A 57,671-nucleotide genomic window follows, 5' to 3' on the forward strand; every position below is an offset into this window, starting at 1 on the left:
CAAAGGCAAGGCGCGGATGCCAGCGCAAAGGCAAACACCCCGACCGGCACCGCATGCAGCACGAAGGCAAAACGCGGATGCCAGCGCAAACACAAGCAAACCACCCAGCGTCGCAGACAAAAAAAATCAGAACACCTTCACCGGCACATTCACCACCAGCCGATACTCCATATTATCCGGGTCCGAATAGTGCGCTGTCGACTTATGATACATCGCGATAAACGTGATCTTCGTATCCTTGAACCGCCCGCTTTGCAGCGTATAGCTCGGAATAAAGCCGATCTCATGGTGCGTGCCATGCACATACTCGCCATTCCGCGTATACGGCCCGATAGCATTTGACGCCGCGCCAGCCGAAGCATCCGCGCCCCAGCCCGTCACACCCCACAGCATCGCCTTGAAGCCAGGCAAGCCGGCATATTTGCCATCAAACGTATACCGCAACTGGAACGACTTTTCATGCGGCGCGTTGTAGTCAACGTCCATCGAGTTCACGAGATAAATACCGTTGGTCTCGTTCACATAATCGAAGAACTGGTCACCAAGAATCTGCTGATACCCGAGCAACACCTGATGCGGACCATGCTGCGCCGACAGCGACAGGCTATACGCATTGTTGTTGATATGCCCTTGCAGCGCCGAACCCGTCTGATGTGTCGAGTAGATGTTCGCGAGGCCCGCCCACTTGACAGTGTTCACATCGCCGATCGAATGCGAGATCGCCGCGTAGAACTGATTCCACACGTCTTCCGCCTGGTCCGCATACAGCGTGACCGTACCGTTGGGCGAATAGTCCCAGTTGCCGCCGAAGTAGGACAGACGCTTGAACGTCGTGCCGCCGTACGATGTCGTCAGGTCTACGAGGTTCGTGTGGCCGCGCGGGTCGACCTTCGTGAAGCTGCCCGCTTGCAGCGTGACGTTATGGATATCGTTGCTCACGGCCGACACGCCGAGGAACGTCGGCGGCAACGCGCGGTTGTCATGCGGTTCCATGAACGGGTTGTTGTCGACGATCTGCAAGCCATACTTGACGACCGTCTCGGAGATGCGCCCCTTGATGTCGTACATGCCCGGGTACGCCCACGCGAGCTGGTCGGAGCCGCCGCCGCCCTTCGCTACGTGAACCATGTTGCCCGCGCCGTTGCCGCCGTCGAGCTTGAGCGCAGCAAACAGCGACGCGTCGAAGCCAAGTCCCACCGGCCCCTGGGTAAAGCCCGATTCGAAGTTCGCCTGCATGCCCTGAACCCACGCGTGACGGTGCGGGCCGCCTTCGTTGTCGAACTGGTCGGCGTAGTTGCGGAACAGCAGGTTCAGATGGCTGTCGGCGATCAGGCCTTTGCTCTTCGCCTGGCTCGACAACGGCGCGGTCGGCGTCACGGCCTGGTCGGCTTCGGCGTTCACGAGCGCGTTGTTGGTTTCGGGCTGCACCTCAGCGACATTCGGTGTGTGTTTCAGCTTCGGTTTGGCCGGCGCCGTGGGCGATGCCGGCGCAGCCTGAGCGACGGCTGCGCTTGCTGCGGCAGGTACGGCAGGCGCAACGGCATCGTCGGCCAGCGCGGCCGTGGCGATCGTCAGTGCCGGCAGGCCCACTGCCAGCAATGCGAACTTCGATGCTCCTGATGTGGATCGTTGGGTTGTCATTGCAGTTCCATTTTTTCTAGTTGATGAAACAGCGGCGCGGCGGTCGGCCGTGCCACACTTTCTCGCCCGTTCCCGCCGTCGCGCGAACGAACGCCTCCCTCGGCGCAGCGGCTAGCTGCGTCGTGGAAAAAGGTTTGCGTGAAGCTAAAGGGTTGTCAGGTCATGACGGCGCGTATGCAGGCGACCTGCGTGTGACCGATGCCCGTTGCGCTCGTAACCGGCCGCTCGTTCGCGCAGGCATCGATTGCATCCGGGCAGCGCGTGCGGAACGCGCAGCCCGAAGGCGGCGTGAGCGGCGACGGAATCTCGCCGCGCAACAACACATGCTTGCGCGCGCGCTCGGCAGCCGGGTCGGGCAGCGGCACGGCAGACAGCAGCGCTCGCGTGTACGGATGCTGCGGCTCGCGATAGACATCGCGCTTGTCGCCGAACTCCATCACGCGGCCCAGGTACATCACGAGCACGCGCTGGCTGATCGCCTTCACGACGGCCAGATCGTGCGCGACGAACAGCAGCGACAGCGACAGTTCGCGCTGCAGGTCGCGCAGCAGATTGACGATCTGCGCCTGAATCGACACATCGAGTGCCGACACCGGCTCGTCGCAGATCACCAGTTGCGGCTCGCCGATCAACGCGCGCGCGATGCCCACGCGCTGGCACTGGCCGCCCGAGAATTCGTGCGGATAACGGCGCAGATGATGGTGGCTCAAGCCGACGCGTTCGAGCATCGTCCGCACGCGTACGCGTATCTCCTCGCGGCCGAGTTGCGGCTGATGCGTTTTCAGCGGCTCCGCGACGATCTGTTCGATCGTCATGCGCGGGTCGAGCGATGCGAGTGGATCCTGAAAAATCATCTGCACGTCGCGGCGAATCTGTGTGGTATCGCGTGACGCGCCTTTCACCGACTCGCGTCCTTTCCACTGCACGCTGCCCGAAGTCACCGGCGTCAGGCCGATGATCGCGCGCGCGAGCGTCGATTTCCCGCAACCGGATTCTCCGACGAGGCCCACCGTCTCGCCACGACGTACGTCAAACGACACACCGTCGACGGCGCGCAGCGTCGCCTTCTTCGACCACGGATAGCCGCCCTGCGCGATGCCGAAATGCACGCTGAGGTTGTCGACCTTGAGTAGGGTTTCCTGGGCGCTCATAGCACCTCCGCGATAGCCTGGACGGGACGATGGCACGCGCGCAGCGCATGGATTTCACCTTCGATTGGGTCGAGCGACGGACGCGCCGCGCGGCATCGCTCTTCGGCGTACGTGCAGCGCGGTGCGAACGCACAGCCTTGCGTCGCCATGCCCGGCAACGGCGGATTGCCCGGGATGGTTTGCAGCGGCTGGTCGTCGTCGTCGGTGAGTCGCGGCAGCGCGTTCAGCAGGCCGATCGTGTACGGATGCGTCGGCGCAGCGAAGAGTTGCTGCGCGGGCGCCTGTTCGACCGTTTGCCCCGCGTACATCACCATCACGTCGTCGCACAGGCCGGCCACTACGCCCATGTCGTGCGTGATCAGGATGATCGCGGTGCCGCGCTCGCGGTTCAGCTCGCGCAGCAGTTCGATGATCTGCGCCTGCACGGTGACGTCGAGCGCCGTGGTCGGTTCGTCGGCGATCAGGATTTCGGGTTCCGACAACAGCGCCATCGCGATCATCACGCGCTGGCGCATGCCACCCGAGAACTCGTGCGGATACATGCCGATACGGCGCGCGGCATCGGGAATGCGCACGCGTTCGAGCGTTTCGATCGCGCGCTGCTTCGCCTCGCGGCGCGACAGCTTGCGATGCAGTTGCAGTGTCTCCGTCATCTGCCGCTCGATCGTCAGGAACGGATTGAGCGACGTCATCGGGTCCTGAAAGATCATGCCGATGCGGTCGCCCCGAATGCGGTTCAGCGCAGCATCGTTCATCGTCAGCAGGTTCGTGCCGTTGTAGAGCGCTTCGCCGCTGACCTTGCCGTTCTTCGCGAGCAGGCCGAGCAGCGCCATCACAGTCTGACTCTTGCCCGAGCCCGATTCGCCCACGATGCCGAGTGTCTTGCCTTTATCGAGCGAGAACGACACGCGCTGCACGGCGTCGACGGGCGCGCCGTCGCGGCGCGAGAAGCGCACGCTTAAATCTTTGACTTCGAGTAGTGCCATCTCAGCGGTCCTTCGGATCGAGTGCATCGCGCAGGCCGTCGCCGACGAAGCTCACGGCATAGAGCGTCGCGCACAGCATGAGGGCAGGGCACAGCAGCAGCCACGGCGTCGATTCGAGCTTCTGCGCGCCGTCCTGGATCAGCACGCCCCAGCTCGTCATCGGTTCCTGCACGCCGAGGCCGAGAAACGACAGCACCGATTCCGTCAGCACGATGCCAGGTACCGTGACCGTCGCATAGACGACCACCACGCCGATCAGGTTCGGCACGATGTGACGCGTGATAATCGAACGCGAATCGACGCCGATCGCTTTCGCTGCGTCGATGAATTCACGCGAGCGCAACGACAACGTTTGACCACGCACGACGCGCGCCATATCGAGCCACGAAAACGCGCTGATGGTCAGCACGACCAGATAGAACGCGCGGCCAAAGAGCGTCATCATCAGGATCGCGATCAGCATGTAGGGGATCGCGTACATCATGTCGACGATGCGCATCATCACGGCATCGACGCGTCCGCCCAGATAGCCCGCCGTCGCGCCCCACGCAACGCCGATCAGTCCCGACACGAGCGTGCCGAGCAAACCGACTTCGAGCGACACGCGCCCGCCGACCAGCGTGCGCACCAGCAGGTCGCGGCCGAGTTCGTCGGTGCCGAACCAGTGCATGTTGTCGAGCGTGGGCGCGAGGCTGATCGCGGACCAGTCGCTGTCGATCGCATTGTTCGGCGACAGCAGCGGCCCGACGAAGCACGCGAGCATGATGACGACGAGCAGCAGCAGCGCGACGAACGCCGCGCGATTGCGCACGAAGCGGCGCGCGGCCGTCGCCAGCGGGCTGCGCGAAGGCGGCGCGTCGACGACGGTCATTGAAACAGGTGGCATTCTCATCGGGTTCAATAGCGGATACGCGGATCGAGCCATGCGTACGCAAGGTCGACGAGCAGGTTGAACAGGACGGCGACGGCTGTCGTCAACACGACGAGGCCGAGCACCAGCGTGTAGTCGCGGTTGATCGCGCCGTTGACGACGAGCTGGCCGATACCCGGCAGCGCGAACACCGATTCGGTGACGACAGCCGCGGTGATCGACGAAATGCACACCGAGCCGAGCAACGACACGACGGGCATCAGCGCGGGCTTCATCGCGTGGCGCAGGACAATCGTGCGCGCGGGCAGACCCTTCGCCCGCGCGGTGCGGATGAAGTTGCCCGACAGCACTTCGATCATGCTGCCGCGCATCACGCGGGCGATCAGCGCGACGTTGATGATCGTCAGGAGCGCGATGGGCAGCACGCGATAACGCCACTCGCCTTCGCCCCAGCCGCCCGCGGGCAGCCAGCCGTGGCCGTCCGCGGTCTTGAGCAGAATGGCGAACATCCACACCAGCAACGGGCCGAGCACGAACGGCGGCACGACGTTGCCGATATTGCCGAGCACCATCACCGCGTGATCGATCACGCTATCGCGGCGCACGGCGGCAATCGTGCCGAGCGTGACGCCGATCACCACGGCGATCGGCACCGACACGCCGCCGACGCCGAGACTCACGGGCAGCGCCTTCAACACGAGATCGGTGACGGACCAGTCGGCGTAGCGGAACGACAGGCCGAGGTCGCCGTGCAGCAGTGCCCACAGATAGTGCAGATACTGCTTCCACAGCGGCTCGTCGAGGTGATAGCGCGCGTTCAGGTTCGCGAGCGTGGCGTCCGACAGATGCTTCTCGGTATCGAACGGGCCGCCCGGCGTGAGATGCAGCAGCAAATAGCATGCGGTGATCACGGCGAGTATCGTCGGGATCGCCCACAGCGTGCGGCGCAACGTGTATGCAAGCATGAGTGCGGTTCCTGCTGTTTAGTGCTTGAGCAAGTACAGGTCTTGCGACGCACGCATGTCGAGATAGTTGGTCGATGCGTAGCCGCCGACGTACGGCTTCACGAGACGCGCCGCCGAGTACTGGAACAGCGGGATCATCGGATAGTCATTCATCGCGAGGTCATGCGCCTGCGAGAGCAGCGTGGTGCGCTGCTTGTCGTCAGTCTGCTGGTTGGCCTGATCGATCAGCGCGTCGACCTTCGGGTTGCAGTAATGCTGGTCGTTCTGCACGCTGCCGCAGCGGATCAGGTCGAAATATGACATCGCATCGTTGTAGTCGACAAACCAGCCGTCGCGCGACGCCTGCACCTTGCCGTCGTGACGCTGCTTGAGCAGCACCTTGTACTCGACGTTCTCCAGTTTCGCCGTGACGCCGAGCTTGGTGCGCCATTCCGACGTGACGAAGAGGGCAACCTTCTTGTGCAGATCGTTCGTGTTGTACGTGAAGGTGAACGTGAGCGGCTTTGCATCCGAGTAGCCGGCTTCCTTCAGCAGGTTGCGCGCGTATTCGATGCGTTTGGCCATCGGCCACGATGCCCATTCCGGCTTGAAGACGGCGGCGCCTTCCGTGCCCTTCGAGATCAGGCCGTACATCGGCAGTTCGCCGCTCGACGTGAGCTTCGACGTCAGCAGCTCGCGATCGACCACCATCGACAGCGCCTGGCGCACGCGCTTGTCCTTGAAGACGGGGTCGTCGTTGTTGAGGCTGTAGTAATACGTTGCGATCTGCAGGCCCTTCTGCAACTGCTGGCCGAACTGCTTGTCGACCTGGTTGTAGATGCCCGACGGAATCGTGTACGTGTAGTCGAACTGCCCGGCCTGATACATGCGCATTGCCGTTTCGTCGCTTTCGATGGGCAGATACGTGACCTTCGAGATCGCGACCTTCGGCGCGTTCCAGTAGTTGCCGTTCTTGTTGATGACGAGGCGGTTGTTCGGCTGCCAGTCGGTCAGCGCAAACGCGCCGTTGCCGACGAAGTTCGCCGGGCGCGTCCAGTCGTTGCCGAACTTGGTCACGACTGCCTTGTCGACGGGGGCCATCGTCGCCATCGCCGTCAGTTGCGGGAAGAATGCAGCGGGCACGTCGGTCTTCACTTCGAGCGTGTACGGATCGACGGCGCGCGCGCCGAGGCTCGTCACGGGCGCCTTGCCCGCGATGATCTCCTTTGCGTTCTTCACGAACTCGACGAGCACCGTGTACTTCGAACCCGTCTTCGGATCGACGACGCGCTGCCACGCATACACGAAGTCCGCTGCCGTGACGGGCTGGCCGTTGCTCCACTTCGCATCGTGACGCAGCTTGAAGACCCAGGTGTCGGGCGCGGTGCGCGTCCACGACTGCGCGACGCCAGGCACGATCGCGCCCGATGCGTCGATGCGCGTCAAGCCTTCGAACAGATCGAGGCCGATCGTGTTGCCCGTCCATGATTCGATATGCGCGGGGTCGAGCGATTCGGTTTCGGCGGGAACCTGACGGGTCAGTTCCTGGCTCGCGGCGAGCGTGGCGCCCGAGGGGACCGTGACGGCCGATGCGTGTTGCTGAAATGTGAGGACGAGCGCGGCCAGCGCCGTCGTGTAAACGAACGGTGTTTTCATGGTTGGATTCGCAGAAAGAGTCGGGAGAGAAACGCAAGCGGCGCGGACGCCGCTAACGGTTATCCGCGTGAGAAGGCCGAGGCGGCGCTTGTTCGGTGTACGACATGCAGGATTCCTTACAATTATTATTACAGGCATCCTACAGCGGATTTGAGTGCGCTCCCCGACTTGCGGAAGCGCTTCCAACCAGGATCGAATGCCTGCCTTCTAAAACAATCTCGGCGTACCTACCCACACGACGACCGATTCCTTGCGGGCCGTGTTGGCCCAGCTATGCGGCACCGTCGATTCGTAATGCGCGCTGTCTCCGGCGCGCAGCACGAAGGTCTTGCCTTCCAGCGTCAACGACACTTGCCCTTCGATGACATAGATGAACTCTTCACCGGCATGTGTCGTGACTTCGGAACGCTTTTGCCCGGGTGGCATCCTCACAAGGATGGCTTCCAACTGACGGCCCCCCGACAGGTTGGTCATCCGGGCAAACAGGTTCGCCGAGTCAGCGAAACCAAAAAACTTCAACTCGTTTGCGCGACACACCGAGCGCTCTTCGCTTGGCGTATCGACGAAATACTGCACCTTCACTCCCAACGCATTCGCAATGCCTGCCAGCGACGTGATGGACGGCGACGCGAGACCGCGCTCGACCTGCGACAGGAACGGCTTCGAAATGCCTGCTGCTGTCGCTGTTTCGTCAAGCGTACGCTTCAGCCTTTGCCTCAGCGCGCGGATCTTGCTCCCCAGTGCAAGTGCCGTGTCTTTCTCAAGTGTCGTGACCATAACAAAACCAAATTAGTCCGTCAAAATTAGTTTGATATAAGCAAATGTTGTTTGATGACGTGCTGCTCTTTCCCGCCGAGCCTTGCGTAGCTTGACAACTCTTCCATGCCGTTCACGCAGATCCGATCTTTTCGAGAAAGTACTCTATGTTGCCAGATCGCAAAGCTCACTTATTGGATTTGCGTTAGAAGACCGGTAATGCATTGAGACGGATCGTGCGTGGGTGGCGCGCATCTCAGTGAATTCCCGAAGCGACAAGTCGCGTTTCGATGCGCACAATCGCAACCTCGCGCGGGTTGGCCTGGCCGGGCTGATCCGCCTGCACTCCCGTTTGCAGCGATCCTGCGACGGCGTTTTGATCGGTACGTCCTGACCGGACTGCCACCGACGAATGAAGGTGAACATCCATGTCGATTTCTTTCGCAGTCTTTCCGCATCCATCCTGCATATCCAGCACGCGTATTTCGATGCAGCCGCCGAAGCGGTCCGCTCGCGCGATGCTTTATCATTGAGTCTTTCGTCACGCGCTGTTCGCGTTGACGGCCTCCCGCTGAAGTCCTGGTTGTTCCGTTTTCGACGCGGACCGCGCTGTCCGATGCTCGTATCGCACTACACCGTCGCACGATGCCTCTTTGCGCATCGGCCACGGCAAGTGATCGACGATCTCCAGTTTTTCCAGCTTCGCCACGTGGCATTGCGTCCGCTCGACGCATGCGCGCGCGGCTGCTATCGCGTAAATAAGAGGAAAGCATGAAATCACCCGTATCCCAGACCCGGTCGTTTTCGACGGTCTTTCTCATTGAGATGTGGGAGCGCTTCGGCTACTACGGCATGGCGGCGCTGCTTGTGCTGTTTATGATCGATCGGCTCGGCTTTGACGACAGCCGCGCGACGCTCACGTGGGGCGCGTTCGCGGCGCTCGTGTATGCGTCGCCGTCGATCGGCGGCTGGATTGGCGACAAGATTCTCGGCGCGCGCCGCTCGATGATTTTCGGCGCACTGGTGCTCGCGGCTGGCTACCTGATGCTCGCGCTGCCGAACGACAGCCTCGAGTTCATGTATGCGTCGCTGGGCGTGATCGTGGTTGGCAATGGGCTGTTCAAGTCGAACGCCGCGAACCTGGTGCGGCGCATTTACGAAGGCGACGATGCGCGCATCGACAGCGCGTTCACGATCTACTACATGGCGGTGAACATCGGCTCGACGGTGTCGATGCTGGCGACGCCGTGGATCAAGGATCACTGGGGCTGGCACACGGCGTTCGCCGTCTGTTGCGGCGGCATGTTGATCGCTGTGGTGAACTACTTCCTGATGTTCCGCACGCTGTCGCACGTTGGTTCCGCGCCGGATGCCGAACCGATCCGCTGGAAGCGCGTGCTGGCTGTCGCGATTGGTGGGATCGCGCTCGGCACGGCGACGACGTTCGTGTTGCAGCACAAGGCGATTGCCGTTGCATGCGTGTACACGGCGGGTGTCGCGATTCTGGCGATCTTTGCGTACATGCTGCTCAGCTGCGAGCGGTCGGAGCGCTCGGGCTTGCTGGCAGCGCTGATTCTGACGCTGCAGGTGATTCTGTTCTTCGTGTTCTATCAGCAGATGTCGACGTCGCTGACGTTGTTCGCGCTGCGTAATGTCGATCCGACGTTCTCGCTGTTCGGCGCGCATCTGTTTACGTGGAGTGCTGCGCAGTTCCAGGCGCTGAATCCGATCTGGATCATGCTGCTGAGCCCGCTTCTTGCGATGCTGTATACGAAGCTCGCGAAGAGCGGCAAGGACGTGCCGGTTGCGGCGAAGTATGCGTTTGGTTTTGCCGTTGTTGCGGCGGGGTTCTTCGTTTATGCGTGGAGCGGCAGCTTTGCCGTCAATGGACGCGTTTCGTCGTGGTGGATGGTGGGCGGTTATGGTCTGTACTCGCTCGGCGAACTGCTGGTGAGCGGGCTCGGGCTCGCGATGATCGCGCGATATGTGCCGGCGCGGATGAGCGGTTTTATGATGGGCGCTTATTTTGTTGCTACGGGCGTGTCGCAGTATCTGGGCAGTGTGGTTGCCAATCTGGCGAAGATGCCGGCTGGGGATCTCGATCCTTTGATCTCTTTGCCGCTGTATACGAAGCTCTTTGCTGAGCTCGGGTGGCTGGCTGCTGTTGGGGCGGTTGTTGCTATCTTGTTGCTGCCGCTGATGGGGCGCCTTTCGCGGGCGCATCAGCAGTGCGCTGTGCAAGCGCGCAGCGGTGAGGGCGTGGCGGCGTCGGTGCAGTAAGGTTTTTTTGCCCCTTCGGGGCGGAGCGGTCTTTCAAGGCGTGCCTTTTTGGGTGCGCCTTTTTCTTTTGGTGTTGTGGGGGTGTGCTTTCGCTGGTATTCGCGGTTGTGCCTTCGCGGCGTGGGTGTAGGTCTTGGTTTCGGGTTTGGTTTGCTTGTGTTTTCGCTGGCGTCCGCGATTCGTTAGCTTGCTTCAAGCGTCGCCCCTGTGCGGGGCGGCACCTACTTTTCTTTGCCGCCGCAAAGAAAAGTAGGCAAAAGAAAGCGGCTAACACCGCCAGTTCTTGTTCCTGCCTGAGGGCCCCCGAAGGTTCTTACGCTTCACGCGGCAACCACGTGACCCACATTCGTTGCCAACGCTCTTGCGCTGCGCCTCACCCGCTTCATATGTCCGCGTTACAGCACGCCTTGCCAGGTAGTCCACCGCCGCCCAGGTGGCAAACTGTGTGTAGGCCGTAGTGCCTCGCACGCCTCACTTCGAACCGATAGCGCGCGCCTCCATGTAAGAGCGCCGAGCTATACGCCGCGACAACCTACACACAGTTTGCCACCTGGGCTGCACATACCATTCGCTGCCGCTTGCCCGAGTACGGGTATTCGAAGCGGGTGAGACGTTCATTTGAAGCGTTGGCAACGCACGCAAACAAAGACACCGCCGTGTGAAGCGTAAGACCCTGTGGGGGCCCTCAGGCAAGAAGAAATGTTGGCGGTGTTAGCCGCTTTCTTTTGCCTACTTTTCTTTGCGGCGGCAAAGAAAAGTAGGTGCCGCCCCGCACAGGGGCGACGCTTGAAGCACGAAGGCAATACGCGGATGCCAGCGAAAACACGAACAAACCAAAACCAAGACCAACGCCTGCGCCGCGAAGGCACAACCACAGATGCCCGCGCAAAGTAAAAAAACCAAACCGCTTCCGCAGCAAACACCTCAAGTGCGAACGCACAAACAAACCCACCAAACGGCAACGCGCACGCTAAGCTAACAACAAGCTCGCCGCAGGCAAAAACCAAACCAGCACCAAAACTGAAATGGAAATCCACCTATCCGTAGAGGGCCGCCACGACCTGGCGGGGCAAATCTACCGACAACTGCGCGCAGGGATAATCGAAGGCCGCCTGGCAGGCGGCACCCAACTGCCTTCGACCCGCGATCTCGCGACGCAACTCGGCGTCTCCCGCAAAACGACGCTCGACGTCTTCGAGCGCCTGCTCGCCGAGGGCTTCCTGCATGCGCGTCCCGGCTCGGGCACCTTCGTCGCCGCAGGTTTACAGCGGCTGCCCGCCGAAAAACCAGCACATGCACGTGCCGCCCATGACGCGAAAACGGCCCACAGTTCCAGCGCCCGCGCTCAACCGGTATGGCACACCGTCCCCGAGGTACTCAGCCCGCAAACGACGCCCGGCACACCGTACGACTTCATCGGCGGCATTACCGACAAGTCCCATTTCCCTTTCGACGTCTGGCGCCGATGCGTGAACCACGCGCTTCGCGTGCAGTCGCGCGGACGCGGCACGTATCGCGATGCCGCCGGCGAACAGGAATTGCGGCTCGCGATCTCGCGCTATCTCGCGTTTAATCGCGCCGTCGCAAGCAACTGGGAGGACGTCATCGTGACGCAGGGCGCGCAGCATGCGCTCGACCTCATCGCGCGCGTCACGCTGCGCCCCGGCGACGTCGCCGCTATCGAAGACCCCGGCTATCCTCCCGCGCGCGCGTGCCTCACGGCCGTGGGCGCGAAGGTGGTAGCCGTGCCCGTCGATGCCGAAGGCCTGATCGTGAGCAAGCTGCCGAAGCACGCGCGGCTCGTTTACGTGACGCCGTCGCATCAGTTTCCGCTCGGCATGCCGATGAGTCTCGCGCGGCGCGTCGAGCTGCTCGAATGGGCACAACAGCGCGACGCCGTCATCATCGAGGACGACTATGACTGCGAATACCGCTTCGAAGGACGGCCGATGGAGCCGCTGAAGAGCCTCGACCGCACGGGCCTCGTCGCGTACGTGGGAACGTTTTCAAAGACGATCTTCCCCGAGCTGCGCGTCGGTTACATGGTGCCGCCCGCGTCGCTCTTCGACACGCTGTGCAAGGCGCGGCAGATTGGCGACTGGCATGGTTGCTCGCTGACGCAGACCGCGCTTTCCAGTTTCATGCTGAACGGTGACTTCGCCAAGCACCTGAAGCGGATGCACAAGCTTTACGCAGCGCGCCGCGCAAGCCTGCTTGCGCATCTGCAGGGCGACCTCGCTCGCTGGTTCGAGCCCATCGTGCCGACGGCGGGTATCCATATGGCTGCGTTGCTGAAGGCGCCGCTCACGGAGGCGGCCGTGATCGAAGCGGCGCGCGACGAATCGATCGCACTGCATGGGCTCGCGCCTTTCTATGTGCGGGCAACGCCGCAACCAGGGCTTGTATTTGGCTATGGCGGCATCGAGGCTGAACAGATCGACACCGCGCTTGCGACGCTCGCGAAGCTGCTGCCGCGTGTCGAATCAAGGACTTGAGCGTGCTTTTGAGGGATCGCGCTTGCCGTCCTGTCAGGCGTCCCCGACGCTTGCGCGCGTAACGCACGCTCGATTTCGTCATTGAGACTGGGGTCTTGCTGTGAGGCGCCGGGTTTTACGATTCGTGCTGGACAGGTGCGGCGAAATCGCCTGGTGATCGCGTTTACCCCTTAAAAACAGGCTCGAAATGCGCGAGGTAGTCAGCGCCGCGCAACAAACCGTAACCGTTATACACAAAAGATTCGCGCAGAACGCAAAAGCGCTTGTAGAATCCGGCGTTGAAGCGTGTGCATATCGCGTGCGCTTCTCGCAATCAATGACCCTTAGAGGTAGGAGAAATATGGCGACTTCCGCAAAAAAGGTAGCGGCTAAGAAGGCTGCTACGGTTCCGACCAAGAAGGTTGCTGCAAAGAAAGCTGCTGCTCCCGCAAAGAAAGTTACGGCTAAGAAGGTCGCCGTGAAGGCGCCCGGCGTTTCGTCGCCGATCAAGGACACCTTCACGAAGGCCTCGCTGGCTGCACACGTTGCGGAGCGTGCGGGCGTCGAACCGAAGTCGGCGAAGGCAGTTCTGGCTGCACTCGAAGACACGATCCTCGGTTCGGTCCACAAGAAGGGCGCTGGCGAATTCACGCTGTCGGGTCTTCTGAAGATCGTCGTTCAGACCGTTCCGGCGAAGAAGAAGCGCTTCGGCAAGGACCCGTTCACGGGTCAGGAGCGTTGGTTCCCGGCGAAGCCGGCAAGCGTGCGGGTCAAGGCACGTGCGTTGAAGAAGCTGAAGGACGCAGCAGCGTAAAAGTTGATGCGCTTCGATGGCGGCGTGAGCCGCTGTCGTTGTGGTTGCTTTGTCGCGGTCCCCGCATGCGGAAGTGTGTGGGGATTTTTTTTTGTCTGCGACGCTGGGGGTGGGGTTGCTCTTTGCTTTTGCTTTTGCTTTTGCTTTTGCGCTGGCAGCTGAGTGTGCTACTTCGCGGCGCGGGCGGTTTTGTTTGCTGTTTTGGCCTCTGCGCTGGCACCCCCGGTTTGACTCCGTGGCGCGGCGGGTTTGGTTTGTTCTAGCCTTTGCGCTGGCATCCGCGCGTTGCCTTCGTGCTTCAAGCGTCGCCCCTGTGCGGGGCGGCACCTACTTTTCTTTGCCGCCGCAAAGAAAAGTAGGCAAAAGAAAGCGGCTCACACCGCCAACATTTCTTCTTGCCTGAGGGCCCCCAAAGGTTCTTACACTTCACACGGCAATCACGTGACTCTTGCTCGTTACCAGCGCTCTGAATGAACGCCTCACCCGCTTCACGCGCCCGCGTCGCAACATGCCGTGCCAGCTATTCCACCGCCGCCCAGGTGGCAAACTGTGTGTAGGCCGTAGAGCCTCGCATGCCTCACTTCGGACCGATAGCGCAGGCGTTCCACCCTGTAAGAGCGCAACCCTGTACGACGCGACAACCTACACACAGTTTGCCACCTGGGCGGCACATACCATTCGCTGCCGCTGGCCTTTGTACGGGAGTTTGAAGCAGGTGAGGCGTTTATTCGAAGAGTTGGCAACACGCGCCAACAGAGACGTTGCCGTGTGAAGCGTAAGACCCGTTGGGGGCCCTCAGGCAAAAACAAAAATTGGCGGTGTGAGCCGCTTTCTTTTGCCTACTTTTCTTTGCGGCGGCAAAGAAAAGTAGGTGCCGCCCCGCACAGGGGCGACGCGTGAAGCACGCTAACAAAACGCGGATGCCAGCGAACACACAAGCAAACGAAACCGACCGCGCCACGCGGCCAAACCGTGGATGCTAGCGAAAAGACATGCCGCCCCGCACAGGGGCAACGCATGAAGCACGAAGGCAACACGCGGATGCCAGCGCAAACCCCAAAAACTAACCTGGCCGCGCCACGGAGCCAAACCGCCGATGCAAGCAAAAAGACATGCCGCCCTGCACAAGGGCAGCGCGTGGAGAGGAAACTCATAACGCGGATGGATGACAGGGACAGGCAACCCACTTCCCGCGCCGCGAGCCAAAACCGAGCCAAACCAAAACCAAACCAATCCCCAAACCAGGGCCCGCGCCAGCGCCCTTAACGCACCGTGTGCGCAACAACACGCACCGGAGTAGCGCATCCTCCCCCTCCGCGCTACGATGACAGCGACAATCGAGCGCCATCGCAGTGCGCGTTCCCAGTGCATCCACCGCGCGCAGCGCACAAATCCCGAATGGCATAACGCTTGCTTGATCGAGATTGAAAAACCGAATGCGCAGCGCATTCGCCTTCTATCCGACAAAAAGAGTGGGGCGTAACATGCGATGCTTTGACGAGATGCGTCAGTTCGATGACGCCGTGCGGCCGCACTATCAGCGGTTCGAACGCTGGCTCGTGCAGCAAGGCAGTGAGGCAATCGTGAGAAAGCGGGCCGAAGCCGATCTGCTGTTTCGCCGCGTCGGCATCACGTTCGCCGTCAACGGCGATCTGTCAGGCACGGAGCGGCTCATCCCGTTCGATCTGATCCCGCGCATCATCCCGCGCGGCGAATGGCAAACGCTCGAAGCCGGCCTCAGGCAGCGCGTCCAGGCGCTCAACCTCTTCATCCACGACGTCTATCACGACCGCAACATCGTCCGCGCCGGCATCGTGCCCGCCGATCAGGTCTACACCAACGCGCAATACCGGCCGGAAATGCAGGGCGTCGACGTGCCGCTCGCCGTCTATGCGCATATCGCAGGCGTCGACGTCGTGCGCGCCGGTGAGAGCGGCGAGTTCTACGTGCTCGAAGACAATCTGCGCGTGCCGTCGGGCGTGTCGTACATGCTCGAAAACCGCAAGATGATGATGCGGCTCTTCCCCGAGCTGTTCGTGCAGAACCGCATCGCGCCCGTCGCCCACTATCCCGATCTGCTGCTCGACACGCTGCGCTCGGTGGCGCCCGAAGGCGTCGACGATCCCGTCGTCGTCGTGCTGACGCCCGGCATGTACAACTCCGCCTACTTCGAGCACACCTTCCTCGCGCAGCAGATGGGCGTCGAACTGGTGGAAGGCAAGGACCTGTTCGTCGACGACAACTACGTGTTCATGCGCACCACGCAAGGGCCGCGGCGCGTGGATGTGATCTATCGGCGGGTTGACGACGACTTTCTCGATCCGCTCGCGTTCCGCCCGGATTCGGCGCTCGGCGTGCCGGGGCTGCTGACGGCGTATCGCGCGGGGCGCGTCGCGCTGGCGAACGCGATGGGCACAGGCATCGCCGACGACAAGTCGATCTATCCGTACGTGCCCGACATGATCGAGTTCTATCTGGGCGAAAAGCCGATCCTGAACAACGTGCCGACCTACCAGTGCCGCAAGCCCGACGACCTCGCCTACACGCTCGCGCATCTGCCCGAGCTCGTCGTCAAGGAAGTGCATGGCGCAGGCGGTTACGGGATGCTCGTCGGGCCGGCGTCGACGTCCGCGGAAATCGAGGCGTTCCGCCAGCGGCTGATCGAAAAGCCCGCCGGCTACATCGCGCAGCCGACGCTCGCGCTGTCCGCCTGCCCGACCTTCGTCGAAGCGGGCATCGCGCCGCGCCATATCGATTTGCGCCCCTTCGTCCTGTCGGGCAAAACGGTGACGATGTGCGCGGGCGGCCTCACGCGCGTCGCGTTGCAGGAGGGCTCGCTGGTCGTCAACTCGTCGCAGGGAGGCGGCACGAAAGACACCTGGATGGTCGACTGACCACGTCCGAACGATGTTCCGAAGCGCCCGCATCGCGCGATGCGGGCGCAAAGCCGACAAACCACGGGCAACCCGGCGCGCTTCGCGTCACACGGCGACGAGAGCGCGTCCAATCAATACGGAAAGCCGACATGCTGAGCCGCACTGCCGATCATCTGTTCTGGATGGCCCGTTACATGGAGCGCGCCGAGAATACCGCGCGCATGCTCGACATCAACCTGAAGGCGCAACTGCTGCCGCAGACGCCCGAACAGGAGGAGCGCACGCAGCGCTCGGTGCTGCGCATCTCCGAGCTGGAGCATGCGTTCGCGCAGCGCTACGACGAGCCGACCCGCGAAAACGTGCTCGATTTCATGGTGGCCGACCCGACCAACCCGTCGAGCATTCATTCGTGTCTGCAGGCAGCCCGCGAAAACGCGCGCGCGGTGCGCGGCACGCTGACCACCGAATGGTGGGAAACGATCAACGATACGTGGCTCGAATTCAACGAGCGCACCGCGCACGGCGAGGTGTCGAACAACCTGTCGGCTTTGTTCGAATGGGTGAAGTTCCGCTCGCATCTGTCGCGCGGCGTGACGATCGGCACCGCGTTGCAGGACGACGCATTCTTCTTCACGCAGCTCGGCACCTTTCTCGAACGCGCGGACAACACGGCGCGCATTCTCGACGTGCGCTTCGCCGACGCCGAGCCGAACTCGCGCGAGGCTGCCCGCCAGCTCGAAGACTTCTATTACTGGACGTCGATTCTGAGTTCGGTGTCGGCGCTGGAGATCTACCGCAAGGTGTATCGCGATGTCGTGACGCCGGCGCGTGTGGTCGAACTGATGATCCTGAATTCGCAGATGCCGCGCTCGCTGCTGGCGTCCCTCGATGGCGTCTGCGAAAACCTCGCGATGCTGCGCACGCAGGGCTCGAATCAATGCGAGCGCTTTGCGGGCAAGCTGCGCGCCGAGCTGCTTTACTCGGATATCCGGCAGATTTTCGAAACCGGTCTGCACGCGTGGCTCACGCAGTTTCTCGCCCGCGTGTTCGAACTCGGCAACATGGTCGCGCGCACGTACCTGATGCTGCCCGTTGCCTGATGGAGTGCCCTCAATGTATCTGACGATCCGCCACGACACCTCTTACCGCTACGAATCGACGGTCCATTACTCGATCCAGCAACTGCGCCTTACGCCGTCGAGCGGTGCTTCACAGATCGTGCGGCGCTGGACGCTCGATGCGCCCGGCAAGCTCGACTCGACCTTCGACGCCTACGGCAACGTGCTGCATACGCTCGTGCTCAACAAGCAGCACGACGAGATTCGTGTGCATGTATCAGGCGAAGTCGACACGTTTGCCTTGGTCGACGGCCGGCTCGGCGACGATGCGGGTGCGATTCCGCTCGAGCACTTCACCTGCGCGACACGGCTGACCGACTGCGATCCCGCGATTCGCGAACTGGCGGCGTCCGTGCCGTCGCTCGACAAGCCGGCCGCGCTAATCGCGCTGGCGGAGAAGATCATCGATCGCGTGCAGTTCGAGACAGGCGCGACTGGTGTGACGAGCACGGCGTCGCAGGCGCTCGCGCTCGGCAAGGGTGTCTGCCAGGACCACGCGCATCTGATGCTCGCGTGCTGCCGCGCGCGCGGCATTCCGGCGCGCTATGTGAGCGGCTATATCGAACCGGGCGACGTCGAGCATGCGGCGAGTCACGCGTGGGTCGATGTGTGGCTCACGGGCATCGGCTGGATTTCCGTCGATGTCACGCACGCCGCATTCGCCAGCGAGATGTATTGCCGGCTCGCGGCGGCGCGCGACTATGAAGCGGCGTCGCCCGTGCGCGGACGGCGGATCGGCGGACTGGAAGAGACGCTCGATGTATCCGTTGCAGTGAAGGCGCAGGAGCAGTCGCCGCAATAGGAGACGCAACGCAACACCTGGGTTTTCTCGGGCACGCATCGGCTGCAGCATGCCAGGCGCGCGCATTACAATGGCAGCGTCCCGCGGCGCTGCCCGCGGCCTGTGCCTTTTTCCGGCTCGCCCAACCGTTCGTTCGGGGCGGCCGTCTGGATTCCTGTCATGACTTACTGTGTGGCGATGTGCGTCGATGAAGGGCTCGTGTTCCTGTCGGATACACGCACCAATGCCGGCGTCGATCACATCAGCACCGCGCGCAAGATGTCGGTGTTCGAAGTGCCCGGCGAACGCATGCTGGTGCTGCTCGGCGCGGGCAATCTGTCGCTCACGCAGGCCGTGCTGCAAGAGTTGTCCGAGCCTACTGGGCCTTCCGCTTCGTCGAAGCCCACGCTCTGGACCGTGCAGACGATGGCCGATGCCGCGCGCGTGGTCGGCCAGGCAGTGCGCGACGTACACCTGCGCGAGGCGAATGCGCTGCAGGAATTCGGCGTCGACTTCAATTGCAGCTTCATTCTCGGCGGACAGATCCGTGAGCACGCGGAGGGCGGCAATGGCGCCGGGCAACCGAGGCCGCGCCTCTTCATGATCTATGCGGCGGGCAATTTCATCGAATCGTCGCGCGTGAACCCGTACTTTCAGATCGGCGAGTCGAAGTATGGCAAGCCGATCATCGACCGCGTGCTGATCCCATCCACGCCGCTCGACGAGGCCGCCAAGTGCGCGCTGATCTCGATGGATTCGACGCTGCGCTCGAACCTCTCGGTCGGGCTGCCGCTCGATCTGCTCGTCTATGAGAAAGATTCGCTGAAGGTGACGCGCTTCGTCTCGATCGATCAGGACAATGCCTACTACCAGATGATCCATCGCACGTGGGGCGAACGGCTTCGGCAGGTGTTCGGCGAGATTCCCGATCCGGACTGGCAAGTCACGGGCGACGTGCCGCAGAACGGGCATGTCGGAGAGATGGTGCTGTATCGGCCACCGGGCGAGTTGCACGCGGATGCAGAGCGCGGCACGCCGGCTGTCGACGCACGGCCCGCGCAGACTCTGGCGCAAGCCGACAAGCCTAAAACACGCGGCTGATCACGCTGACGCAGCGCGCCTGCTTCCGGGCGCATCCACTTTTTCCACTGGGGCAATGAAAAAAGCCAGCGTTGGCTTGCGCCGCGGCTGGCTTCAGAGTACGGCTCGACGTCTCGAGCCGTGCGTCATATTGTTCTATTAGAACTTGTGACGGATACCCAGGCTGATGATCTCTTGCGAGCTCGAGCCTGCTTGTGCGCCGTACGAGCCAACCGATGCGCCCGCGTCGACGATGGCACCAGTGCTTGCGTCGCGCTGATGGCCGCTTGCCTTCTGGTAAGCACCGATCAGGTACAGGTCGGTACGCTTCGACAGGTTGTAGTCGCCGCCCAGCGAAACCTGGTTGTAGCTTGCCGATGCGTCGCCAGAACCGTGCGTGTACGTGTAGCCCAGACCGACCAGCATTGCCGGCGTGATCTGGTAGCCAGCGAACGCGCCAGCAACCTGGTACTTCTGCTGCGACGCGAAGCCCGAGAATGCGTCCGGCTTGTACTGCGCGAAGCTGTAACGCAGGTTGAACGTGAACGGACCCGTGACATACTGGCCAGCGACCGACGTGATGTCGATTTGCTTGGCCGACTGGTACGCGCCGTTGATGTTCGAGCCATCAAACGTACCGCCCGACGTCACGCCCGCGTTCCACGTGCCACCCTGGTTGACACCCGGGACGACGCCGCGGCTTGCCAGCGTGTTCCCGTTTTCCATGCGGAAGTAGCCAGCTGCAACGCTGAACGGACCGCCGCTCCACGTTGCTGCGCCTGCCCACGATTGGCCTGCACCCGTTGCGCCAGCGACGCCGCCGAGAGCGTACATGCCTTCGAACTGGAAGCCGCTCCACACCGGCGAAACGTACTTGATAGCGTTGTTCGTACGCGAGCTGTTGTCGTTGTTGTCAACGTCGCCCGGCGTCGTGAACGTGCTGCCGAAGTAGTTGTCAGCCGTCAGCGGCTGGACCAGGTCGACCAGCGGGTCGTACTGGCGACCCAACGTGACCGTACCGTACGCGTCGTGCGTCAAACCGACGTATGCCTGGCGGCCGAACAGCTTCGTGCCCGTGCCGTACGAGCCCATCTTGCCGTTGTTCGGGTTGAAGCCGCTTTCCAACTGGAAGATCGCCTTCAGGCCACCGCCCAGGTCTTCCGTACCCTTCATGCCCCAGCGGCTACCTTGCAGGTTGCCCGCTGCGAGCTGCCACAGGTTGTCATTAGCCGTGTTGGCGTTGTGAATGTACTGGATCGAGTCATCGATCAAGCCATAAAGCGTCACGCTGCTCTGTGCATGTGCTGCGCCTGCAGCGCCGAGCAGTGCCAGCGAGAGCGTCGACAGTGCGATTCGTTTCATCCATTTCTCCACGCAGATGATTGGTTTTCGTTGTTGCGAAACGGAGAATAGCGCAGTGTCTCTAAGTGTAAGAACTGAAAAAAATTAAGGTGTATCGAAAAACCGACAGCCCGGTAGAACCCTTGTATCGTAAGCTTGCCAACGATTGTTTCTGTTTCAGCAATATTGAATCTTTGTCTGCGGATTATTGTTCTTTTTATGACAGTGATCGATAGCATCGGTACGATTTACGTCATCAGGCGCATGTTTCGTGTAAGAAAGTTGTCTAGTCGACTGCGGAAATTTCCGCTTCCACATTAAGAAGTCATAAGGCCTGCGAGCGTTCAGCTTGACGTTTCGGGTGGACAGTTCCGGGCGGATGTGATCGCGGCCGGCCAGCGCTGTTGAAGTGGACGCTTAACGGCTGGTGTTATCGGAAGGCGGCGTTTCCGCGTCGTTCGATGCGTTGCGGCGCCGGGCGAACGCGACGACGGCCATTGCAGTGCTCGCCGCGATCAGCATCGACTCCCACGGATGCCGCCGGACGTAACGGTCCGCCGCGACGGCTCTGCGTCTTGCTTCGACGATCGTCGAAGCAGCGGCGCGCGTTGCCTGCGTTTCGGCCTTGATGACAGTCTTGCCGATCGACACGGCCTTGCCGATGCCGGCGTCATGCTTTGCCAGCAATCGCGTTGCCATGGAAGGACGCGGTGTCGGCGGCGTGACGGTTGAAGACTGCAGCGGATCGCTCACTGGACCGCGTCGCGCGTCTGTCGCCACCGTCGATGCCGCCAGCACGGATGCCAGCATCGCACGGCTGCCCGGCGGCGGGGCGGGCGCGAGTCCCCACGCGCCGCGCGGATCGTGCATGCGGCCACGCGCGGCGGCGAACTCCGCGCCGAGCAGCAACACGACCGCCGAGAAGTACAGCCACATTAGCAGCACCGCCAGCGAGCCGGCCGCGCCGAACGAATTGGCCATGCCGGCGTGCGCGAGATAGAGCGCGAAGAGCTTTTTGCCCGCCGAGAAGAGTGCAGCCGCCACCGTCCCGCCGACCAATGCGTCGCGCCAGCGCACGGGCGCATCGGGCAGAAACTTGAGCAGCGCGGCGAACGCGACCGCGAGCACCATCCAGCCGACGGCCAATTGCAGCAGATTGCCGATCACCACATACGGCGAGTCGCCCCAGATCCAGTTGCCGACAAACGTGATCGCCGTGTCGAGCACCAGTGACACGATCAGCAGGAACGCCACGCCGAGCACGAGGCCGAACGAGATCAGCCGCACGCGCACCAGCGCGAACACGCTCGACGCGCGCGGCGCTACCGACGGCCACACAATATTGAGCGCGCTATTCAACGACGAAAAGGTCGCGGACGCGCCCACGGCCAGCAGGACGAACGAGATGATCGCAGCGATGCCGCCCGCGCCGCCGCTGCGATGTGCGTTCTGCACGATCGTCGTGACGGCGGCGGCGGCATCGTTGCCGAGCACGCTATGCACCTGTCTGAACAATTCGCCGCGCGCGGCTTCAGCGCCGAAGAACCAGCCGGAGATCGCGATCACCATCACGAGCGTCGGCGCAAGCGAGAACGCCGCATAGAACGCGATGCCCGCCGCCATCGCCGCGCAGCGGTTCTCGGAGAACTGCCGCAACGCGCCGGCAGCCCACGACGCCTGCTTCTTCGCGACCGTTTGCAGCTTGTCGGCGGACAGTGAATCGAGTTCCATGACGGTCCTTCATGACGAGGGTTGATACGCCGGACACACAACGCATGGCATCGCGGATTCATCGCGCATTGACGTGCGCCGGGGCATGCAACTGACAATCGTATTACGCAAGCGTCATGCCCATCTACCTATGCGAATACAACAAGAATGAGCAACAGGACTGAACCACAACGCCAGGTCGTCGAGCATAGATCGTGCTGCACTTTATGGTTCCCTCTGCTTACGATAGTCAGGAAACGACTTATACTTTTTTTCACCTCCCCACAAATAGAACGAGAGGCGATCATGTTGCAAATGTCCCGCCGTCAGTTTCTGAAAGTGACGGCGAGCACGCTGGCCGGATCGAGTTTGGCCCTGATGGGCTTCTCGCCGGAACCCGCGCTCGCCGAAGTCCGACAGTACAAACTGGCTCGTACTACCGAAACGCGCAACACGTGTCCTTATTGCTCCGTCGGCTGCGGCATCCTGATGTATGGCCTCGGCGACGGCGCGAAGAACGCGACTGCCAGCATCATCCACATTGAAGGCGACCCGGACCACCCGGTCAATCGCGGCACGTTGTGCCCGAAAGGGGCAAGCCTGATCGACTTCATCCATAGCCCGAGCCGCTTGAAGTATCCTGAGTATCGCGCTGCTGGTTCCGATCAGTGGCAACGCATCTCGTGGAACGACGCGCTCGACCGCATCGCGAAGCTGATGAAAGAAGACCGCGACGCGAATTTCGTCGAAAGCACGCCCGACGGCAAGAAGGTCAACCGCTGGCTGACCACGGGCATGCTCGCGGCGTCGGCGGGCAGCAACGAGGTCGGCTATCTGACGCACAAGACCGTGCGCAGCATGGGGATGCTCGCGTTCGACAACCAGGCGCGTGTCTGACACGGCCCGACGGTGGCAGGTCTTGCCCCGACGTTTGGCCGTGGTGCGATGACGAACCATTGGGTCGACATCAAGAACGCGGACGTGATTCTGGTGATGGGCGGCAATGCAGCCGAGGCGCACCCGTGCGGCTTCAAATGGGTGACCGAGGCGAAGGCGCACAACAAGGCGAAGCTGATGGTCGTCGATCCGCGCTTTACGCGCACGGCTTCCATCGCGGACTTCTATGCGCCAATCCGCACGGGCACGGACATCGCGTTCCTTGGCGGCGTGATCAACTATCTGCTGACCAATGACAAGATCCAGCACGAGTACGTGAAGAACTACACGGACATGCCGTTCATCGTCCGTGAAGACTTTGCGTTCAACGACGGTATCTTCTCTGGCTACGACGCGAACGCGCACAAGTACGCAGACAAATCGACGTGGGACTACGAGCGCGGCGACGACGGCTTCGTGAAGGTCGACACGACGCTGCAGCATCCGCGCTGCGTGTACAACCTGCTCAAGCAGCACTATTCGCGCTATACGCCGGAGATGGTCGAAAAGACCTGCGGCACGCCGAAAGACAGGTTCCTGCACGTCTGCGAGACACTTGCGACTACCTCGACGCCGGGCCGCGCGGGCACGATTCTCTATGCGCTCGGCTGGACGCATCATTCGATCGGCGCGCAGATGATCCGCACGGGCGCGATGGTGCAACTGCTGCTGGGCAATATCGGCATCGCGGGCGGCGGGATGAACGCATTGCGCGGCCACTCGAACATTCAGGGTTTGACGGACCTGGGCCTGATGTCGAATCTGCTACCCGGCTACATGACGCTGCCGAACGAGCCGGAACAGGATTTCGACGCCTATATCAAGAAGCGCGCAGCGCAGCCGCTGCGGCCCAACCAGTTGAGCTACTGGAAGAACTATCGCGCCTTCCACGTGAGCATGATGAAGTCGTGGTGGGGCGACGCCGCGACGGCCGATAACAACTGGGGCTTCGACTATCTGCCGAAGCTCGACAAGCCGTACGACCTGCTGCAGACCATCGAGCTGATGTACCAGGGCAAGATGAACGGCTATATCTGCCAGGGCTTCAATCCGCTCGCGGCCGCGCCGAACAAGGCGAAGACGGCGGCGGCCCTTGCGAAGCTGAAGTGGCTCGTCATCATGGACCCGCTCGCGACGGAAACGTCCGAGTTCTGGAAGAACTACGGCGAATACAACGACGTCGATGCATCGAAGATCCAGACGGAAGTGTTCCGGCTGCCGACCACCTGCTTCGCGGAAGAGCGCGGTTCGCTCGTGAGTTCGAGCCGCGTGCTGCAATGGCACTGGCAGGGCGTGGAAGGGCCAGGCGAAGCGCGCAGCGATCTCGAGATCATGTCAGGCCTCTTCCTGCGCATGCGCAAGGCGTACAAGGAGCAAGGCGGCAAGTATCCCGATCCCATCGTCAACCTGAACTGGACGTACGCGCATCCCGACAGCCCGACACCCGAAGAGATCGCGATGGAGTTCAGCGGCAAGGCGCTCGCTGACCTGCCCGATCCCAAAGATCCGAGCAAGGTGCTCGTCAAGAAGGGCGACCAGCTGGCCGGCTTCGCGCAACTGAAGGACGACGGCACGACGGCGAGCGGCTGCTGGATCTTCTGCGGCGCGTGGACCCAGAACGGCAACCAGATGGGCCGGCGCGACAACAGCGACCCGACAGGCATCGGTCAGACGCTCGGCTGGGCGTGGGCGTGGCCTGCAAACCGGCGCGTGCTGTACAACCGCGCATCGTGCGACCTGAACGGCAAGCCGTTCGACCCGAAGCGCAAGCTGATCGCGTGGAACGGCGCGAGCTGGAGCGGGCCCGACATCCCCGACTACAAGATCGACGAGGCGCCCGAAAACGGCATGGGGCCGTTCATCATGAACCCGGAAGGCGTCGCGCGTTTCTTCGCGCGCGACGGGATGAACGAAGGGCCTTTCCCCGAGCACTACGAGCCGTTCGAGACACCGCTCGGCTACAACACGTTCCATCCGAACAATCCGCTGGCGACGAACAACCCGGCCGCGCGCGTGTTCCCGGACGACCGCAAGGCGTTCGGCAAGGCGGCTAATTTTCCGCATACGGCGACCACCTATCGTCTGACGGAACACTTCCACTTCTGGACCAAGCATGCGAGCCTGAACGCGATCATCCAGCCGCAGCAGTTTGTCGAAATTGGCGAGGATCTCGCAAAGCAGGTCGGTGTGGTGGCGGGCGACCGCGTAAAGGTGTCGAGCAATCGTGGGTACATCATCGCTGTGGCTGTCGTCACGAAACGGATCAAACCGCTGATGATCGACGGCAAGAAGGTGCAGACGGTCGGCATTCCGTTGCATTGGGGTTTCAAGGGGCTCACGAAGCCGGGCTATATCACCAACACATTGACGCCTGTCGTGGCCGACGCGAATTCGCAGACACCGGAATTCAAGTCGTTCCTCGTGAAGGTCGAGAAGGCATAGGGGAGGCGTCATGGCATTTCAATCGCTCGATATCAGACGTCTTTCCGCCACGACCGTGCAGCCGACGTCGGTGCGCGAGCCTGTCACCGGAGAAGTCGCGAAGCTGATCGACGTGACCAAGTGCATCGGCTGCAAGGCGTGCCAGACGGCGTGCATGGAGTGGAACGACCTGCGCGACGAGATCGGCATCACGACGGGCGTCTATGACAACCCGCGCGATCTCTCCGAGCATTCGTGGACGGTGATGCGCTTCACCGAGTACGAGAACCCGAAAGGCGATCTCGAATGGCTGATCCGCAAGGACGGCTGCATGCACTGCGAAGATCCGGGTTGCCTGAAGGCGTGTCCGTCACCGGGCGCGATCGTGCAGTACACGAATGGCATCGTGGATTTCCACGAGGAGAACTGCATCGGCTGCGGCTACTGTATTGCGGGCTGCCCATTCAATATTCCGCGGCTGTCGAAGGCGGATCATCGCGTCTACAAATGCACGCTCTGCTCGGATCGCGTCGGCGTGGGCCAGGAACCGGCGTGCGTAAAAACCTGCCCGACGGGCGCGATCGTGTTCGGCACCAAGGTCGACATGATCCAGCACGCGGAAGAGCGCATTACCGACTTGAAGGAGCGCGGCTTCGAACACGCGGGACTGTACAACCCGGCCGGCGTGGGCGGCACGCATGTGATGTACGTGCTGCATCACGCGGACCAGCCGTCGCTCTATCACGGCTTGCCTGACGATCCGCACATCAGTCCGTTCGTGAAGCTGTGGAAAGGTCTCGCGAAGCCGCTCGGTGTCGCGGCGATCGCACTGACGGCGCTGGCGGGCTTCTTCCACTACACGCGTGTCGGCCCGAACGAGGTCAGCGAAGAAGACGAAGACGCCGCCCGCAACGCCGCGCGCGATATCCGCGAACGTCGCGAGCACAAGCCCGAGGAGCCCGTCAAATGAAACATCATCGGCATGAGAACCCGGACCTGATCGTGCGCTATACGCCGAATGAGCGCACGAACCACTGGATCACGGCGATCACCTTCGTTCTGCTCGCGCTGTCGGGCCTCGCGCTGTTTCATCCGTCGATGTTCTGGCTGTCCGCGCTGTTCGGCGGCGGGCAATGGACACGTATCCTGCATCCGTTCATCGGCCTCGTGATGTTCGTGTCGTTCATGATTCTTGCGCTGCGCTTCTGGCATCACAACTATCTCGACGCCGACGACCGGCAGTGGCTGCGCCAGATCAACGACGTGCTCACCAATCGCGAAGACCGGTTGCCTGAAGTCGGCAGATACAACGCCGGGCAAAAGCTGCTGTTCTTTGTTTTGGTGCTGTGCCTGCTGCTGTTGCTGCTGAGCGGCATCGTCATCTGGCGCGCGTATTTCGCGTTCTATTTCCCGATCGAAGTAGTGCGCGTCGCGGCCGTGATCCACGCCGTGACGGCGTTCGTGCTGATCTGCAGCATCATCGTGCATATCTACGCGGCGATATGGGTGAAGGGTTCGATCGGCGCGATGGTGCGTGGCACGGTGACGCTCGGTTGGGCGCGCAAGCATCATCCGAAGTGGTTTCGCGAGAGTATCAAGTAACCTGTGCGCGGCGCGCGCCGGGCCAGTAGTGCGCGCTGCGTCTGCATATCTGCTACTGTTGACGCCATCCATGTTTCTGACTAGCAGGAACCTGAATTGGTGCAACGCATCCTGGAACCCGGCCAGATCGAATCGATCGATCACTCCGCCATTCCGCGCCTGCGGATGCCGGAGCGCGCGACACTATTCTCGACGCGCGCCGCGCGTCTTCGCCAACTGGCGGGTGCGAGTCCCATTGGCGGCTATATCCGGCTGATGGCGACGCTGGCCGACGCGCAGCAGCAAACGCTCGCGCAGATCAGCGCGACGATGCCCTCCACCGAATCCATTGACCTCGCGCAGCAGCATTCGATGCCCATCGCGCCCGCGACCACGGCGGAACGCGACCCGTTGTGGCGCGACGTCTTGCAGCGTCTGCTCGATCGCGTCGAAGCGGCGGGACTGGTGACGCCCATGCTTGCCCGCGTGATCGACGACTTGCGCGTGAAGCGCGCGGAAGAACTCGACGCACTCGCCGACGCGATCCTTGCGCTGCGCTTCAACGAAGTCGAGCCGGCGTCCGCGCCGTTCGTGATGGCCGCGTTGCAGGTGGTGTGGACGGACGTCGCGAGCCGCATCGATCAGCGCGCCGTGCCGTATCTCGATGCGCCCGGCGCGTGTCCCGTGTGCGGCGTGCCGCCCGTCGCGAGCATCGTGCGCGTCGGCGGGCAGTTCCAGGGCTATCGCTACGTGCAATGCGGCCTGTGCTCGACCGAGTGGCATGTGGTGCGCGTCAAGTGTACGAATTGCGATTCGACGAAGGGCATCGCGTATCACGGCATCGACGGTGGCAGCGAAGCGCTCAAGGCCGAATCGTGCGATGAGTGTCACACGTATCGCAAGATCGGCTATCAGGAGAAAGACTACGACTTCGAGCCGCTTGCCGACGACCTCGCGAGCCTCACGCTCGATCTGCTGATGAACGAAGCAGGCTATAAGCGCAGCAGTCCGAATCCGCTGTTGTGGCCGGAAGTGCCTTCGGACGAGTGAGCCGTCGTCGTAGCAACCGCGCGGGGGACGCAAGCGTGAGCGAAGTGTCGGGAAACCAGCTGAACAGGGACATGCACGCGTTGCTTGCGCGTGTGCCGGCTGTCGAGCGCATGCTGTCGTCGGCACAAGCGCAACCATTGATCGATGAATACGGCCGCACGCAGGTCGTCGACGCGATACGCGCGGCCGCCGATTCGCTAAGGCGCGACTTGCTCGCGGGCACTTCTTTCGATAAATCGTTCAGCTTGGAAACGAAGCTAATCGACGATGCGTCGCGCACGCTCACCGCTCGTGCGCGGCCTCATTTGCGCGCGGTGTTCAATCTGACGGGCACCGTATTGCATACGAATCTCGGGCGCGCACTGCTGCCCGACGAAGCCGTTCGCGCGGTGATCGAAGCGCTCACGCGGCCGATGAACCTGGAGTTCGATCTCGCCACGGGCAGCCGCGGCGACCGCGACGATCTGATCGACGAACTCATCTGCGAGCTGACGGGCGCCGAGGCGGCGACGGTGGTCAACAACAACGCGGCGGCCGTGCTGCTGACCTTGTCCGCGCTCGCGTCGAAGAAGGAAGTGGTGGTGTCGCGCGGCGAACTGGTCGAGATCGGCGGCGCGTTCCGCATTCCGGACATCATGTCGCGCGCGGGCGCGAAGCTGCGCGAGATCGGCACGACGAACCGCACGCATCTGAAGGACTACGACGAAGCGATCAATGCGCGCACCGCGCTGCTGATGAAGGTTCATTGCAGCAACTATGCGATTGAAGGGTTCACAAAAAGCGTGTCCGTCGATGAAGTCGCGCAGCTCGCGCATGCGCGCGGCCTGCCGATGGCCGTCGATCTCGGCAGCGGCACGCTTGTCGATCTCGCGCAGTTCGGTTTGCCGACTGAGCCGACCGTGCGCGAGACAGTCGAAGCGGGCGCCGATCTCGTCACGTTCAGTGGCGACAAGCTGCTGGGCGGGCCGCAGGCGGGGTTGATCGTCGGGCGCGTGGAATTGATCCGCAAGATCAAGAAGCATCCGCTCAAGCGGGCGCTGCGCGTCGGCAAGCTGACGCTCGCGGCGCTCGAACCTGTGTTGCAGCTTTATCGCGCGCCCGAGTTGTTGCGCGAGCGGCTGACGACATTGCGTCTGTTGACGCGTCCCGCCGCCGACATGCAGGAACAGGCGGCGCGTGTGCAAGCAGTGCTGCAACGCGCGCTAGGCGAAGCGTACAGCGTGACGGCCGAGCCGATGATGAGTCAGATCGGCAGCGGCGCGTTGCCTGTCGATCAGCTGCCAAGCTTCGGTCTCGCGATGCGCAATGCAGCCGGCAAGCGCGGCGGCCGCGCGCTGATGAAGCTCGAAGAAGCGCTGCGCGCGTTGCCGCGCCCGGTGCTCGGACGTATCGCCGACGACGCGCTGTACCTCGATCTGCGCTGCATCGAGGCCGCCGACGAAGCCGTGTTCGTCGCGCAATGCGCGGAGCTGCGCATATGATCGTCGGCACGGCGGGCCATATCGATCACGGCAAGACGACACTGGTACGCGCGCTGACGGGCGTCGACACCGACCGCCTGAAGGAAGAGAAGGCGCGCGGTATTTCGATCGAACTCGGCTACGCCTACACGCCGCTCGACAACGGCGACGTACTCGGCATGATCGACGTGCCGGGCCACGAAAAGCTCGTGCATACGATGGCAGCGGGCGCGTGCGGCATCGACTATGCGCTGCTCGTGATCGCCGCCGACGACGGCATCATGCCGCAGACGCGCGAGCATCTCGCGATCCTGCAACTGCTTGGCATTACGCGCGGCGTGATCGCTTTGACAAAAATCGATCGCGTGGATGACGCGCGCATCGCGCAGGTGCGCGAAGAGATTCGCGCGTTGCTTGCCGCGACGCCGTTCATCGATGCACCCGTCTTCGACACGAACGCGACTTCACCCGACGATGCCGGCGTGCGCGCGCTGTCGAGTGATCTGCGCGACGCGGCCGTTGCGTGGCGCGCGCGGCGCGACGACGGGCTGTTCCGTCTCGCCGTCGACCGTGTGTTCACGCTTGCGGGGCAGGGCACGATCGTGACGGGCACGGTGTTCGCCGGACACGTTGCAACGGGCGACACGCTGATGCTCGAACCGGCGCATCGAGCCGTGCGCGTGCGCAGCATCCACGCTCAAAACCGTGCAGCCGAGGTAGGGCGCGCGGGACAGCGCTGCGCGCTCAATCTCGCCGGTATCGATAAAGATGCGATTGCGCGCGGCGACTGGATCGTCGATGCGCGGCTCGCAAAACCGGGCGAGCGCTTCGACGTCGAGCTGACGCTGCTCGCGGACGCGGATATCACGCTGCAACACTGGGCGTCGCTGCATGTGCATATCGGCACGCTGCATCGTGTCGCGCATGTCGCGTTGCTCGAAGGCGATACGCTCGCGGCCGGTAGCAGCGCGCGCGTGCAACTCGTGTTCGATGCGCCTGTTTGCGCGTTGCCGGGCGATCGCTTTATCGTGCGCAATGCGCAGGCGACGCGCACGGTCGGCGGCGGGCGCGTGCTCGATCCGTTCGGGCCGCCGCGCAAGCGCAGAACGGCGGAGCGGCGCGCGTGGCTCGACGCATTGCAGGCGTGGCTCGACGACGGCCGCATCGGTCCGCTGCTCGACGAGGCGCCGCGCGGCGTCACGCGTTCGATGCTGATGCAACTGACGGGGCTGCCCGCCGACGCATTGCCGCTGCCTGCCGATGCCGACGAGATCGCGCTGCACGGCAAGGACGCGGGCGATGCCGTCGTCGTGTTACGCACGCACTGGGCGCGTTTGCGATCGAATGTGGTTGCCGCGCTCGATCAATATCATGCGCGCTCGCCCGACGAACCGGGACCGGATACCGCGCGCTTGCGGCGCATCGCGGCGCCGCTGGTACACGACGCGATGTGGCGCGCGCTAGTCGACTCGCTCGTGGCCGAAGGTGTCGTTGCGAGAAGCGGGCCGTGGTTGCATGCACCGGGACATTCGATTGCGCTCGATTCGAACGAGCAAGGTCTCGCGGACAGGTTGCTGCCGCTGCTTCTGGAGGGACGCTTCGATCCGCCGTGGGTGCGCGATCTCGCGAAGACGACGGGGCAGCACGAAGATGCCGTGCGCCAGGTGTTGCGCAAGCTCGCGCGGCAAGGCGACGTGCATCAGGTTGTCCGCGATCTGTTTTATCACCGCGACGTGGTGCATGAGCTTGCGCGGCTCGTCGCAGGGATTGCGAATGGGCATGGCGGCGCGCTGGGCGCATCGGGGTTTCGCGACGCGACTGGCCTGGGGCGCAAGCGCGCGATCCAGATTCTGGAGTTCTTCGATCGCATCGGCTATACGCGCTTTCAACGCGAGATGCACTGGCTTAGGCCGGATTCGCATTTGCGTGAGGCGCTTGAGTGCGAAGCGGGTGCGTGATGTGGAGTCGCGCGATTGCGCGCGCCACGGATGATGGTGTTGTTTAGTGCTCGCTATAATCGGTTGCGGAAAGTTTGTGGTTGAGATTAGGCGTCAACGGAAGGCATTCGTATCTGGTGGTGCGGCTGGGCTTCAAACCCAGTAGGGGGTGTCAGCCACTCTCTGGTCGGTTCGACTCCGGCTGCCTTCCGCCACAACCTTTTCACGAATCTGAAGATTTGTGTGGTCAGATGCAATAAGCTGCGGCGGCCGTGGGCCGCGCGCGGCACTCGTGAGCGCTAGCCGCGCCGGTCAGTCAAGAGTCTTTCACGACATACGCGGAGGATTCTCCACCCAGGTGGGTACCCGTTTCATTTAGTCCTCGCTGCTCTTTGACGGCCCTCCGAGCCAAAACCACCCAGGAGCGAGCATCCCGGCCAGAACGACCGGGACCGCGTTCAAGCCCCTCTGGATCGCATCGCCGAATCCGGCTCCCGCCCCACGCTACGAAACAGCGGACACGCAAGTGCCGATGTGGTCGAGCCATCCGGCTCGCAAAGAGCCGAATTGCGGGTTGAGTCCAGTGCTTTTCGAAGCTTCGCTTCGCTGGGTTGCAGCCTAAGCTTTGGCTCAATGCTCTGCAGCGAAACAACGAAAAAATAGCGATGTCCACACGACTTCACCGGGTATCTCGCACGGTAGCCCTTGCCCTTGCCGCCGTGACATTGCTCATATCTGGCGCGGTGCTAGCGGGACATCCCACCCCGCTCACGTCTTTATCCGCCGACGATCAGATTTTCATCAAGCTGCATGACGCCGCACGCGACAACGATCCCGCGCGCGCCGCGCACTTGGCAAGCTTGATTCCGAATTATCCGGCGCCGGCTTATCTCAGCTATTTCCAGATCAAGCCCCGCCTGTTCACTGGCGCGGGGCATGCGAATCTCGACGTGCCGGATGCACTGGTGCTGTCATTCCTGCAACGCTACGACGGACAGGCGATTGCCGACCGTCTGCGCAACGACTACCTTCGCGTGCTCGGGGCGCGCCACGACTGGCCCAATTTCGATTCGCAATATGCAAGTTTCGTTCTGGACGACGACACGCAGGTGAAGTGCTATGCGCTGGAGTCCCGTGCCACGCGAGGTGAAAACGTGGCCGACGCGGCACGGGCGCTGTTCGTCGAGCCGAAGTGGTACGGTGACGGCTGCGTCGATCTGATCACCGCGCTCAACCGCAACCAGCAGTTCGCTCCAGACGACGTCTGGCAGCTGATTCGGCAGGCCTATGAACAGGGCGCGACGACGACGGGCAGCAGACTGGTCGATGCGCTGGGCGCAGCGCGCCCGGATTCGCTGCTCTTCGGGCAGGCAACGAACCAGCCACGCCTGTTGCTCGCGAAAGGCATCCCGCTTGACGCGGCGTCCCATCAACTCGCGCTGCTCGCCATCACACAGTTGGCGGTCGGCGATCCGGAGGCCGCCGAGGCCACCTTCAACGCCATCGCACCGTCGCTGACCCTGGCAGAACGGGCTATCGGTTGGGGCACTATTGCTTATCAGGCGGCGATCAGACAACGACCGGGCGCGGTGAACTGGTATCGGCTGTCGACGAACGCGCCCCTGTCGACTCAGGCCTACGAATGGCGCACGCGCAGTGCGCTGCTCGCAGGAGATTGGACCATGGTGCGCTGGTCGATCGAGCAGATGCCGGCCGCGCTGCGCGCACAGCCCGCATGGGCCTACTGGTACGGCCGCGCGTTGAAGCAGAGCAGCGAGGTGGCGGCAGCCAACCAGCAATTCCGAACCATCGCGGGTAACTACACTTTCTATGGCCAGTTAGCCTCCGAGGCGCTCGGCCTGCAGATCGTGATCCCGCCACAGACCAGGGCGACCGACGAAGAAGTTGAGCGGGCCAGCCGGACACCAGGCTTCGAGCTGGCAAAACGCTTCTACGCGCTGCACATGCGTACGGAAGGTAACCGTGAGTGGAACTGGCGGCTGCGCGGCATGACCGATCGACAACTGCTCGCAGTCGCCGAGTACGCGCGCCGCATCGAGCTTTACGACCGGGCTGTGAGCACTGCCGACAGGACGCAGACGGAACACGATTTTTCGCTGCGCTACCTGGCGCCCTTTCGCACGATTGTCGAGCGCGATACGCAGTCCACCGGGTTCGACGCCGGATGGGCGTATGGCCTCATTCGCCAGGAGTCGCGCTTCATCATCAATGCGCGCTCGGAGGTTGGCGCGGGCGGCCTGATGCAGGTGATGCCGGACACTGCTGCGATGGTCGCAAGGAAGATCGGGCTCGGTACGCTCTCGCGGGCGAGGATGAACGACATCGACACGAACATCCTGCTCGGCACGTACTATCTGTCGATGATTTACAACCAGCTTGACCGTTCTGCCGTGCTCGCGACCGCCGGCTACAATGCCGGCCCTGGACGCCCGCGCAAGTGGCAGGCCAACCTGCCGCGTCCGGTGGAAGGCGCGATTTTCGCGGAGACAATTCCGTTCAACGAAACCCGCGACTACGTCAAGAATGTATTGTCGAATACGGTTTACTACGCGGCGCTGTTTGATGGCCACCCGCAATCGCTGACGGAGCGGCTTGGGCAGATCAAGCCGCGATGACATCGTCCGCACGGGTGCAGTAAGTGTGGTTGTATACGCGACACTCTATAACGATGCTTCTGTCTCTGGATGACCTCTCAACGGGAAACCGAGAAGGTGGAGGTGAATTTGCCAGCCGCAATTTTGCGACACGCTACACATACTGACATCATGCATGTGTGTCATGGCGCCGTTCGCCATGCTTTTATGTGAGGCGCGGCATCCGACTCAGCTTCCCCGCGCCGACCTGCACAGCATGCTATGCCCGCTGATCGGCCTTAGCTGACGTTCGCCTATCTACGCGGCGAAGGCCGCTCAACGACGCGGACCGGCCGTTCGTTGCATGTCCACTTCGAATGGGGGCTCCATGCATCGATCGATGGGTGAATTCGACCGATGCCAGCCAGATGACATGCGAGCAACTCCGTCAGACTAAGAGCCCTCAACAAAATGAACGAAGGGGCTATTTACTCTCGATGAATCCTGGTGAGCGACGAATACAGAGCGCAATACCTCGGCGAGACGCTTGCAAGGACGATTCAGGACCTCAGGCACGCGTTGATCGCGGCAGGGGTGCGGTTGTGAGCGTTGCGACCTCAGTCGTCAAAGTAACCGGCTTCCAGCGCCTCGGCGAAGTCGGTCAGCCATGGGGCGAAATGATCGGTGTCGTAAATCGCCATCTTGCCGTTGGCGACCCGCGTGACGGAGATCTGCCGGACGGCGCCTTTTCTGCCGCCTGCCGGGTAGTTGTCGTTGTCCGTGATCTTGAACTCGAGCAGATCGATTCCCCTGCTTGCGAGCAAGGCCTTGACGTCTTCCTGCTCGTCCCACGAGAACTCGGTGAAGTCGTGTGCTGCCATGGGGATTTCCTCGGCGCGTTAAGCGGAGAATATCCTAGCACGGAGGCGTAACGTGCCTGACACGAGCGAACTAAAACGAGAAAACTCAAGCTCGCGAATCATCTACGAGGCGCTCGAACGGATGGGACCTAAGACGCAGTCGCAGATCGCGGCCGCTGCGAACGTGACCGTGAGCTGCGCGTGCAAGTGCCTCAAACTGCGCGAAAGTTCGGGATACGTCCGGCGCGCCGGGCGCACGGTCAACAGCAAGGGCATATCGATCGGCAGGCAGCCGTGGCTGTATGCGCGGACCATCAAGACGCTGCCCGAGCTCCGCACGGGCCTGTTGCCGGATCCTCCGTCGGCGAATGAACTGCGCGACATCATGAACGCGATCATTCGCAGGAAAAATTCGTAGGGTGAGGCCGTCGCCATTCGCATTCATGCGCGAGTGCTTAAGCCCGATTCGCCGGGCATCTTTTTCGATGAAGCCAGGATCCGTCATTTGCCCTTGCTGCCGCACCGAATGGCAACTCACAACGATCGAGATGGTTCGCCATCGAGGTCCGCTGTGGTGTCTATCGTGCGTCGCGCGTGTGGATGCAAGGCTTCTCGAAGCGCTCAGGCGGTATCCGGATGGAGAGGCCGCGAATAGGTCAATGGGGGTAGAAGGAAGGCCGAGTGGGGGGCATTAGCCCAGCCCTGAGGATCAGTGTCGCGCCGGCTCAATAACGTGAATGAATGGCGGAGTTGCCCCGCTCGCGCCTGCCCTCGCAAAATTCGGCATTGACGTACGAGGCGGAGCCACCTCGACAGAGCAATTTACGGGAAACCGACCTCGGTTAGCGCCGCTGGATTCTCTCTGCCGGCCGAAGTTCTCGCCATTAAGGCAGCTCCCAACAGATTTGGAGAGCTGTTCGAGGTGGGGGTATTCTCTGATGCCTTTCTAATAGCCACAAAGACGCGAAAACCACGTAGAAACTTGAACGAAGAGGCTTTCCAGAGTAGATGGCAAGCCAGTACGCAAGCGAGCCGCATATTCATTTCATTTAGCGGCAGCGATCTGCGATACGCGGAAGCCGTCCGATCAGTTCTCGAGAGCCAAGGAGCGCTGCGCTGCCGTTTCGAGCAAATTTCACTTTTGGCGTTGGGAGTTCTACGGAACTCACATTCGGCTCAAACTATATTGTTTTAACCTATCATCAATCGCATGAAGAATAGCGCCCATAGATGCAGGCGAACTCATCAGGAGTAGCCGCCGAGAGGAATGGCGTGCGGCAGTCGAGCCAACGTACCAGGACATACGATCATCGGATGGTGATTACTGGAGCGAAGGAATGGTGTCTGAGAAAACTGACTACGCCTACGATCTGTTCATCTCTTACCGTAGGGCCGATGCGTTGCGGCTCGCGAAATACATTCGTCACCGTCTGCAAAGAACGCATTTGCGTGACGACCTCTTGAACCGTTTGCCCAACGCATTGAGAGTCAACGCGGAGCGGGAACTTCGTATCTACATAGACGTTGCGTACGAGCGGGCGGCAACTGATTTTTTGACTCAGAAGGTCATTCCTGCCTTGAATGCCTCGCGCCGGCTACTCGTCATATCGACCCCGGCTGCGTTTGAGGACATCGTGGACCACTCGGGCGCGAGGTCGCCCAACTGGTTGTGTCAGGAGGTTGATTATTTTTTCAGCACGCGGCCGGATACCGCGGCCGAAAACCTTATGGTCGTGCTTGGACCCGGCGCACCAACGGACCGATTCCCTGGTCGCCTGAACGACAATCCGCGGTGGGACTGGGTGGATCTTAGAAGATTCGGCTGGAAAACCTGGATGAACGGGGCGAGCGATTTGGGGCTCGCCAAGCTCATCGCCGCTATCCGCGAGGTGCCGGAGAGCTTGCTACCGGAAATCCAGCAGGAGGAGCGCGGGCGTAGAAAACGAATTACGATGGGCATAGGCGCCGCCGGTGTCTGTACCGCAGTCGTCACCGGTGGCATGGCGATGCTGGCACACCGCGAGCAGCACGTGGCCGAGCAGCAAACGCTAGTGGCCCGGTCCCGTCAACTGGCATCGCAGGCCATAAGCCAGATCGGGCGGGACTATCAGTTGGCGCTCCTGTTCGCCGTATCGGCCAATCGAATTGCGCCCACGTACGAAGCAAGAGACAGCTTGCAGAAGGTACTGACGAGCCAGCCGCAGCTTAGAACGTTTCTGACTCTCGACCACGATATTCCGATGAGCGGGGAATTTAGTCGCGATGGCAAAACCCTCGTTTCCGCGAGCTTGCGCGAGATCGCAGTTTTCTGGGATGTAGCTCGCGGGCTTCGCAGTGGAGAGCCCTTCACGGGCCCACAGCTTTACGTTTTCGATGCGGCCTTGAGTCCTGATGGCAAGACGCTTGCGACTGCAGACTCAGACTCGTCCGTGAGGCTGTGGAATGTCGAGCTCAGAATACCCATCCACTCACCACTGTCGGGGCACACGGATCAGGTGATGCGTGTGGTTTTTAGTCCGGACGGCAATATCCTCGCGTCTGCGAGCAAGGACAAGACGGTGATCCTTTGGGATGTGGCGACGGGATTGTTACTAGGTAGGCTCAGGTGCGGGGGGAGCATATGGGGCCTGGCATTCAGCCCGGACGGAAAGGTACTGGCCTCAGCCGGAGAAGATCAGTCGGTCACCCTATGGGACGTGGCGCACCGGAAAGTTCTCGGAGAGCCACTCAAGGGGCATAAGGCCCTCGTGACAAGTGTCGCGTTCAGTCCCGACGGCAAGACGCTTGCAACGGCTAGCGAGGATCAGACGGTCATCCTATGGGATGTGGCGCTGCGCAAGCCGGTCGGCGAACCACTAACCGGTCATCATGCTCGTGTGTCGAGTGTTACCTTCAGTCCCGATGGGAAGACGCTCGCGTCCGCTGGCTGGGATCAAACCGTGATCCTGTGGAATGTCGCGCATCGCGTCGCGATAGGCGAACCTCTCAAGGCTCACCACGGAGGGTTGCTATGGGTGGCCTTTAGCCCCGATGGCAAGACGCTTGCGTCGGCCAGCGAAGACCAGAGAATTATTTTTTGGGACGTGGCGCGCCACGTAGCATTGGGAGAACCACTCGTCGGGCATCGCGGTCAAGTGACGAGTGTGGCTTTCAGCCCTGTAGGCCGAACACTTGCCTCGGCGAGCTGGGACTGGAAAGTGATGCTGTGGGACCTGACGCGTCCCGTGCCGGTCGGGCAGACCCTGGAAGGGCACAAGGGGCCAGTGTCGAGCGTTGCTTTCAGCCCCGATGGGAAAATCCTTGCTTCAGCGAGTTGGGATCAGTCCTTGATTTTCTGGAGCATAGCGCGCCACATGCCACTGGCGGAACCGCTTCGAAGTCAGGGGTATTGGCCTTGGCGCGTGGCCTTCAGTCGCGATGGGAAAACGCTTGCCTCCGGGGGGGACACAGGTGGTATCGTCCTTTGGGACGTGGCGGGCCGTAATCCGCTGGGCCAGGCACTTAAGGGCCATATTCATCAGATAGTGGCTTTGACTTTCAGCCCGGATGGAAAGCTGCTCGCGTCCGCAGACAGAGACTCAGTCATCCTATGGAATATGACACACGAGCCACCGTTGGGTGAGCCGCTCCCGAACACCTCGGGTTCGACGAGTCTGGCTTTTAGTCCCGATAGCACAACCCTTGCCGTTGGGGGTGGCTTTGGCGACCTTCAGCTATGGGACGTGTTGCAGCGGACAAAGTTGGGCGCACCGCTCACTGCTCATCGTAGCGACGTGACCAGTGCGAGTTTCAGCCCGGATGGTCTTCTGCTCGCGTCTGCCAGCCGTGACAAGACTGTGATTCTTTGGGATGTGTCTCGCAGAATCCCACTGGGCGATCCCTTCAAGGGGCATAACGGCAGTGTTTCGAGTGTAGCCTTCAGTCCAGACGGAAAGACGCTGGCCTCCGGCGGTGAGCAGGCGAGCATCTTCCTTTGGGACGTGGATCCCGACTCCTGGATGCACAGGGCATGTTCGATTGCCAATCGGAACTTGACGCACGTCGAATGGAAGCATTACGTGGGAGCGGATGCTGCGTATCAGCCGCCCTGTCCGAATCTCCCGGGGCCAGTCGATTCGCCGTAAAACCGCGCGCTAAACACTGGGATGTGTCCGGCATCATTAACTACCGAACGATGGACTACACGCGATCGCGATCCACAATAGTCGTACTGAGAAATACTAAAAGCACAATCGTTTGTAATAATTGATAACTTGGAATTATGTCCAGCGACTAGGAAGCCGGAGAGATTCCTGGTAAGCGGGGGGACGCATTGTATGGTGCGTTATTCTGCATTCCTCTTTGATGTATGCCGCAAAACATGTGCGCGGATAACATTCGCGATGCTGAGCTAATCCTGACTGATATCGGGGCGTCGCAGTCCCAAGCCGCCGTCATAGATCCGGGGCGGACTTTTGACTCGATCGATGGCTGCGTGATCCCGATACGTCCGTTGCCGTGATAACCCGCGCCTTATCACGGCAATCCTCCTAGGTCAGCCGCCGCGGGTGCAAGAGAATGGAATGGCGTAATCCGCCGGCTGTTCGGCCATAGCCGCCGTTAGCGCGACCATCGTCCAACGGCGGCAATGATTAGTATTGCTGACGTCGAGCACGCGATCTGGTCGAACGACAGCTTTGTGCGCGTCCAGAGGACAGTAGTCGAACCCGTTGTTGCCGTTCCGCACATTGCACTGAGTCTCCGAGGAGTGGACGCCTGCGGACGTTGGCGCGACATCGTCGACAAAAAGGTCGGCGATCGTCCCTGTGATCGCGTCTACCGCGCTGAACCTGATCGGCGCCGCCGACGCTGGCATTGCGACACAGACACTCCGAACGGGACGGGATGCGCTTGTTGGCCCGGCCCTATCGTGACGCGATCAGGCAATGCGTATGTGCCGAGCGGGCGTCCGAATCCCATATCAGCACATGTCGAAACAGTGCCTGGTACGGCTCGACAGATAAGAGTGCGTATCGCTTTCAAATGTTACAAAAAATTCGCGCAACGTCGTTCGCCACGACCTAAAGTCCATTCCACGCATCAGACAAATGGCGGTCCTGGCAGAGAGTCCAGTCATCGCGAAGCGACGTTTCTGGTGCGTGAGAAACCGGTTTGATATCTGGTAGTGCAGTCTTGACCGACGCGCTGGCGGTGATCAGCGCTCGCGGTTTGTGGCGGTTGAAGCGGTAGCGAATCTGGCGAGCGAACAATGGTGGACACAATACGCGCCGACGATGTTATCGATGAAACCATCGGCGAAGATGCAATGCCACTCCACTTCCTTCGCAACTGCCGGCAGGCTACTGTGGGCTGTTACAGGCCGCAATGGAAAGGAGCCTTCCATGCGTTGCGACAAGCACCGTGTACTGTTGAGCAGCATTCCGCTCGCTGTTGTCCTCGCCACAATCATTCCGACTAGTCAGGCTGCGCCCGTGCTGGTCTCCGGTCCCAGTCCTTTTGCCGCTTGCACCATAGGTGGCCCGGGCACGAACTACGTGAACGCCGAAGTCGAACCTTGGATCGCTACGAATCCGAGCAATCCGTCGAACCTGATCGGCGTATGGCAACAGGACCGATGGGACAACGGCGGCGCCCACGGCCTGGTTGCCCGCCCGTCATTCGATGGCGGTTTTACGTGGGGCACGCCGGTTGCACTGCCTTTCAGTGCGTGCGCAGGCGGAACTGGCTACGAACGCGCGTCCGATCCGTGGGTGTCGATCGGCCCGGATGGAACGGCGTACGCTGTATCGATCTCCTTCAATCAATCCAACAACAGCAATGCCGTGCTGGCTTCCGTTTCGAAGGACGGCGGCCTGACGTGGGCGAAGCCAAGTATCATCATTGCGAACAACGAACCGACCTTGCAATTCTTCAACGACAAGGAATCGGTGACGGCCAATCCAACCAAGGCAGGCGTCGCCTATGCTGTATGGGACCGACTGGAATTGCCAAACGGCAATCCCTACGCCAACAGACATACGGCCGCGTTCCGGGGACCATCGATGTTCTCGAAGACAGCCGACGGCGGCATGACATGGAGTCAGCCAACCGTGATCGTGGCGTTGCCTTCCCGGCAGCAGACGATCGGTAACCAGATCGTGGTCAACTCGCAGAACGGAACGCTGTACGACTTCTTCAACCTGATCTCTCCGCCGTTCTCGAAAGCGGCCGGGAAGGTTGCGTTCATCAAATCAACTGACGACGGCGCAACGTGGACGAAGCCGAAGATCATCTCTGGTTTGCAGACCGTATCGGTGTTTGATCCGAACACCGGGCAACCGGTGCGTTCAGGAGACATTATTCCCGAGCCCGCGATCGATCCGAAGACCGGGCAACTCTATGTCGTCTGGCAGGATTCCCGCTTTAATGGCGGGCTCTATGATGAGATCGCGCTATCCACTTCCAAAGACGGCGGCAGCACATGGAGCGCTCCGATCCGGGTCAATACACCCACGGGAAGACCGGCATTCAACCCGAACATTAGCGTCAATTCGTCGGGGAACGTTGCCGTGACGTATTACGATTTCCGCAATCTGGCGGATGGCAACACCACGACACTACCGACGGATATCTGGCAAACGACATCGGCAGACAACGGAACGACGTTCGCCAATGAAACACATCTGGCGGGAGCGTTTGACCTCAAGACCGCGCCGGACGCCGAGGGTTTCTTCGTCGGAGACTATCAAGGGTTGGTCGCGATCGGATCGACGTTTGTGCCGTTTTTCGTGCAAACAAACTCAGGCAATTTGGGCAATCGCACAGACGTGTTTGCTCAACCTTAGCCAAAACAGTATGTTTAGGAACTGCGGCGCGCTGCGCGCCGCAGTCGTGAGCCGCGTTCCCGATGCAGGACACCCTACGACACACCTTCGACTCACTGCCAAACACGACAATGCAGCCGATGCAATCGTCCGCATCGTATGCAAGCAGTGCCGCGCCGGGTTCATCGCACCAGCACGTCATTGAGCGCATTCAGCTGTTGCGGCCGATGCAAGGTGATAACACGGGCTCGAAGAACACCATCGCCAGGGGTGCGTGACCCGTGGCGAGCGCTTCAGGGCCTTGACAGAATCAAGGGGTTCCTCAACGCACTACGACAAGATTCCTACCACTAACCGTTCGCTGCAGGCACAGATATCGCCACGATAGCGAACCTTGACTTCGCTGAGGTCGGAAAGCGCGCACTTCATCATGCGCAATTGAGAAACGATATTTAACGCAGCAGAAAGGCGGCGAACGGTCCAGATGAGAAGGCTGTAGTCGGGCCGGATCTTAAAGCCATGTTGTGCATCGACTTCGGGCAATGTTGGAGCGCACGTACTTGCCGCGTCCGCAGCCATGCACCCATTGATCGCCATGGTGACGATCACAATGCAAAGAATCCTGCATGTACTATGCATTTCCCTTCAATTGCTGTCTTGCGGAACGCAGAGGGGTAGGCGGTACATCCTGCGTTCAGCCACGGCATTTCGAGGAGCGGGTGCTCAACCAAACCAGGGAGGCCGGCGTCGACGGCGCGCGGGGCCCATTCAGGGCACTGATGGCCGTCGGTTCGACCTGGATCACCTGCTGGGGCGATCGGCGGTGGTCTATACCTGATCATGGCGACTATGCGGCAGGCTGACGCGACCTCACCGGCTCGCGTTTGAGGGTTTTCCTTAGCCTCAGGCAGGCAACAATGTCGATGGTTGGCCGTCGGCGGACATGCTAGGATTTCTTTCAAACAACTCCGGAAACTGCTATGCCGTTCATCTGCGAAAACGTTGAATGTCGTGCCGTGCTGGCTCGCGGGCAGGTCAGATCCAATCACGAGGACGAGGGGTGGTGCTTCTACTGCCCGGACTGCAAAGTCAGGAACGAGTTGAAAGATATCGGTGTACCTGGCGGTCCCGTCGAGTTGGTCCAGCTAGAAAGATCCGACCTTCCGCACAAGGTAATAGCGACAGCTCGACCGTTGGAGGACGGCAGGTACGCAGCGCAATTGCTCGTTCAGAGGGCACTCGGTATCAAAGGAACATATGGGGTCGAGGAACGCTGGGAGCAGCTCGGAGTATTCCTCGACGCGCACGAGGCCGTAGCGCACGCAAAGTCTTTCGCAACAGACCTGCTGGAGCGAAAGGTCTAGTCGAGAGTGGCACGCTGGATTGCTCCATACCAATCAATGCGTGGATCTTTACGGCAGGCCCACGACCGTAGATCCGCGCGACTACCTGGTGCTTTACGGCATGCATGCCGTGCAGAAAGCGTTTCAGCGTTGGGTGCGCTCAATCGGCGGTGTAGACGGATACCGCACCACTCCGAATACTTCACCGTACGGGATGACCGGCTTGAATTCAACCAACCTTAACTCACGAAGCAACACTGGCAGCGAGCTTGACAAAGAGTCTGGCTGCTTCGTTGCTATGGGACAAAGCGCGGAGTGCGAGGGAGAGTGCTAGCTGTGCGTCGTGGGAGACCGCGCTACGATCCTGATCGAAGAGATTGACAGCGTGGCGCATATGCTGCGCCGCCTGCGTGTGAAGCTCCACGGCCGCCGCATGATGTTTTGCCACGTCCGCGGCAGTTACGCCTGAGCCGGTCGATGGAGGCGTTATCGACGGCGTATTGGTGCTGTGCGCACCAGCGTCGTGTGCGTGATCGATCGCATGCAACGTGTGGCCATGGGCCATCATCGCCTGATGTGCGGCGTGAGCAAAGTCTCGACCTTCCTCGAAATGCCTGGAAGCCGCGCGGTGATGTCGCGCGGCCTGCTCGTGGTGTGACGCCGCGGCTTCGAGATGCCCCTTCTTGCTATGCTTCGTGTTCACGCCGGCTCCTGTGCAACTTCAGAACTAACTCCGATGGCGACCGATTCGAAGATACAGTGGTGGGTCGTAACGAGATCCTAATCTACATCACTTGCGCCTTCTGTGGCATTTGCGTTTCGTGGAGAATCAGCATCACGATCGGCCTGCTTTTCGAACCGTGTGTTGTGGTGAGCGTGCGTATTGGACCGCGCGAACCGGAACAAAGCCGTGTAGAGCCTCTTTGGTTTTCTCAGTCGTGCAGAAAAGAGGGCGAACCGGCACTTGGTAGCGAGCAGAACCTGTTCAGCCACTATGTGAATCCGCCGGTGCCAGTCGGAGGATCGCAGTCTCCGAATGGGTTCGGCATTGGATATTCGAGGGGACGCCTGTCTCAACCACGGGGGTTCGACATCGAACTTCCGGATACGGCCAAGCGTCAATCGCTCGCACCGTCGCTCAGACATTCAGGCGTCCGTTCCGCATCAGGAACCGCCCAGTAAATTCGCATGTAGAAGTGTCGCTTCTCGGCCGTTGCTGACGTTCGTGTATCTACACCTATATGGCGGCTCATCGTCGCACACCTGTCGTTCGGCGAAGACAGCGCAAACGACCGCTGTCGGCTTCAGCGAATGGGTGGTTCGGCCAACAAGAGACGCTCGACTCCATACCAAGGATCGTTGACAATACCTCGCCCAAAAGTTCGTTCGTCAGATGCTCGCTTGCACGACGGCGAGATCACTAGTCCAGGAAGAGGTGAGATGAAAGACTCCCTTGGTTATTTGCATGAGGTTTGGCTATGTCCCAATGAGCACGGACAATCGCTTCCTGCATGCATTCCAGTTGGACCAGACGGGGACGCCGCACGTGCGCTTAATGAGCCGGGAAGTGAATGGGTCTGGACCTTCTGGACGCGTTCACATGCAGAGACTATGGTCGTCTACTATGAGTTTGTGGGCTACGGAGAATATTGCGTTCTGAACGATCTCGATCGGCAACCTTACTCATCTGATGCGTATGAGCGCCAGACGACGTACCTGTTCCGAGACGACACGATTAGCATCTCAGGATCAGAAGCCCGGCGCTAACCGCCAGTGTACAAACGGCGGATACGGTGTTCCGCTGAGGAAGGCCAAAAATACTTCTACTACCTGATCGGCCATGAACCATTCATCTGAGCGCATCGGAATGTTGCCCGCTCTGAACACCAGGATCGTGCCGTCTGGGCGCACAGGCGAAGGTTTGTTATGGAAGGCTCTCCATCGTTGCGCGCCGCATTCAAAGCGCTCAATCATACAGCTCACGCCACCGCCGGCTACCTGCACGTAGTTACCTGAATCGTCCGTCAATGACGCATATGATGACTTGCTGTAGCTTCGCAGTGATTTGAGCGCGCGGGTGATCTGTGCGGGAGTCGGCACGGTGTTTACCGGTTTGCCTTCGACGTCAAGTTTCATTGAAGATCGATCTCGATTCCGCAATCAGATGGGAATCATACCAACTCCGAAACCCATAAAGAATGACCGTCATCGACAGATTCGAAGGAACGCAACGGGTCGCAAGTACTTGTTCACTCGCAACGACATCTGACTTTCGAACTACTACGGCGCGAACGGCGGCAATGCGCGCGCACTTGGGGGTTACGACGGCGACACCGATAAGTATTCCACGAAGAAGTTGGTTGACGGTAAGGCAAAGACAATTCTTGCGGGCAGACATTCCGTGGGAGCGACTAATCTTAGCGACCTGAAGCACGTAGTGGATAGTGGATCGGATCGAAAGCCTATAAAAGAGAATGATCTACTACGAAGACCAGCGCGAAAGCTGGGGCTAAAGTCAGGCCCGCGAACATGGCGAAGGGAGTTTTCATAGTAAGTTACCCCGGCCATCCGAAACGACCTCCGTCCTCAAGTTGCGAATCAGTCTGCGCGGCGTCATCCCACCAGTGTCGTGATGACTCCTGAGTCCTGAACGGTCCACGATTGTCATTCAGGTTCGCAAATGCGGGTTCCTTACCCACAAGACGTCACTTTGTCTACTACTCGCGAGCGAGCCCAATCTGGCAATTGTTGAGGATCTACCGAGACGCGCAGATAAAAATGCAAAATTCATAAAGCATGGTGATTAACGTTAACTCCGTCCAAGAGCATTAAACGTACTTACAAAAAATATCAAAAAGACGTTAAAAGGCTTTGCATGCTATTACGAACGCGCATTCCCGAACTCTGAAGTGCCGCATTTCTGGCTGACCTGGCTAATCTCTTCAACGTTGCCCCTGACGGGATCGCTGCCCCTCAGACCCATGTCGGAGGGGGCTCTGGCAGCGAGGGGCCCGTATTCCCCTTCACCATTATCCGTTTTAAACGCACTGTTGCGCCGCCGCCGCACGTTGTTCATTCCCTGTGAAAAATTACCAGCTGTTCTGATATCTTCCGCGCATGTAAGTAATTGCAGAAATCTAACGTAAGCACTTTTGCGCGAGGTGGTGAATTGAAGTCTCGAGGAATGCACGGCACCTTTAATGCTGTGAAATCGAAAGGCGAATTGATATTTGGAACGTGCGATACGCATAGCTGCCTTCCAGCACGACGTCTGAAGGCCTCCATGCTCGCACTCACGGCATTGGTGTCGACAACTGCCTGGGCGGGAAGTGGCGGCACGGGATTCGGCATTGGCAGCAATGCTGCGGGTGGGACGAATGGAGATGCATCAGCAGCGAACGGCACAAACGCAACGCCGGGCGCGCTAGTTCGCGGCGGAGGCGGTGGAGCGACAATCACGACGACCGGCTACGGTGGTAGTGGCGGCTGGACGGCCACTACAGCCGCTGTTACGGGAGCATCACCAGGCGCAACTGGAGTGGCTGGCGCCACGAACATTTCCGTTGTGGACCAGTCCTACACCGGAGGCAGCGGCGGCGCGGCCGCATCCAGTGCTTCCGGAGGGGGCTTTGCTGGTGCCGGCGGCGGAGGCGTTGGAGTCACGACCGGGACTGACCTTCTCGTACTGACGGGCACATCTGTCACGGGTGGCGCAGGCGGTTCGGGAAATGTGAACCTGACTACTGGAGCAGGCGGTGGCGGTGGCGCAGGTCTGTTCGCTGGAGCAAACGTTAGCGTCGCTTCGGGTGCGTCAATTACGGGTGGGGCGGGCGGTGCCGGCGGCATCCGCTCTGGCGCCGGCGGCGGCGGCATGGCGGTGATACTGAGCGGCTCCGGCACGCTGACGAATGCGGGAACATTGACGGGTGGTGTCGGCGGCACCGTCCGAAATAATCTTGCGGGGACAGGCGGAGGCGGTTCAGGCGGCGAAGGCGTCTGGATATCGAATGGCGGCACGTTGATCAATCAGACCAGTGGCGCGATCATTGGAGGCGCCTCTTCATCTCTTAGCGCCGCCAACATGCCGATCGCACTTGGCGGTACAGCTGTGGTCGGCAGCAACGCATCTATCATCAACGCGGGCGTCATCACCGGCGGGGCAAACCTTGCACCCGGCGCGACCGGCAATGCCGACGCTATCCAGTTCATCGGCGGCGTGAATTCGCTCGAGCTTCAGGCAGGCTCGAGCATCACCGGCAACGTTGTGGCGTACAGCGCGGCCGATACCCTGTCGCTCGGCGGAGCGGCGAACTCCACGTTCGACGTATCGACCATCGGCGCGAGTGCGCAGTATCAGGGCTTCGGCATTTTCCAGAAGATCGGCAGCAGTACATGGAACTTGACAGGTACGTCGGCCGAATCGACACCGTGGACCGTGCAGCAAGGCACGCTCGCACTCGATAGCGCGATCTTGCTGACCAACACGTCGTTCACGATCAACAATAGCGGCACGCTCGCGGTGAACGGCTCGAACACGAATTCGGTTATCGCGGTCAACTCGGGTGGCACACTACGAGGCATCGGGACTGTTGGCGCTACGACTGTGCATGCAGGCGGCGTCATCACACCCGGAAACAGCATCGGCACGCTGAATATCAATGGTGCTTATACCCAGGAAAAAGGCGGCATCTACCAGGTCGAAGTGGATCCGACCTCTTCCGCTTCCGACCGCATTGCTGTAAATGGCACGGCGACCATTCAGAATGGCGCGATCATCAATGTGACCAGGACCACTGCGGCGCCCTACGTTGTAGGCACGCGGTACACCGTGCTCACCGCTACGAATGGCGTTACGGGGACATTCGATGTGACGGGTGATACCCAGCTTACGGCCTTCTACGGCCTGGCAAGTGGCTTTGACGCCAGCACTTCTTACCTCGAAGTCAAGCAGACCCAGTCCATTGACACCGTGGCCACGACGCCTAATCAGGCCGCAGTAGCCGGCGGGCTGGAATCGACCGGCACAAACAGCGCGGCAGCCGCTCCGGTACTTAACCAGCAAACGAATGACGAAGCGCGCATGGCGCTCGATCAGTTGTCTGGAGAAGTGTATGCCTCGGTGCAAAGCGCAATGCTGGAAAGCAGCCATTTCGCGCGGGATGCGGTGGGCGAAAGACTCGCCGACACATTTACGTGCGCTTCGGATGCAACACGCGACAACAGCATGAATGTCGCTACGTCGAGCCCCGCGAGCTGCGGAACATCGTCGGGACGTCCCACGGGTTGGGCGCAATTCTACGGAGACTGGGGGCACATCGACGGCAATGGCAACGCCAACCGTCTCAACACGTCTGTGGGTGGCTTTTTTGTTGGCGCTGATATGCCGGTCTTCAATAACTGGCGTGCGGGTGTGCTCGCCGGGTACAGCCATGGCACGTACAACGTGAGCGGTCATAACGCCTCGGCGGGCAGTGATGACTATCACGTTGGCCTGTACGGTGGCAGGCAAGTGGGAGCTTTGGGTTTCCGTGCCGGCGTGGCCTATACATGGCACGACATCAGCTCGGACCGCTACCTGGCAGTTCCCGGCTTCGCCGATCATCTGAGTTCGGACTACCACGCAGGCACCGCTCAAGTGTTTGGCGAACTGGGCTATCACATCGATATCGGACGTTCGTCGTTCGAGCCATTTGCCAATATCGCCTACGTTAGCCAGCACTCGCAGGGGTTCGATGAAAGCGGCGGTGCGGATGCGTTGCATGTAGGTAGCCAGGACATGAACACCGGCTTTGGCACGCTGGGCCTGCGTGGGAAAACAACCTTCATGCTCAATGGTGCAAAAGTTCTCGCCAAGGGTAGCGCGGGCTGGCGTTATGCGGTGGGAGATGTGAAACCTGTGGGATCGGAGTCGTTTTCCGGCGGCTCATCGTTCAGCATCTCGGGTGTACCCATCGCCCGGAACGAAGCGGTGGTCGACCTCGGCCTCGGTGTTCAGGTCACGCGCGACGCTACCGTCAGCATCTCGTACAGCGGGCAATATGCTTCTGGCGTCACGAACCAGGGCGTGCTGGGAGCACTGAACATCGCGTTCTAACGCTTTCGGAAAAGCGGCATTGGAATCTCCGTTGCCGCTTTTCCTTAGTGAGTCATCGGCTGTGACAAAACTCCTCCGAGGCGCTTGTTCAATACTCGCGAGAAGCGGCCTACTGCTGGTTCGTCGGATTGGCCGCAGTAACCCTTAAAGCGGCCGATTGTTCGTCAGAGTTGGAGGTCGGCTCAGGGTCGGGAAGCGATTCGACAGGGATTTTAAAAGATTGCCATAGTGGGGCGGCGGAGTAGAAGAATGCAGGAAGTGAATTACCTCATCAAATAACATCCGGCCGCACCGATGAGCAACCCCGGGAGGGATTTTCGTTGACCGAGAACATTAACATCCGCTCCTTGAGTTCGATCGGAACCGCGACTGCGGATCGAAGTTCCAGCGAAAACAGTACAACGGTCTGATCGATCCTCGCGCGCAGCTCTGTTCCCGCGCATGCCGTCAAGCGTAGCTTGATCGAGCTTCTACCGATTTCTCGTACGTGCAAGCCAAACCGCAGGGTCTCGCCATGTTTGCCAGGAGAAACAAACTCGGCCTGGATGCTCACAGTCGGAATGCCAAGTTTCTCCTTTCCGATGAACTCGGCGTAGTCGACACCCAGACCGTCGTTGAACCAGTCCTCGATCACTTCATGAAACAGGACAAAGTATTGTGGATAGAAGACGATTCCGGCGGGATCGCAGTGCTGAAAGCGCACGATCTTGTCGCAATGAAATTCTCCGCTTTCTGTCATGTCATGAACCTCTGTGATACGCAACGATCAACAGCATCGCCGTGAGTCGCGCGACGTGTTACATGTGCGTCAATCCCGATCGTGCTTTGGCCGTTCGAATCGCTTCGTCGAAAGACGAGGCGGTTGCCACATGGCGATGGTTCACCGTGACCAGCCATTTGTTGTCCCGTAGACACCAACGGATTTTTCCACTCTCCATTAACGCGGAGAACCATCGCCATACAGAGGCGTCCTCGGCGTTTGCGCATGCGGCAGCCAATGCGCGAGCCTCGTGAAGGTGATGCGTATCGATTGTTTGTGAAGCGAGTTTCATTGCGGGTGCCTAGCGGTTCGCATGCGACAGGATCTGGTCGATGACAAGCTGGTTGCCAAGCGAGTTTTCCAGAGTGAATGCGATCGAATCACTGCGTTCGAGCAGCACAGAGCCGAAATTCTCGACCATCGACTGATACTGATCCACACCGCCGAAATCGAACGTTTCGACAACGCCGCTGGCATCGGAACGAAGTCTGATTTTCGCGTCGGCATACACGCCTGCATTGAATGGCGCGTCCAGGGAAAGCCAGCCTTTGGAACCATGGAAGACCATATGTTGCCGCCGCGCAAGCTGCGTTCCGCAGTAGAAGTTCAGGCGAAAACCCGGGAAATCCAGCGCGCAGATTGCAAGTTTGTCGGTGCCATAGCGTGGGTCGATCGTAATGTCGGCGCGCACTGAGAAAGGTTCAAGGCCGGTCGCGATCCGCGTCGTCACCACCGGGTAGACACCGATATCCCGCACGCCACCGCCTCCAAGCACGAGGTCGTTCTTGAGGGCGGTAGGGTCGTCATTGAAATACGTGAAAGAGCCTTCCACGAGTTCGAGATTGCCTAGCGAACCGTTCGCGATCCGATCGCGCACGAACGCCCATTGCGGATGATGCGCCACCATGAATGCTTCGGCGCATACGAGTCCGGTCGCATCGCGAAGCGCGATGAGTTCCTGAACCTGAGCGGCGTTCATCGCGATTGGCTTCTCGCACAACACGTGCTTGCCCGCGAGAAGTGCCTTTTTGCACCACTCGAAGTGACTGGCCGTCGGCAACGGGATATACACCGCATCGACTTCTTTGCTCGCAATCACTTCATCGTAGTTCGCGCACGAGGCAGCTATGCCGTGCTTTGCCGCGAACGCTGCGGCACGCTCGCCATCGCGGGCAGCTACGCAGACCGCGCGGCCGTTGCTCGATCGCTGGATTGCGGGCACGACGAAGTTGTCGGCGATTCTGGCGGCACCGAGCACGCCCCAGCGGATCATGTCCCTCATGGCTGTCTCCTCGCGTAATTGGTTAGGTTCATTAACACACCGTCTGAAGCCGCTCCGCGCAGACGCGAAGCACGTCATCCGGATCCCGGCGCCACCAGTTCTCTTTCGAAAATATCTCCACCTCGACCAACCCGTCGTATCCATTGCGTTCGACGCGTTCACGCAATGCGGACAGGTCGACGACACCATCGCCCATCATGCCGCGGTCAAGCAACAGGTCGCGCGTTTCGCGCAGCCAGTCGCATACATGAAAGGCGAGAATCCGCTCGTTGCGGCCAGCCGCCGCGATCGACGCCTGCAACGCGGGATCCCACCAGCAGTGATATGCGTCGACAGCCGCCCCGAGAAAGCCGGAGCGCTCAGGATCGAGCGCGTCACAGATGTCCAGTGCTTGCGCCAGCGTGTTGATCACGGCCCGGTCTGCTGCATACATCGGATGCAGCGGCTCGAGCGCGAGCGGGACACCGAACTCACGCGCCGTTTCCAGCAACTCCGCGATGCCATCGGAGACCTGCGCGCGGGCTCCGCGCAAATCGCGGCTCCCTTCAGGCAAGCCACCGACCACCATCACGAAGCACCGTGCGCCCAGCGTTGCGGCGTCGCGCAAGGCGGCCTTGTTGTCGTCGATATTCGCGTCGAACTGCGCTCGGGTCGCAGCCGGCAAGTATGTCGAACGGCAATAGCCGGTGACGGTTAAATCGAGCGCTTTGATCTGCTTCGCGACCTCCGCAACGTTCACTTTCTCGACTTCATGACGCCAGGGCGCAATGCCGCCGAATCCTGCGCTGGCGATCCGGTCAATCGTGCGGCTGAGCGGTTCGCGATGACCGAGCGTTGCCGTGTTGATGGAGCACAGGTCGAGTCTTCCTTTCAGGTTTCTCATGGCTGTCCAGAGTGATGTCGAAGACGAGCAGTCCGTGAACGCCGCCTTCCAGTGCTTCGATAAGCCGCGCAACGATCGCGCGATGAGTCGGATGCGCGAGATAGATAAAACACTCGTCGCGGCTGTCGAAATCCATCATGAAGCCATCGGCGAGATCCAGACCGTATCCCTCTGGCGAGATGTTTGGCCCGCAGTGGAAGTTCGTGAATGCGATCTCAGGTATCTCCGCAAGCCGCCTGATTTGCTCGAAGAAGGCGAGGCGACTCGGCGCCGCCACTTCACTGCGGAATCGACACAGCACGATGTGTCGCACAGGCCCTTTTGAGGGGATCATGGTCAGTCTCTACAGCCGAGCGATGCCATGACCGCGCGCACGCGCATGATGGCGTCTTCAGGATCGCGGAGAAGGCCAGCCTGATCCGCGAGGCGGAATACGTCCGCGAGATAGGCGGGCGGGCGCATGCCATGGTGACCGCCGAGCATGAAGAAGTGATCCTGGAACCCATTCAGGTATGCGAGGAACACGACGCCTGTTTTGTAGTACTGCGTCGGCGCCCGGAAGATATGGCGCGACAGCGGTACTGTCGGTGCGAGCAGCGCGTTGAACGTGTCGAGATCGTTGCCCGCGAGCGCGTCCAGGGCCTGCGATGCGGCGGGGGCGATCGCGTCGAAGATGCCGAGGAGCGCGTGCGAGTATCCCGCGGCGTCGCCTGCGATCAGGCCGGGGTAATTGAAATCGTCGCCCGTGTACATCTTGACTGCGGGCGGCAATTGCCGGCGAAAGGAGATTTCCTTGGCGTCGTCGAGCAACGATATTTTGATGCCGTCGACGCGATCGACGCTGTCGCCGATCACACCGAGGCAGACTTGCGCCGCGCTCTCGTAATCCGACGCTCCCCAGTAACCAGCAAGTTCAGGATCGAACATCTCGCCGAGCCAATGAAGAATCACCGGCTCATCGCACATGGCCAACACTTCGCGATAGACACGCCGATAGTCCTCCGGCGAGCGGGCCACTCGGGCCAGTGCGCGGCTCGCCATCAGGATGACGCGTCCGCCGATGCGTTGAATGGCTTCGAGCTGCTCCGCGTATGCGCGGATCACCTGGTCGCAGTTTGTAATCGAATTCGGTGCGACGTGATCAGTGCCGCAGCCGGACGCGATCAACGCGCCGGGGATATCGCGCGTGCCTTCAATCGTGCGGGTGATCAACTCGAGCGCGCTGTGCCAGGACAGACCCATGCCTCGTTGTGCGGTATCCATTGCTTCGGCAATGCCGAGCCCTTGCCTGAGCAGGTAGCGGCGATATTCGAGCGTACGTTGCCAATCGATTGCGGGCGCTTCATTGAGTTCGCTGGCGCGTAGTGGATCGGCCACCACATGCGCGGCCGAATAGGCAATACGGTTGAACGGCCGGGCAGGTGCGCGGACGTCGAGCGGCGTGCCTTGCAGGCGATAGCTATCCATCGTGCCGAGCGCGGTCGGAAGTTTGAGTGTCAGGTTCATATGCGTGTCAGTATTTGGTCACAAGCAGGCCGCCGTCGATACGGATAGCCTGGCCAACGCTATAGGGCAGTCCGCCTGTCGCCAGCGTGCGCACAGTGGTCGCGACTTCCTGAGGCACACCCCATCGCTTGATGGCTGTGAGGCCTTGTTCTATCTGGGCGTCGTAGCGTGCGCGGGACGGCGCCGTCATTTCCGTTTCGATCAGACCGGGCTGCACTTCGTAGACGCTCACGCCGTGCTCGGCAAGCCGCAATGAAAACAGCGTGGTCGCCATCGACAGACCCGCCTTCGATACGCAGTACTCGCTGCGCAACGGCGAGGCCGCGACCGCATTCGACGATGTGATCGTGATGACGCTCGGATGCGGCGCAACACTGGGCCGGGAGCGCGCGAGGAAGTGCTTCGCGAACGTCTGGGTCAGGAAGAACGTGCCGCGCGTGTTCACAGCGATGCAGCGGTCGAAGCTCTCAGGCGATACATCGAGCAGGTCGCCTCGCGACATCACCGAGACGCCCGCGTTGTTCACGAGGCAATCGATCGAACCACCGAGCCGTGCTTCGATATCGAGCAGCGTGGAAGGATGCGAGTCGATGTCGGCGAGATCGGATACGACGGCGATCGCGCGGGCGCCTGTCTGTTCGACTTCGGCAACCGCCCGATCAAGTTCCTCCGATGCCACAGCGTCAGTGAGCGCAACATCGAACCCTGCGCGGCCGAGCTCGATTGCAATCGCTCGCCCGATGCCGCGTCGACTGCCCGTGACGAGTGCGATAGGACGGTGGCTCATACCGCCGCTCCATTGGCAATCAGATCGCGAGCGATGATCGTGCGCTGGATCTGGTTCGTGCCTTCGTAGATCTGCGTGATCTTCGCGTCGCGATAGAGCCGTTCGACTTCATAGCCGCGAATGTAGCCACTGCCGCCAAAGATCTGCACTGCGTTGGCGCTGTGCTTGACGGCCGTGTCGCCCGCGAAGCATTTGGCCATCGAGCAGGCGATGCTTGCGCGGTCGCCGGTTTCAAGGCGTTCAGCCGCGTCATGCACGAGCAGCCGTGCGGCCCGAATGTCTTTCGCCATATCGGCGAGCATCCACTGGACGCCCTGAAAATCGGCGATGTGACTGCCGAACTGTTTGCGCGTCTGCGCATACTCCAGCGCCGCTTCGAGACCGGCCTGCGCGATGCCTACAGCCAGCGCGGCGATGCCCACGCGGCCCTTGTCGAGCACGCTCATCATGATGTGAAAGCCACGGCCTTCCTGTCCGAGCAGGGCGTCGTGCGGGAGTTTGACGCGGTCGAAATGCAGTTCGCCGACTTGCGATGCACGCTGGCCCATCTTGTGTTCTTTCGGACCTTTCGATACGCCCGCCAGATGGCAATCAACGATGAAGATGCTCATGCCGCGCTTGCCGGCCGCCGGATCGGTGCGTGCGAGCACGAACGCCAGATCTGCAACCGGTGCGTTGTGGATCCAGAGCTTGGCGCCGCTGAGTTCCCACCCGTCGGCAGTGCGCTTCGCGGTGGTGCGAATGCCGGACACGTCGGTACCGGCGTCCGATTCGGTGATGCAGTAAGCCGGCCGGAGGGCTGCGCGCAACAAGGGCTCCATGTACTTCGCGCGCTGCCCGTCGGTGCCGTGAACACTCAGTAGCGTGCCGACCAGTTCGAGCAGGCCGCACTGGTCGGCAACCGACGCATAACCGCGCGACAGCTCTTCCATCACAAGCGCGTAAGCGGTGACGTCGAGCCCGGCGCCGCCAAATTCCTCGGGCACGGTAATGCCGAACAGGCCTAGTTCACCCATCTGCTTGTAAATCTCCGCGGGGAATCGCTCCTCGCGGTCCAGTTCCTCGGCTAGAGGGCGAATCACTTCCTGCGAAAAGCGCCGTGTCATGTCGCGGATCTGCTCATGCGTTTCTGAGAGCTTCATGTCGTCTCCATCCTTGCTCGTCATACCTGATTGTTGCGGTGCAGCGTGTCGGTGCAGGTAAACCCGAGCGCCGCGCAATACCCCTTGAAATCAGATGTTTCGTGTGCCAACATTGGCAACAAGTAACCATCTGGTGGGTTATTTAAGACCAACGAAACGCCGCTGTCAACGGGTTTTGCGGCCGATCTGAAAGGAGAGAGCAGTGAGCAAGTGGAAGGAGGCTGCAGACGCGGTCGAGCAGATTTTCGACGGCGCGACGATCGCGCTGGCAGGTTCGGGAGGCGGTCTGCTCGAAGCGGACGCCGTGCTTGCGAAGCTCGAGCAGCGTTTCCTCGAGACCGGGCATCCGCGCGATCTGACGGTCGTGCATGCGCTGGGTATTGGCGACGCGCAGGGCAGTGGGCTGGGACGCTTTGCACATGCCGGCATGGTCAAGCGCGTGATCGGCGGGCATTGGAGCTGGGCGCCGTCGATGCAGAAACTCGCGAAAGAAAACGCCTTCGAGGCCTACAGCTTTCCAGCTGGCGCGATCTCCACGCTGCTGCGGGAAATCGGCGCGGGGCGGCCCGGCCTCGTCACACATGTGGGCTTGCGCACTTTCGTCGATCCGCGCATCGACGGCGGCAAGATCAACGAGCGCGCGACCGAAGACATGGTCGAACTGGTTACGCTCGATGGACGCGAATACCTGCGTTACAAGCCATTCACGGTCGATTTCGCAATCGTGCGGGGCTCGTCGGCGGACGGAAGCGGCAACGTCACGCTGCGCCGCGAGCCGGCCGATCTGGATGTCTATGCCGCCGCGCTCGCGGCCCATAACTGCGGTGGCCGCGTCATCGTGCAGGTGAAGGAGCGCGAGCCCGAAGGATATGTGCCCGCGCGCCTGGTTCGTATTCCCGGGATCCTGGTCGACGCGCTCGTCGAAACGCCCGAACAGGTGCAATGCGTAGTGTCGGATTACGATCCAGCGCTCAGCGGCGAAGCGCTGTGCCCGATCGGCGACGGCTTCTACGAAGTGCCAACAGGCATCCGCCGCATCATCGCCGCGCGGGCGGCGAGCGAGTTGCGTGCCGGGCAGTCGGCCAATTTCGGCTTCGGCATTCCAGGCGGCATCCCCGCCTTGCTGGCGGAACAGGGGCGGCTCGGCACGTTCTGGGGATCGGTCGAACAGGGCATCCACAACGGCGCGATGCTCGACGGTCCGATGTTCGGCACGGCACGCAATGCGGACGCGATCCTGTCGAGCGTCGACCAGTTCGATTTCTATAGCGGCGGCGGTGTCGACGTCTCTTTCCTTGGCATGGGCGAAATGGACGCCGAGGGCAACATCAATGTGTCGAAGCTGGGTTCGACGGTCGTGGGTCCTGGCGGCTTTATCGATATCACGCAGGGCGCGCGAAAGATCGTGTTTTGCGGGAGCTTCGAAGCAAAGGGTCTAGCGGTCGAACAGGCGGGCGCACGTCTGAACATCGTGTCGCCGGGCAGCGTGCCCAAGCTCGTCGATCGCGTGCAGCACATCACCTTCAGCGGCGAGCAGGCGCGCCTTAGCAATCAGGAAGTGCTGTATGTGACCGAGCGCGCGGTGTTTCGCCTCGAGGCAGACGGCGTGCGTCTGATCGAGGTCGCGGAAGGAGTCGATGTCGAACGCGACGTGCTGGCACGCATGGCATTCCTTCCGCTCGTCGATGAAGCGTTGCTCGCGCGCTCGAAGCAGAGCGTGCCTGCGACGCAGGAAAAGGTGGCGTGATGCCAG

Annotated in this window: 42 protein-coding genes and 1 tRNA gene; 21 read left to right on the plus strand and 22 right to left on the minus strand. The window is 61.0% G+C overall.

Features of this window, described 5'->3' with window-relative positions; genetic code table 11:
* Window positions 1–126: 126 nt before the first annotated feature.
* From BLT65_RS36945 to BLT65_RS46765, 8 genes are all read right to left on the minus strand, one after another.
* Window positions 127–1,641, minus strand: coding sequence for an OprD family outer membrane porin (locus BLT65_RS36945; RefSeq protein WP_007743731.1), 1,515 nt, complete (start codon window positions 1,639–1,641; stop codon window positions 127–129).
* Window positions 1,642–1,796: 155 nt separating this feature from the next.
* Entirely contained in the window at window positions 1,797–2,792 is a 996-nt protein-coding gene (locus tag BLT65_RS36950) for an ABC transporter ATP-binding protein (protein WP_091787693.1), read from the minus strand.
* On the minus strand, window positions 2,789–3,778 hold the full coding sequence (locus BLT65_RS36955; protein WP_091787695.1) for an ABC transporter ATP-binding protein: 990 nt from the start codon (window positions 3,776–3,778) through the stop codon (window positions 2,789–2,791). The genes BLT65_RS36950 and BLT65_RS36955 overlap by 4 nt, the downstream gene beginning before the upstream one ends.
* 1 nt (window position 3,779) lies before the next feature.
* A complete protein-coding gene (locus tag BLT65_RS36960) occupies window positions 3,780–4,664 on the minus strand; it encodes an ABC transporter permease (protein WP_167306608.1) in 885 nt (294 codons plus the stop codon).
* 11 nt (window positions 4,665–4,675) lie between these two features.
* Entirely contained in the window at window positions 4,676–5,614 is a 939-nt protein-coding gene (locus tag BLT65_RS36965; RefSeq protein WP_091787701.1) for an ABC transporter permease subunit, read from the minus strand.
* Window positions 5,615–5,632: 18 nt separating this feature from the next.
* Window positions 5,633–7,249 carry a peptide ABC transporter substrate-binding protein gene (locus BLT65_RS36970; RefSeq protein WP_091787703.1) on the minus strand — a complete coding sequence of 539 codons (1,617 nt, stop codon included), beginning with the start codon at window positions 7,247–7,249 and terminating at the stop codon, window positions 5,633–5,635.
* A gap of 207 nt (window positions 7,250–7,456) precedes the next feature.
* A complete protein-coding gene (locus BLT65_RS36975; RefSeq protein ID WP_007743723.1) occupies window positions 7,457–8,026 on the minus strand; it encodes a cupin domain-containing protein in 570 nt (189 codons plus the stop codon).
* Between the two features lie 235 nt (window positions 8,027–8,261).
* Window positions 8,262–8,483, minus strand: coding sequence for a hypothetical protein (locus BLT65_RS46765; protein WP_143036629.1), 222 nt, complete (start codon window positions 8,481–8,483; stop codon window positions 8,262–8,264).
* Between the two features lie 293 nt (window positions 8,484–8,776).
* Here BLT65_RS46765 and BLT65_RS36985 point away from each other — a divergent pair, with 293 nt between their 5' ends.
* From BLT65_RS36985 to BLT65_RS37015, 7 genes are all read left to right on the plus strand, one after another.
* Window positions 8,777–10,285: a peptide MFS transporter gene (locus tag BLT65_RS36985; protein ID WP_091787710.1), complete on the plus strand. Its 1,509-nt coding sequence runs from the start codon at window positions 8,777–8,779 to the stop codon at window positions 10,283–10,285.
* A gap of 1,025 nt (window positions 10,286–11,310) precedes the next feature.
* Window positions 11,311–12,780, plus strand: coding sequence for a MocR-like pyridoxine biosynthesis transcription factor PdxR (pdxR, locus tag BLT65_RS36990; RefSeq protein ID WP_091787713.1), 1,470 nt, complete (start codon window positions 11,311–11,313; stop codon window positions 12,778–12,780).
* 340 nt (window positions 12,781–13,120) lie between these two features.
* Window positions 13,121–13,573: an HU family DNA-binding protein gene (locus BLT65_RS36995; RefSeq protein ID WP_042316219.1), complete on the plus strand. Its 453-nt coding sequence runs from the start codon at window positions 13,121–13,123 to the stop codon at window positions 13,571–13,573.
* 1,484 nt (window positions 13,574–15,057) lie between these two features.
* Complete coding sequence (locus BLT65_RS37000; protein ID WP_091787916.1) at window positions 15,058–16,467, plus strand: circularly permuted type 2 ATP-grasp protein; 1,410 nt, start codon at window positions 15,058–15,060, stop codon at window positions 16,465–16,467.
* 131 nt (window positions 16,468–16,598) lie between these two features.
* Entirely contained in the window at window positions 16,599–17,549 is a 951-nt protein-coding gene (locus BLT65_RS37005; RefSeq protein WP_042316213.1) for an alpha-E domain-containing protein, read from the plus strand.
* Window positions 17,550–17,562: 13 nt separating this feature from the next.
* Complete coding sequence (locus BLT65_RS37010) at window positions 17,563–18,369, plus strand: transglutaminase family protein (RefSeq protein ID WP_091787716.1); 807 nt, start codon at window positions 17,563–17,565, stop codon at window positions 18,367–18,369.
* Window positions 18,370–18,528: 159 nt separating this feature from the next.
* Entirely contained in the window at window positions 18,529–19,449 is a 921-nt protein-coding gene (locus BLT65_RS37015; protein ID WP_091787719.1) for a proteasome-type protease, read from the plus strand.
* Between the two features lie 138 nt (window positions 19,450–19,587).
* On the opposite strand, the gene BLT65_RS37020 is transcribed toward BLT65_RS37015, so the two are convergent.
* On the minus strand, window positions 19,588–20,790 hold the full coding sequence (locus tag BLT65_RS37020) for a porin (protein WP_091787722.1): 1,203 nt from the start codon (window positions 20,788–20,790) through the stop codon (window positions 19,588–19,590).
* Window positions 20,791–21,186: 396 nt separating this feature from the next.
* Window positions 21,187–22,500, minus strand: coding sequence for a YihY/virulence factor BrkB family protein (locus BLT65_RS37025; protein ID WP_091787726.1), 1,314 nt, complete (start codon window positions 22,498–22,500; stop codon window positions 21,187–21,189).
* A gap of 285 nt (window positions 22,501–22,785) precedes the next feature.
* Here BLT65_RS37025 and fdnG point away from each other — a divergent pair, with 285 nt between their 5' ends.
* The 8 genes from fdnG (at window position 22,786) to BLT65_RS37070 (ending at window position 34,500) form a co-directional block, all read left to right on the plus strand.
* Window positions 22,786–25,857 carry a formate dehydrogenase-N subunit alpha gene (gene fdnG / locus BLT65_RS37035; protein ID WP_143036630.1) on the plus strand — a complete coding sequence of 1,024 codons (3,072 nt, stop codon included), beginning with the start codon at window positions 22,786–22,788 and terminating at the stop codon, window positions 25,855–25,857.
* A 10-nt stretch (window positions 25,858–25,867) separates the two neighbouring features.
* A complete protein-coding gene (fdxH, locus tag BLT65_RS37040) occupies window positions 25,868–26,806 on the plus strand; it encodes a formate dehydrogenase subunit beta (RefSeq protein WP_091787733.1) in 939 nt (312 codons plus the stop codon).
* On the plus strand, window positions 26,803–27,438 hold the full coding sequence (locus BLT65_RS37045) for a formate dehydrogenase subunit gamma (RefSeq protein ID WP_007580173.1): 636 nt from the start codon (window positions 26,803–26,805) through the stop codon (window positions 27,436–27,438). Before fdxH ends, BLT65_RS37045 begins: the two co-directional genes overlap by 4 nt.
* A gap of 96 nt (window positions 27,439–27,534) precedes the next feature.
* Window positions 27,535–28,467: a formate dehydrogenase accessory protein FdhE gene (gene fdhE, locus BLT65_RS37050; protein WP_091787735.1), complete on the plus strand. Its 933-nt coding sequence runs from the start codon at window positions 27,535–27,537 to the stop codon at window positions 28,465–28,467.
* A 71-nt stretch (window positions 28,468–28,538) separates the two neighbouring features.
* Window positions 28,539–29,948 (plus strand): L-seryl-tRNA(Sec) selenium transferase, encoded by a 1,410-nt coding sequence (selA, locus tag BLT65_RS37055; RefSeq protein WP_425273192.1) that lies wholly within the window; start codon window positions 28,539–28,541, stop codon window positions 29,946–29,948.
* The gene (gene selB, locus BLT65_RS37060; protein ID WP_091787742.1) at window positions 29,945–31,885 is read left to right on the plus strand and encodes a selenocysteine-specific translation elongation factor; all 1,941 of its coding nucleotides are present in this window, start codon (window positions 29,945–29,947) and stop codon (window positions 31,883–31,885) included. The genes selA and selB overlap by 4 nt, the downstream gene beginning before the upstream one ends.
* A gap of 98 nt (window positions 31,886–31,983) precedes the next feature.
* Window positions 31,984–32,079 (plus strand) — tRNA-Sec (locus BLT65_RS37065).
* 450 nt (window positions 32,080–32,529) lie between these two features.
* Complete coding sequence (locus BLT65_RS37070) at window positions 32,530–34,500, plus strand: lytic transglycosylase domain-containing protein (RefSeq protein WP_091787746.1); 1,971 nt, start codon at window positions 32,530–32,532, stop codon at window positions 34,498–34,500.
* A gap of 575 nt (window positions 34,501–35,075) precedes the next feature.
* Here BLT65_RS37070 and BLT65_RS37075 read toward each other — a convergent pair.
* On the minus strand, window positions 35,076–35,339 hold the full coding sequence (locus BLT65_RS37075; protein WP_091787750.1) for a hypothetical protein: 264 nt from the start codon (window positions 35,337–35,339) through the stop codon (window positions 35,076–35,078).
* A gap of 52 nt (window positions 35,340–35,391) precedes the next feature.
* Here BLT65_RS37075 and BLT65_RS37080 point away from each other — a divergent pair, with 52 nt between their 5' ends.
* The 3 genes from BLT65_RS37080 (at window position 35,392) to BLT65_RS37095 (ending at window position 42,142) form a co-directional block, all read left to right on the plus strand.
* A complete protein-coding gene (locus tag BLT65_RS37080) occupies window positions 35,392–35,736 on the plus strand; it encodes a hypothetical protein (protein ID WP_167306609.1) in 345 nt (114 codons plus the stop codon).
* 919 nt (window positions 35,737–36,655) lie between these two features.
* Entirely contained in the window at window positions 36,656–39,442 is a 2,787-nt protein-coding gene (locus BLT65_RS37085) for a WD40 repeat domain-containing protein (RefSeq protein ID WP_091787756.1), read from the plus strand.
* Window positions 39,443–40,699: 1,257 nt separating this feature from the next.
* Window positions 40,700–42,142 carry a sialidase family protein gene (locus BLT65_RS37095; RefSeq protein WP_091787764.1) on the plus strand — a complete coding sequence of 481 codons (1,443 nt, stop codon included), beginning with the start codon at window positions 40,700–40,702 and terminating at the stop codon, window positions 42,140–42,142.
* Window positions 42,143–42,451: 309 nt separating this feature from the next.
* On the opposite strand, the gene BLT65_RS37100 is transcribed toward BLT65_RS37095, so the two are convergent.
* Complete coding sequence (locus BLT65_RS37100; protein ID WP_143036631.1) at window positions 42,452–42,730, minus strand: hypothetical protein; 279 nt, start codon at window positions 42,728–42,730, stop codon at window positions 42,452–42,454.
* 371 nt (window positions 42,731–43,101) lie between these two features.
* On the opposite strand from BLT65_RS37100, the gene BLT65_RS48160 reads away from it, so the two are divergent.
* Window positions 43,102–43,485, plus strand: coding sequence for a hypothetical protein (locus BLT65_RS48160; protein WP_091787771.1), 384 nt, complete (start codon window positions 43,102–43,104; stop codon window positions 43,483–43,485).
* 223 nt (window positions 43,486–43,708) lie between these two features.
* Here the strand turns inward: BLT65_RS48160 and BLT65_RS47435 are convergent, their stop codons facing one another.
* The 3 genes from BLT65_RS47435 to BLT65_RS46775 form a co-directional block, all read right to left on the minus strand.
* Window positions 43,709–44,167, minus strand: coding sequence for a hypothetical protein (locus tag BLT65_RS47435; RefSeq protein WP_167306610.1), 459 nt, complete (start codon window positions 44,165–44,167; stop codon window positions 43,709–43,711).
* Window positions 44,168–45,213: 1,046 nt separating this feature from the next.
* Window positions 45,214–45,600: a hypothetical protein gene (locus tag BLT65_RS37115; protein WP_091787776.1), complete on the minus strand. Its 387-nt coding sequence runs from the start codon at window positions 45,598–45,600 to the stop codon at window positions 45,214–45,216.
* Window positions 45,601–46,345: 745 nt separating this feature from the next.
* Window positions 46,346–46,714, minus strand: coding sequence for a hypothetical protein (locus BLT65_RS46775; RefSeq protein WP_143036632.1), 369 nt, complete (start codon window positions 46,712–46,714; stop codon window positions 46,346–46,348).
* Between the two features lie 33 nt (window positions 46,715–46,747).
* On the opposite strand from BLT65_RS46775, the gene BLT65_RS37120 reads away from it, so the two are divergent.
* Window positions 46,748–49,558: an autotransporter outer membrane beta-barrel domain-containing protein gene (locus BLT65_RS37120; RefSeq protein WP_279634510.1), complete on the plus strand. Its 2,811-nt coding sequence runs from the start codon at window positions 46,748–46,750 to the stop codon at window positions 49,556–49,558.
* Between the two features lie 271 nt (window positions 49,559–49,829).
* On the opposite strand, the gene BLT65_RS37125 is transcribed toward BLT65_RS37120, so the two are convergent.
* The 7 genes from BLT65_RS37125 to BLT65_RS37160 all read right to left on the minus strand — a co-directional run bounded on the left by BLT65_RS37125 (window position 49,830) and on the right by BLT65_RS37160 (window position 55,918).
* On the minus strand, window positions 49,830–50,297 hold the full coding sequence (locus BLT65_RS37125) for an acyl-CoA thioesterase (RefSeq protein WP_091787782.1): 468 nt from the start codon (window positions 50,295–50,297) through the stop codon (window positions 49,830–49,832).
* Between the two features lie 322 nt (window positions 50,298–50,619).
* Window positions 50,620–51,744, minus strand: coding sequence for a Gfo/Idh/MocA family protein (locus BLT65_RS37135; RefSeq protein WP_244186908.1), 1,125 nt, complete (start codon window positions 51,742–51,744; stop codon window positions 50,620–50,622).
* Window positions 51,632–52,483, minus strand: coding sequence for a sugar phosphate isomerase/epimerase family protein (locus BLT65_RS37140; protein ID WP_091787792.1), 852 nt, complete (start codon window positions 52,481–52,483; stop codon window positions 51,632–51,634). The genes BLT65_RS37135 and BLT65_RS37140 overlap by 113 nt, the downstream gene beginning before the upstream one ends.
* Window positions 52,398–52,817 (minus strand): Dabb family protein, encoded by a 420-nt coding sequence (locus BLT65_RS48835; RefSeq protein ID WP_091787795.1) that lies wholly within the window; start codon window positions 52,815–52,817, stop codon window positions 52,398–52,400. Before BLT65_RS48835 ends, BLT65_RS37140 begins: the two co-directional genes overlap by 86 nt.
* 2 nt (window positions 52,818–52,819) lie before the next feature.
* On the minus strand, window positions 52,820–53,989 hold the full coding sequence (locus BLT65_RS37150; RefSeq protein ID WP_091787798.1) for a dihydrodipicolinate synthase family protein: 1,170 nt from the start codon (window positions 53,987–53,989) through the stop codon (window positions 52,820–52,822).
* A gap of 7 nt (window positions 53,990–53,996) precedes the next feature.
* Complete coding sequence (locus BLT65_RS37155) at window positions 53,997–54,776, minus strand: 3-ketoacyl-ACP reductase (protein WP_091787801.1); 780 nt, start codon at window positions 54,774–54,776, stop codon at window positions 53,997–53,999.
* Window positions 54,773–55,918, minus strand: a complete 1,146-nt coding sequence (locus tag BLT65_RS37160) for an acyl-CoA dehydrogenase family protein (protein ID WP_091787804.1) — start codon at window positions 55,916–55,918, stop codon at window positions 54,773–54,775. The genes BLT65_RS37155 and BLT65_RS37160 overlap by 4 nt, the downstream gene beginning before the upstream one ends.
* Window positions 55,919–56,120: 202 nt before the next feature.
* Between BLT65_RS37160 and BLT65_RS37165 the strand changes: the two genes are divergently transcribed.
* Window positions 56,121–57,665, plus strand: a complete 1,545-nt coding sequence (locus tag BLT65_RS37165; protein WP_091787807.1) for an acyl CoA:acetate/3-ketoacid CoA transferase — start codon at window positions 56,121–56,123, stop codon at window positions 57,663–57,665.
* Window positions 57,666–57,671: the final 6 nt, after the last annotated feature.

Origin of the sequence: Paraburkholderia steynii (assembly GCF_900100565.1) — a bacterium.
In the GTDB taxonomy this organism is placed as follows: Bacteria; Pseudomonadota; Gammaproteobacteria; order Burkholderiales; family Burkholderiaceae; genus Paraburkholderia; species Paraburkholderia terrae.

Bases quoted from the DNA above. Each gene is read 5' to 3' on its own strand.
- BLT65_RS36975 (WP_007743723.1), bottom strand. From the start codon at position 8,026: ATGGTCACGACACTTGAGAAAGACACGGCACTTGCACTGGGGAGCAAG.
- BLT65_RS46775 (WP_143036632.1), bottom strand. From the start codon at position 46,714: ATGCGTATCGCACGTTCCAAATATCAATTCGCCTTTCGATTTCACAGC.
- BLT65_RS37115 (WP_091787776.1), bottom strand. From the start codon at position 45,600: ATGAAACTTGACGTCGAAGGCAAACCGGTAAACACCGTGCCGACTCCC.
- BLT65_RS37015 (WP_091787719.1), top strand. From the start codon at position 18,529: ATGACTTACTGTGTGGCGATGTGCGTCGATGAAGGGCTCGTGTTCCTG.
- selB (WP_091787742.1), top strand. From the start codon at position 29,945: ATGATCGTCGGCACGGCGGGCCATATCGATCACGGCAAGACGACACTG.
- BLT65_RS37070 (WP_091787746.1), top strand. From the start codon at position 32,530: ATGTCCACACGACTTCACCGGGTATCTCGCACGGTAGCCCTTGCCCTT.
- BLT65_RS37140 (WP_091787792.1), bottom strand. From the start codon at position 52,483: ATGAGAAACCTGAAAGGAAGACTCGACCTGTGCTCCATCAACACGGCA.
- BLT65_RS36955 (WP_091787695.1), bottom strand. From the start codon at position 3,778: ATGGCACTACTCGAAGTCAAAGATTTAAGCGTGCGCTTCTCGCGCCGC.
- BLT65_RS48160 (WP_091787771.1), top strand. From the start codon at position 43,102: ATGCCGTTCATCTGCGAAAACGTTGAATGTCGTGCCGTGCTGGCTCGC.
- BLT65_RS36945 (WP_007743731.1), bottom strand. From the start codon at position 1,641: ATGACAACCCAACGATCCACATCAGGAGCATCGAAGTTCGCATTGCTG.
- selA (WP_425273192.1), top strand. From the start codon at position 28,539: ATGCACGCGTTGCTTGCGCGTGTGCCGGCTGTCGAGCGCATGCTGTCG.
- BLT65_RS36985 (WP_091787710.1), top strand. From the start codon at position 8,777: ATGAAATCACCCGTATCCCAGACCCGGTCGTTTTCGACGGTCTTTCTC.
- BLT65_RS36965 (WP_091787701.1), bottom strand. From the start codon at position 5,614: ATGCTTGCATACACGTTGCGCCGCACGCTGTGGGCGATCCCGACGATA.
- BLT65_RS37150 (WP_091787798.1), bottom strand. From the start codon at position 53,989: ATGAACCTGACACTCAAACTTCCGACCGCGCTCGGCACGATGGATAGC.
- BLT65_RS37075 (WP_091787750.1), bottom strand. From the start codon at position 35,339: ATGGCAGCACACGACTTCACCGAGTTCTCGTGGGACGAGCAGGAAGAC.
- BLT65_RS36970 (WP_091787703.1), bottom strand. From the start codon at position 7,249: ATGAAAACACCGTTCGTTTACACGACGGCGCTGGCCGCGCTCGTCCTC.
- BLT65_RS37120 (WP_279634510.1), top strand. From the start codon at position 46,748: ATGCTCGCACTCACGGCATTGGTGTCGACAACTGCCTGGGCGGGAAGT.
- BLT65_RS37045 (WP_007580173.1), top strand. From the start codon at position 26,803: ATGAAACATCATCGGCATGAGAACCCGGACCTGATCGTGCGCTATACG.
- BLT65_RS37160 (WP_091787804.1), bottom strand. From the start codon at position 55,918: ATGAAGCTCTCAGAAACGCATGAGCAGATCCGCGACATGACACGGCGC.
- BLT65_RS36995 (WP_042316219.1), top strand. From the start codon at position 13,121: ATGGCGACTTCCGCAAAAAAGGTAGCGGCTAAGAAGGCTGCTACGGTT.
- BLT65_RS37000 (WP_091787916.1), top strand. From the start codon at position 15,058: ATGCGATGCTTTGACGAGATGCGTCAGTTCGATGACGCCGTGCGGCCG.
- BLT65_RS37155 (WP_091787801.1), bottom strand. From the start codon at position 54,776: ATGAGCCACCGTCCTATCGCACTCGTCACGGGCAGTCGACGCGGCATC.
- BLT65_RS37125 (WP_091787782.1), bottom strand. From the start codon at position 50,297: ATGACAGAAAGCGGAGAATTTCATTGCGACAAGATCGTGCGCTTTCAG.
- BLT65_RS37095 (WP_091787764.1), top strand. From the start codon at position 40,700: ATGCGTTGCGACAAGCACCGTGTACTGTTGAGCAGCATTCCGCTCGCT.
- BLT65_RS37020 (WP_091787722.1), bottom strand. From the start codon at position 20,790: ATGAAACGAATCGCACTGTCGACGCTCTCGCTGGCACTGCTCGGCGCT.
- BLT65_RS36960 (WP_167306608.1), bottom strand. From the start codon at position 4,664: ATGCCACCTGTTTCAATGACCGTCGTCGACGCGCCGCCTTCGCGCAGC.
- BLT65_RS37025 (WP_091787726.1), bottom strand. From the start codon at position 22,500: ATGGAACTCGATTCACTGTCCGCCGACAAGCTGCAAACGGTCGCGAAG.
- BLT65_RS48835 (WP_091787795.1), bottom strand. From the start codon at position 52,817: ATGATCCCCTCAAAAGGGCCTGTGCGACACATCGTGCTGTGTCGATTC.
- BLT65_RS36950 (WP_091787693.1), bottom strand. From the start codon at position 2,792: ATGAGCGCCCAGGAAACCCTACTCAAGGTCGACAACCTCAGCGTGCAT.
- pdxR (WP_091787713.1), top strand. From the start codon at position 11,311: ATGGAAATCCACCTATCCGTAGAGGGCCGCCACGACCTGGCGGGGCAA.
- BLT65_RS37085 (WP_091787756.1), top strand. From the start codon at position 36,656: ATGGTGTCTGAGAAAACTGACTACGCCTACGATCTGTTCATCTCTTAC.
- BLT65_RS37135 (WP_244186908.1), bottom strand. From the start codon at position 51,744: ATGGATACGACGGGTTGGTCGAGGTGGAGATATTTTCGAAAGAGAACT.
- BLT65_RS37010 (WP_091787716.1), top strand. From the start codon at position 17,563: ATGTATCTGACGATCCGCCACGACACCTCTTACCGCTACGAATCGACG.
- fdxH (WP_091787733.1), top strand. From the start codon at position 25,868: ATGGCATTTCAATCGCTCGATATCAGACGTCTTTCCGCCACGACCGTG.
- BLT65_RS37005 (WP_042316213.1), top strand. From the start codon at position 16,599: ATGCTGAGCCGCACTGCCGATCATCTGTTCTGGATGGCCCGTTACATG.